The 57,671-nt window shown below is 72.0% G+C and carries 45 protein-coding genes, 1 other RNA gene, 3 pseudogenes and 2 riboswitches (1 of these 51 running past the window's edge); of the genes and pseudogenes, 27 read left to right on the top strand and 22 right to left on the bottom strand.

From position 1 onward, the window contains the following. Positions 1-609, bottom strand: partial view of a helix-turn-helix transcriptional regulator gene (locus tag ACFY2B_RS39020; protein ID WP_390767792.1) — the 5' portion only. 243 nt of this gene lie to the left of the window's left edge; the window shows 609 of its 852 coding nt (coding positions 1-609); its start codon is at positions 607-609; its stop codon lies off the left edge, out of view. A gap of 87 nt (positions 610-696) precedes the next feature. Between ACFY2B_RS39020 and ACFY2B_RS39015 the strand changes: the two genes are divergently transcribed. After that, positions 697-1,500 (top strand): SDR family NAD(P)-dependent oxidoreductase, encoded by an 804-nt coding sequence (locus ACFY2B_RS39015; RefSeq protein ID WP_390767791.1) that lies wholly within the window; start codon positions 697-699, stop codon positions 1,498-1,500. A gap of 389 nt (positions 1,501-1,889) precedes the next feature. Here the strand turns inward: ACFY2B_RS39015 and ACFY2B_RS39010 are convergent, their stop codons facing one another. The 3 genes from ACFY2B_RS39010 to ACFY2B_RS39000 form a co-directional block, all read right to left on the bottom strand. After that, complete coding sequence (locus ACFY2B_RS39010) at positions 1,890-2,252, bottom strand: Imm1 family immunity protein (RefSeq protein ID WP_390767790.1); 363 nt, start codon at positions 2,250-2,252, stop codon at positions 1,890-1,892. A 276-nt stretch (positions 2,253-2,528) separates the two neighbouring features. Then, positions 2,529-3,029: an Imm1 family immunity protein gene (locus tag ACFY2B_RS39005; protein ID WP_390767789.1), complete on the bottom strand. Its 501-nt coding sequence runs from the start codon at positions 3,027-3,029 to the stop codon at positions 2,529-2,531. A gap of 7 nt (positions 3,030-3,036) precedes the next feature. Next, positions 3,037-7,098: a DddA-like double-stranded DNA deaminase toxin gene (locus tag ACFY2B_RS39000; protein WP_390767809.1), complete on the bottom strand. Its 4,062-nt coding sequence runs from the start codon at positions 7,096-7,098 to the stop codon at positions 3,037-3,039. 603 nt (positions 7,099-7,701) lie between these two features. On the opposite strand from ACFY2B_RS39000, the gene ACFY2B_RS38995 reads away from it, so the two are divergent. Together ACFY2B_RS38995 and ACFY2B_RS38990 are read left to right on the top strand one after the other, a co-directional pair. Next, positions 7,702-8,184 carry a hypothetical protein gene (locus ACFY2B_RS38995; RefSeq protein WP_390767788.1) on the top strand — a complete coding sequence of 161 codons (483 nt, stop codon included), beginning with the start codon at positions 7,702-7,704 and terminating at the stop codon, positions 8,182-8,184. A 97-nt stretch (positions 8,185-8,281) separates the two neighbouring features. Next, on the top strand, positions 8,282-10,150 hold the full coding sequence (locus ACFY2B_RS38990; RefSeq protein ID WP_390767787.1) for an FG-GAP-like repeat-containing protein: 1,869 nt from the start codon (positions 8,282-8,284) through the stop codon (positions 10,148-10,150). Between the two features lie 631 nt (positions 10,151-10,781). Here ACFY2B_RS38990 and rnpB read toward each other — a convergent pair. Beyond that, positions 10,782-11,193: RNase P RNA component class A (gene rnpB, locus ACFY2B_RS38985), an RNA gene on the bottom strand. Positions 11,194-11,364: 171 nt separating this feature from the next. Between rnpB and yaaA the strand changes: the two genes are divergently transcribed. Both yaaA and eda read left to right on the top strand, forming a co-directional pair. Continuing rightward, entirely contained in the window at positions 11,365-12,147 is a 783-nt protein-coding gene (yaaA, locus tag ACFY2B_RS38980) for a peroxide stress protein YaaA (protein WP_390767786.1), read from the top strand. Positions 12,148-12,278: 131 nt separating this feature from the next. Beyond that, positions 12,279-12,905, top strand: coding sequence for a bifunctional 4-hydroxy-2-oxoglutarate aldolase/2-dehydro-3-deoxy-phosphogluconate aldolase (gene eda, locus ACFY2B_RS38975; RefSeq protein ID WP_390767785.1), 627 nt, complete (start codon positions 12,279-12,281; stop codon positions 12,903-12,905). 76 nt (positions 12,906-12,981) lie between these two features. Here the strand turns inward: eda and ACFY2B_RS38970 are convergent, their stop codons facing one another. From ACFY2B_RS38970 to ACFY2B_RS38960, 3 genes are read right to left on the bottom strand one after another with little or no spacing between them, the layout of a single operon-like run. After that, positions 12,982-14,196 carry a bifunctional RNase H/acid phosphatase gene (locus ACFY2B_RS38970; protein WP_390767784.1) on the bottom strand — a complete coding sequence of 405 codons (1,215 nt, stop codon included), beginning with the start codon at positions 14,194-14,196 and terminating at the stop codon, positions 12,982-12,984. Between the two features lie 12 nt (positions 14,197-14,208). Beyond that, positions 14,209-14,952 carry a zinc ribbon domain-containing protein gene (locus ACFY2B_RS38965; RefSeq protein ID WP_390767808.1) on the bottom strand — a complete coding sequence of 248 codons (744 nt, stop codon included), beginning with the start codon at positions 14,950-14,952 and terminating at the stop codon, positions 14,209-14,211. Next, positions 14,949-15,848, bottom strand: coding sequence for a Nif3-like dinuclear metal center hexameric protein (locus ACFY2B_RS38960; RefSeq protein ID WP_390767783.1), 900 nt, complete (start codon positions 15,846-15,848; stop codon positions 14,949-14,951). Before ACFY2B_RS38960 ends, ACFY2B_RS38965 begins: the two co-directional genes overlap by 4 nt. A 186-nt stretch (positions 15,849-16,034) precedes the next feature. On the opposite strand from ACFY2B_RS38960, the gene ACFY2B_RS38955 reads away from it, so the two are divergent. Both ACFY2B_RS38955 and ACFY2B_RS38950 read left to right on the top strand, forming a co-directional pair. Next, positions 16,035-17,339 carry a hypothetical protein gene (locus tag ACFY2B_RS38955; protein WP_390767782.1) on the top strand — a complete coding sequence of 435 codons (1,305 nt, stop codon included), beginning with the start codon at positions 16,035-16,037 and terminating at the stop codon, positions 17,337-17,339. A gap of 95 nt (positions 17,340-17,434) precedes the next feature. Continuing rightward, positions 17,435-17,587, top strand: a complete 153-nt coding sequence (locus ACFY2B_RS38950; RefSeq protein ID WP_376526118.1) for a hypothetical protein — start codon at positions 17,435-17,437, stop codon at positions 17,585-17,587. A gap of 87 nt (positions 17,588-17,674) precedes the next feature. Here the strand turns inward: ACFY2B_RS38950 and ACFY2B_RS38945 are convergent, their stop codons facing one another. The 3 genes from ACFY2B_RS38945 to ACFY2B_RS38935 are packed head-to-tail and all read right to left on the bottom strand — an operon-like array spanning position 17,675 to position 20,599. Further along, a complete protein-coding gene (locus ACFY2B_RS38945) occupies positions 17,675-18,613 on the bottom strand; it encodes a 3-oxoacyl-ACP reductase (protein WP_390767781.1) in 939 nt (312 codons plus the stop codon). 19 nt (positions 18,614-18,632) lie between these two features. Beyond that, positions 18,633-19,709: a Zn-dependent alcohol dehydrogenase gene (locus tag ACFY2B_RS38940; protein ID WP_390767780.1), complete on the bottom strand. Its 1,077-nt coding sequence runs from the start codon at positions 19,707-19,709 to the stop codon at positions 18,633-18,635. A gap of 29 nt (positions 19,710-19,738) precedes the next feature. Continuing rightward, the gene (locus ACFY2B_RS38935; RefSeq protein ID WP_390767779.1) at positions 19,739-20,599 is read right to left on the bottom strand and encodes a MaoC/PaaZ C-terminal domain-containing protein; all 861 of its coding nucleotides are present in this window, start codon (positions 20,597-20,599) and stop codon (positions 19,739-19,741) included. Between the two features lie 426 nt (positions 20,600-21,025). Between ACFY2B_RS38935 and ACFY2B_RS38930 the strand changes: the two are divergent. The 4 genes and pseudogenes from ACFY2B_RS38930 to ACFY2B_RS38915 form a co-directional block, all read left to right on the top strand. Then, a pseudogene (locus ACFY2B_RS38930) lies at positions 21,026-21,916 on the top strand (ABC transporter ATP-binding protein); the annotation flags it as partial. 191 nt (positions 21,917-22,107) lie between these two features. Then, on the top strand, positions 22,108-22,827 hold the full coding sequence (locus ACFY2B_RS38925; protein ID WP_390767778.1) for an ABC transporter permease: 720 nt from the start codon (positions 22,108-22,110) through the stop codon (positions 22,825-22,827). A 149-nt stretch (positions 22,828-22,976) separates the two neighbouring features. Then, on the top strand, positions 22,977-24,422 hold the full coding sequence (locus ACFY2B_RS38920; protein WP_390767777.1) for a sensor histidine kinase: 1,446 nt from the start codon (positions 22,977-22,979) through the stop codon (positions 24,420-24,422). 124 nt (positions 24,423-24,546) lie between these two features. After that, a complete protein-coding gene (locus ACFY2B_RS38915; protein WP_390767776.1) occupies positions 24,547-25,188 on the top strand; it encodes a response regulator in 642 nt (213 codons plus the stop codon). 9 nt (positions 25,189-25,197) lie between these two features. Here the strand turns inward: ACFY2B_RS38915 and ACFY2B_RS38910 are convergent, their stop codons facing one another. The 3 genes from ACFY2B_RS38910 to ACFY2B_RS38900 form a co-directional block, all read right to left on the bottom strand. Continuing rightward, the gene (locus ACFY2B_RS38910; RefSeq protein WP_390767775.1) at positions 25,198-25,665 is read right to left on the bottom strand and encodes a DUF1348 family protein; all 468 of its coding nucleotides are present in this window, start codon (positions 25,663-25,665) and stop codon (positions 25,198-25,200) included. Between the two features lie 127 nt (positions 25,666-25,792). After that, a complete protein-coding gene (locus ACFY2B_RS38905) occupies positions 25,793-27,235 on the bottom strand; it encodes an MFS transporter (protein ID WP_390767774.1) in 1,443 nt (480 codons plus the stop codon). A gap of 104 nt (positions 27,236-27,339) precedes the next feature. Further along, on the bottom strand, positions 27,340-28,527 hold the full coding sequence (locus ACFY2B_RS38900; RefSeq protein WP_390767773.1) for a lipid-transfer protein: 1,188 nt from the start codon (positions 28,525-28,527) through the stop codon (positions 27,340-27,342). Between the two features lie 193 nt (positions 28,528-28,720). Here ACFY2B_RS38900 and ACFY2B_RS38895 point away from each other — a divergent pair, with 193 nt between their 5' ends. The 5 genes from ACFY2B_RS38895 (at position 28,721) to ACFY2B_RS38875 (ending at position 34,394) form a co-directional block, all read left to right on the top strand. Then, entirely contained in the window at positions 28,721-30,451 is a 1,731-nt protein-coding gene (locus tag ACFY2B_RS38895) for an MFS transporter (protein ID WP_390767772.1), read from the top strand. A 156-nt stretch (positions 30,452-30,607) separates the two neighbouring features. Continuing rightward, a complete protein-coding gene (locus ACFY2B_RS38890) occupies positions 30,608-31,258 on the top strand; it encodes a class I SAM-dependent methyltransferase (protein WP_390767771.1) in 651 nt (216 codons plus the stop codon). A 22-nt stretch (positions 31,259-31,280) separates the two neighbouring features. After that, positions 31,281-32,264 (top strand): N-acetylmuramoyl-L-alanine amidase, encoded by a 984-nt coding sequence (locus ACFY2B_RS38885; protein ID WP_390767770.1) that lies wholly within the window; start codon positions 31,281-31,283, stop codon positions 32,262-32,264. Between the two features lie 157 nt (positions 32,265-32,421). Beyond that, complete coding sequence (locus ACFY2B_RS38880; protein ID WP_390767807.1) at positions 32,422-33,270, top strand: hypothetical protein; 849 nt, start codon at positions 32,422-32,424, stop codon at positions 33,268-33,270. A 113-nt stretch (positions 33,271-33,383) separates the two neighbouring features. Beyond that, on the top strand, positions 33,384-34,394 hold the full coding sequence (locus ACFY2B_RS38875) for an LLM class F420-dependent oxidoreductase (RefSeq protein ID WP_390767769.1): 1,011 nt from the start codon (positions 33,384-33,386) through the stop codon (positions 34,392-34,394). Here the strand turns inward: ACFY2B_RS38875 and ACFY2B_RS38870 are convergent. The 4 genes from ACFY2B_RS38870 to ACFY2B_RS38855 all read right to left on the bottom strand — a co-directional run bounded on the left by ACFY2B_RS38870 (position 34,384) and on the right by ACFY2B_RS38855 (position 38,874). Then, positions 34,384-34,965, bottom strand: a complete 582-nt coding sequence (locus tag ACFY2B_RS38870) for a hypothetical protein (RefSeq protein WP_390767768.1) — start codon at positions 34,963-34,965, stop codon at positions 34,384-34,386. The genes ACFY2B_RS38875 and ACFY2B_RS38870 overlap by 11 nt on opposite strands. A 329-nt stretch (positions 34,966-35,294) precedes the next feature. After that, positions 35,295-36,365, bottom strand: a complete 1,071-nt coding sequence (locus ACFY2B_RS38865) for a prenyltransferase (protein ID WP_390767767.1) — start codon at positions 36,363-36,365, stop codon at positions 35,295-35,297. Further along, positions 36,362-37,132 carry a class I SAM-dependent methyltransferase gene (locus ACFY2B_RS38860; RefSeq protein ID WP_390767766.1) on the bottom strand — a complete coding sequence of 257 codons (771 nt, stop codon included), beginning with the start codon at positions 37,130-37,132 and terminating at the stop codon, positions 36,362-36,364. Before ACFY2B_RS38860 ends, ACFY2B_RS38865 begins: the two co-directional genes overlap by 4 nt. Continuing rightward, a complete protein-coding gene (locus ACFY2B_RS38855) occupies positions 37,126-38,874 on the bottom strand; it encodes a glycosyltransferase (protein WP_390767765.1) in 1,749 nt (582 codons plus the stop codon). Before ACFY2B_RS38855 ends, ACFY2B_RS38860 begins: the two co-directional genes overlap by 7 nt. 207 nt (positions 38,875-39,081) lie before the next feature. Here ACFY2B_RS38855 and ACFY2B_RS38850 point away from each other — a divergent pair, with 207 nt between their 5' ends. Continuing rightward, entirely contained in the window at positions 39,082-39,741 is a 660-nt protein-coding gene (locus tag ACFY2B_RS38850) for a TetR family transcriptional regulator (protein WP_390767764.1), read from the top strand. 30 nt (positions 39,742-39,771) lie between these two features. Then, a riboswitch (TPP riboswitch) is annotated at positions 39,772-39,947 on the bottom strand. Positions 39,948-40,006: 59 nt separating this feature from the next. Here ACFY2B_RS38850 and ACFY2B_RS38845 read toward each other — a convergent pair. Then, on the bottom strand, positions 40,007-40,240 hold the full coding sequence (locus ACFY2B_RS38845; RefSeq protein ID WP_390767763.1) for a ferredoxin: 234 nt from the start codon (positions 40,238-40,240) through the stop codon (positions 40,007-40,009). A 3-nt stretch (positions 40,241-40,243) separates the two neighbouring features. Then, entirely contained in the window at positions 40,244-41,701 is a 1,458-nt protein-coding gene (locus ACFY2B_RS38840) for an aldehyde dehydrogenase (RefSeq protein ID WP_390767762.1), read from the bottom strand. 237 nt (positions 41,702-41,938) lie between these two features. Between ACFY2B_RS38840 and ACFY2B_RS38835 the strand changes: the two genes are divergently transcribed. From ACFY2B_RS38835 to ACFY2B_RS38795, 9 genes are all read left to right on the top strand, one after another. Continuing rightward, positions 41,939-43,000: an MBL fold metallo-hydrolase gene (locus tag ACFY2B_RS38835; protein ID WP_390767806.1), complete on the top strand. Its 1,062-nt coding sequence runs from the start codon at positions 41,939-41,941 to the stop codon at positions 42,998-43,000. 238 nt (positions 43,001-43,238) lie between these two features. After that, positions 43,239-43,370: riboswitch (cobalamin riboswitch) on the top strand. A gap of 126 nt (positions 43,371-43,496) precedes the next feature. Then, a complete protein-coding gene (locus ACFY2B_RS38830; RefSeq protein ID WP_390767761.1) occupies positions 43,497-44,747 on the top strand; it encodes a prenyltransferase/squalene oxidase repeat-containing protein in 1,251 nt (416 codons plus the stop codon). Beyond that, positions 44,744-45,400 (top strand): SCO2322 family protein, encoded by a 657-nt coding sequence (locus ACFY2B_RS38825; protein ID WP_390767760.1) that lies wholly within the window; start codon positions 44,744-44,746, stop codon positions 45,398-45,400. The genes ACFY2B_RS38830 and ACFY2B_RS38825 overlap by 4 nt, the downstream gene beginning before the upstream one ends. Positions 45,401-45,699: 299 nt before the next feature. After that, on the top strand, positions 45,700-46,770 hold the full coding sequence (locus ACFY2B_RS38820) for a CbiQ family ECF transporter T component (RefSeq protein ID WP_390767805.1): 1,071 nt from the start codon (positions 45,700-45,702) through the stop codon (positions 46,768-46,770). 37 nt (positions 46,771-46,807) lie between these two features. After that, positions 46,808-48,700, top strand: coding sequence for an ABC transporter ATP-binding protein (locus ACFY2B_RS38815; protein ID WP_390767759.1), 1,893 nt, complete (start codon positions 46,808-46,810; stop codon positions 48,698-48,700). Next, on the top strand, positions 48,697-49,608 hold the full coding sequence (locus tag ACFY2B_RS38810; protein ID WP_390767758.1) for an ECF transporter S component: 912 nt from the start codon (positions 48,697-48,699) through the stop codon (positions 49,606-49,608). The genes ACFY2B_RS38815 and ACFY2B_RS38810 overlap by 4 nt, the downstream gene beginning before the upstream one ends. 372 nt (positions 49,609-49,980) lie before the next feature. Then, positions 49,981-50,394 carry a transglycosylase SLT domain-containing protein gene (locus ACFY2B_RS38805; protein WP_390767757.1) on the top strand — a complete coding sequence of 138 codons (414 nt, stop codon included), beginning with the start codon at positions 49,981-49,983 and terminating at the stop codon, positions 50,392-50,394. A 512-nt stretch (positions 50,395-50,906) separates the two neighbouring features. After that, the gene (locus tag ACFY2B_RS38800) at positions 50,907-54,257 is read left to right on the top strand and encodes a GH92 family glycosyl hydrolase (RefSeq protein ID WP_390767756.1); all 3,351 of its coding nucleotides are present in this window, start codon (positions 50,907-50,909) and stop codon (positions 54,255-54,257) included. A 284-nt stretch (positions 54,258-54,541) separates the two neighbouring features. After that, positions 54,542-54,757 (top strand): hypothetical protein, encoded by a 216-nt coding sequence (locus ACFY2B_RS38795; protein ID WP_390767755.1) that lies wholly within the window; start codon positions 54,542-54,544, stop codon positions 54,755-54,757. Between the two features lie 525 nt (positions 54,758-55,282). Here ACFY2B_RS38795 and ACFY2B_RS38790 read toward each other — a convergent pair. Then, positions 55,283-55,509: pseudogene (locus ACFY2B_RS38790) on the bottom strand (ISAzo13 family transposase); the annotation flags it as partial. Between the two features lie 275 nt (positions 55,510-55,784). Here ACFY2B_RS38790 and ACFY2B_RS38785 point away from each other — a divergent pair. Continuing rightward, positions 55,785-57,008: an IS110 family transposase gene (locus ACFY2B_RS38785; protein ID WP_390767754.1), complete on the top strand. Its 1,224-nt coding sequence runs from the start codon at positions 55,785-55,787 to the stop codon at positions 57,006-57,008. A gap of 221 nt (positions 57,009-57,229) precedes the next feature. Here the strand turns inward: ACFY2B_RS38785 and ACFY2B_RS38780 are convergent. Then, a pseudogene (locus ACFY2B_RS38780) lies at positions 57,230-57,560 on the bottom strand (ISAzo13 family transposase); the annotation flags it as partial. Between the last annotated feature and the right edge of the window lie 111 nt (positions 57,561-57,671).

Genomic DNA, 57,671 nt, shown 5'->3' with positions numbered 1-57,671 from the left:
GAGTTCACCCACCAGCTCGGCCACCTCCGGATCGTCCGGGTACCGGCCGGCCACCGCGCGCAGGTGCCGTGCCGACATACGGGCGAACCCGTCCGCGTCCGACACCCCGTACAGCCGGTGCCCCGGCGGGTGCGGGCCGAGGAAGACCCGGCGCACGAGGTTGCGGTCACGTCGCGGCAGCGCGGAGAAGTCCTCCATGAGGGCTGCCGCCAGATCGTTCCAGGCCAGCACCTCCAAGGAGGCCGACATCACGGTCGCCGCGGCCTGCGGCAGCCGGTGCAGCAGGTCGAGGATGCTCTGCCGCACCTCGCGCGAGGGACCGGTCGGCGGGAGCGGCGGCACACCGGCGAGGTGGTGGAGGTGGGCGCGCTCGACGTCCGACAGCCGCAGGGCTCGCGCCAGCCCGGCCAGCACCTCGCGCGACGGGCGCGGGGCGCGGGCCTGCTCCAGCCGCGTGTAGTACTCGGTCGAGATGTACGTCAGCTGCGCCACCTCCTCGCGCCGCAGCCCCGGGGTGCGGCGCCGCGCCCCCGCGGGCAGCCCCACGTCGGCAGGGCTGATCCGCTCGCGCCTGCTGCGCAGGAAGATCGCCAGTTCTCGTCGGTCCACGCCCCCAGTGTGGGCACACGGCGTCCGGCGGATCCAGGTACCGCCTGTGCCTGGACCGGCTCCGCGGCCGGGCACAGGCTCGCTGCCATGGACAACACAGCTCTCACCAGCACTTCCACCGCCCTCACCACGGAGGGCCTGCTTGCCGGCAAGGTCGCCTTCATCACCGGCGCGGGCCGCGGCATCGGCGCCGCCGCGGCCCGGCTGTTCGCCCGCGAGGGAGCCCGCGTGCTCCTGGCGGCCCGGACGGAGTCCCAGCTCAAGGCGGTGACGGAGGAGATCCGTGCGGCCGGTGGCACCGCGGACCACGTGGTGTGCGACCTGGCCGACCCGGCCTCCGTACGGGCCGCCGTGGACCGCGCCGTGGACCTGTACGGCAGGCTCGACATCGCCTTCAACAACGGCGCGACGATCCAGCAGCCCGGCCCGCTCGACCAGCTCCCGGAGGCCGACTTCGACCACGTCTACCGCGTGAACCTCAAGGGCGTCTGGCTGGCCATGGCCGCCGAGGTGGCCGCCATCCGGGCCACCGCCAGGACCGGCGCCATCGTGAACAACTCCTCCGTCGGCAGCCTGCGCGGCAACCCCGAACTGCCCGTCTACGGCGCGATGAAGCGGGCGGTCAACAGCCTCACCGAGTCGGCCGCCGTCACGTACGGCCCGGAAGGCATCCGGGTGAACGCCATCGCCCCCGGCGGCACGCTCACCGAGATGATCCGTGCCTGGGAGGCGGAATCGCCCGGTCTGGTCGAGCGGCTCACGGCACGGACCCCGCTGCGCCGCGCGGCCGACCCCGCCGAGATCGCCGAGGCCGCCGCCTGGCTGCTCAGCGACCGGGCCTCCTACGTGACCGGCACGATCCTGTCGGTCGACGGCGGCAGCGGGGCCTGAGCGACACCGACGGGGTGGAAACAGCAGCAGGCAGACGAGTCGGGCTGAAGCTGTGTGCTGCTCCGGTCAGGCAGGCGACGGTCCTGCGGGTTGCTCGTCCGCCCTTGATGGCGTCAAGGATTTTGTCGGCCTTGGCGGCGCTTTTGAGCTTGCCCCAGGGAGTGACGCCGATGGCGGCCATCACGCAGTCTGCGGCGGTGGGGTTGTCGATGCATGCCTCGATGTCGGCGAGACCCGACATCTCCCAGATGATCGTCCCGTATGTGCTGGGGTCCTTCGCTACGTCCAGGGCCCGGTCGATCGCCCCGCCGTCGCAGATGACCGTGCTTCTCTGGCACGCGGCTGCTGAAGCCGAGCCGAGGCTCGGCTTCAGCAGGCGTAAATCCTACTTAAGAGTCCAGTGGTTGACCGTTCGCTGTGCTGGGTTCCCAGCCTACGGCCGTAGGCCGCCTTCCTCGGTTAAAACAAAACTCATTGAGGGCAGTCTCGATATCTTCCACTGGCACCACGTTCTTCCGGTCATACCACAGTGGGTAGCCGGGGTCGGCGGTAACCCGCGGGTCGAAGGAGGGTGGATTCTCGTTGCACGATACCCAGTAAAATTGGTCGGGATCTTCTGGAATCTCCTCGCCCCACCAAATCATTCCTCCATAACCAGTTTTTCGGTTGACCCCAACGAGAAGTTTTCCTCTACCGCTGGAACTTCTGCCCCTTCTGGCAGGTCGTACATGTGGAACGCTCCGGTGCTTCACGCATTGAACCCCAAAGGAACTTCACACTCCGATTCCAACTCGTTCAAGGCTCGATGGATGGCTATACCTCCACACCCTGAGGTTTAGATACTCGCTCCGACGCGCCATTTATCTAAAACTCAACGATCATACCTTCCCGATTCATCGCCGCCATCGTTACGCCCGACTAATAAACCGAAAGCGAGTCGACGGGTTCGCGACATTCGACCGCATACGCCGCCCAGATAAAGAGTCACGGCTCACCGTGTTACAGGCGAGCCGTGACCGCTTCTTTCGCTACAGTTGTCGGTTTTCGGTACCTTCGTCGAGGAGCTCTCCGGTAAAGTTTCCCTTTACCCACTGAACTGCAGATGGGCGGAATCCGGACCCTTCTCGGTAGTACTCTTCCACTGCAGAGCGAACGTCACTCAATGGAATGGCGCTAACACGATTGAAGTAGCTCGGGGACCACGGATCGCTCACAATTTCAGGGTCGACCTCCGGAGGTACCGGGTTCCATGAAACCCAGACATAATTCGCCATGTCGGCGCCTGCAACGCTATTGACCCGCTCCTCGATCTTACCAGTGCAGTGCCAGGAAAGTGCACCGTATCCTGAATCGTAGTCAAGGCCGATTGCAAGCAAATTGTCAACATCTTCGGTTTCACCTGTGACTACCTGGACATGCGCATTGAAGTAACTACCCGCTCTATCTTCGGCGAAGATTTCATCAAGGTAATCCTTTAGTTCGCGGTCGGTCCTCAGGTAAAGAGGTTCATGTCCGAGCACCTTGAGCATCACTGCTTCACCTTCCACCCCAGAGCGTCTTCTTGCCACCAGGGTAGTAGACGGTGAGTTTCGATCCGGCAGGCAGGATGTACTTGACCGCGTCCTCACAGTTCTGGTATAGGCTGCATACGCCGTTGTTGTTGTTGATAACAACGGTGGCATCCTTCACGCCATTTTCATCCATCCAGACCGCGTACTTGGTTTCCACGTGAGAGCTTGCCAGATATTTCGCGCCAGGTTTTGCGGGAAAACCAAGCTTTCCACGAAGCAGCGCCTGGGCCTTTGCCCACCACGGGTCGTCATATTTGTTTCCATTTTTGTCGTAGAGGGTTTCGCCACTGATCAACCGCTTCATGTCGGCTGGCAGACCGGGAAATGGATTTCCTTGGGAATCCACTAGTTCTCCCACCGTTTTTTGCCCCTTTAGCCCGTCAATCCACTTCGGCAGGCTGCCAAGAAGTGGCCCGACCCATTGGCAGGCTTCGTCGGTGTTGTGGACGAGGAGGTAGGTGGTGTTGGTGGAGGCGTAGTAGGTGTGGAGGTCGTCGACGGTGAGGTCGTAGGCGTCCTGGAGGCCGTGCCAGTCGCGGGTGTGGGCGATGGCGGCCGTGTTGTTCTGCGGGGTGCGGAGGGTGTCGCCGGTCTGAAGGTTGCCCGCGTTTTTCCACGTCTGGTCGTTCTGGGACCAGTAGGGGTGGTGGCTGGTCGAGGTGAGTGTGGAGCCGTCGGTGAGGGTGACGTCGGTGAAGTTGCGGTCGTCGGGGGTGTGGATGGTGCGGGTGACGCGCCGGGGACCGGTTTCGCCGGTGGTGGGGTCGGTGGCGGTGACAAGGTCGCCGGTTTCGATCTGTTCGATCGGGCGGCCGGTGCCGTCGGCCATCAGGACCTTGGTGCCGGCCGTGAAGCTGTGTGCTGCTCCGGTCAGGCAGGCGACGGTCCTGCGGGTTGCTCGTCCGCCCTTGATGGCGTCAAGGATTTTGTCGGCCTTGGCGGCGCTTTTGAGCTTGCCCCAGGGAGTGACGCCGATGGCGGCCATCACGCAGTCTGCGGCGGTGGGGTTGTCGATGCATGCCTCGATGTCGGCGAGACCCGACATCTCCCAGATGATCGTCCCGTATGTGCTGGGGTCCTTCGCTACGTCCAGGGCCCGGTCGATCGCCCCGCCGTCGCAGATGACCGTGTTGATCGGGAAGTACGAGTGGTCGAACGGGAGGAGGTCCATGCAGAACGTCTTGGACGCGCTGTCCTGCTGGGCCTTGCGTTCTTCTTCCGCCTGGCGGCGGGCTTCCTCGATCTCCTGGTCGGCGAGGTCGCGGGTTGTCTGCCATGCCTGTTTGGCCTCGGCTTCCGCCTCGGCGGCGCTTTTGCCGGCGGCGATGGCCGATGCGCGGGCCCGGTCGGCTGAGTCGTTGGCCTGCTGGGCCGAGTAGCGGGCGTAGGAGGCGGAGAACTCGGCGTCGGCGGCGGAGTTCTCGGCGGCGGTGGCATCCTGCGCGGCCCGTTCAGCGGCGCTGCGGGCGGTCGCAGCTGATGCTGCCGCGTCGGCGGCGCTCCGGTCGGCGGCGTCCGCTGACGTCCTGGCGTCGGCGGCGTACTGCGCGGCTTGTTCCGCTGATTTCTGTGCTTGATTGGAGGCGGCTGCTGCTTCGTCGGCGGCGTTCTGGGCCGTTGCGGCGGCTTCCGCGGCGCGCCAGGCGTTCTCTTGTGCCTTTGCGGCGATCAGGGAGCCTTCGGCGAGGAGCCGTTGGACCTGGTGAATGTGGGTGGTGGCGAGGGCGTCTTTACGCTGGGCCATGTACTGGCCGGTGCTGACGAACTCGTGGATCAGTTCCGGGGGTCCGGCGAGAGCGATTTTCGCGGCGGCCTGGGTTTCGGGGCTGCCGGTCTCGGCGAGGCGTGCGGTGATGACCCGTTCGTCGGTAAGGCGTGCGCCGTACTGGCCGATGTGCAGGAAGGTGGCGAGGGTTTTGCCGGTTCCGTCGGCAAGTGCGGTCTTGGCGGCCTCGCTGACGCCGGGGCCGCCGGTCTCGGCGAGACGGGCGACGTCGACCCGCATGTCGGTCCGGCCGGCCTCGTACTGGCCGGAGGTGTGGAATGCCGCGATTTGGTCCGGGGTTCCGCCTGCCAGGACGTCGGCGGCGGCGGTGCGGACGGAGGTGTAGGGGCTCTGGGTGCTCAGGACGACGACGCGCTGGCGTACGTCGTAGTAGTCGGCCTCTTTCCAGCGGGTGCGCAGGTAGCCCAGGACGTCTTGGTCTGTGCCTGAGAGCGCGCGGGCGGCGGCTTCCTGGTGCCAGGGGCCGAGGAGTTTCATCGCCTGCATGGCGAGCTGGCGGCCCTTGGCGGCAGTGGCCTGGATGTCGACGTCGGGACGTCCCGCTTCCTGGGCCAGCCCGGTCGCGGTGCCGCTCAGGGACAATGCCTCGGCCTGGGTGGCCGCGGAGGCCGAGACCGCTGCTTCGGAGGCGGCTTTCATCGAGCGGGCGCGCTCGATGGCCGCGTCCGTGCGGGTCTGCAGGTCGGCTGTTTCGGTCTCCCGGGCCAGGTCGAAGGTCTCTCTGGCTTTGTTGACCGCGGCACTCGCGGTGTCGGCTGCTGCCTTGGCGCCGTCGGCGTTCTTCTTGGCGACGGCGGCGTAGGTTGCGGCGTTGCCGGCTTGTTCGGCTGCTTCGTCGGCGTAGTCGGCGGCCTTGTCCGCGTGTGCTGCGGCCGAGTTGGCGGCGTCGCGGGCACCATAGGCGGCGGTGGCCGCACGGCGGGCGAGGTCGGCGGAGCGGTCGGCGGCGGCGTCGGCGGCATTGGCGTGCCGTCGTGCTTCGGCAGCGGCAAGGCGGGCCTCGTCGGAATGCAGTCCGGCGGCATCCGCATAGGCGTTGGCCTCGTCGGCCGCGTCGGCTGCCGCCCGCGCGTTGCCGGAGGCACTCTTCGCCGACTCGGAAGCGACAGCTGCTGCGGCGGAGGCAAGGCCCGCGTTCTCGGCTGCGACCGCCGACGTCTTCGCGGCATCCGCCGCGGCGCGTGCCTGGCTGGCGGCCTGCTTTGCGGCACCGGCGTCGGCCTCGTCGCGGGCGGCCGCGATCGCTGCCTTGTAGGCGCTGTTCGCTGCTTCAGCAGCTGAGGCAGCTGCCGAGGCGGTCTGCGCGGCAGCCAGTGCGGCACGGCGGGCGGCACTGTTGGCGGCATTGGCCGCCCCGATGGCTTCCTGCGCGGCCTCTGACGCGCCCCGCGCGGCATCGGCGGCCTGCTTCGCCTTGACCGCGGCCGTCTTGGAGTCGTCCTTGGCGGCCGCGGTCTCCTCGGCGGCCTTCTGTGCGGCCTCCTTGGCCAGCCTGGACGCCTCGACCGCCTTCTCCGACGACTCTTCCGCCGTCTTGCGTGCGTCCTCGGCCTGCTTGCCCGCCTGCTTCGCCTGCGCGATCAACTGGGCGATCGTGGAATGTTCCTGGTCACGGTCACGGGCGGTGAACTGCCCGACCTCCAGAAACTCGACCATGTCCTCAGGCGTGCCGCGCAGCGCGACCTTGGCGGCCGCCTGCACGTTGGGGCCGCCGACCGTGGCAAGGCGGGCGACCTCGACACGGTTGTCCTGCTCGCGCGCGGTGTACTGGCCCGACTCCAGGAAGAGTTCACGGTCTTCGAAGGTCCCCCGCAGAGCATCTTTGCCCGCAGCCTGCACGCCCAAGCCGCCCAGGGTGATCAGGCGGCCGATCTCGACCTTGCGGTCCACGTCCAGCGGAGCCTCGTAGCCGTAGAGGAGAAAGGTCTCCAACTCGGCCGGCGACTTCAGCATCGCCTCCTTGGCGGCCTGCCGCACGCTGGGCCCGCTGGTCATCGCCAGCCGCGCCGTCTCAACGCGGTTGTCCGCGAACTGGATGGACTCCGCTTCGTCGAGGAACTTGCGTATGGCGTCGTCGCCGCCCAGCAGCGCCTGCTCGGCGGCCACCTTCAGACCGGCTCCGCCGGTCTCCCAGTAGCCGACGATGTCGGCCCGCACATCCGCCGGCAGCGGTACCGGCTCCGCCGCCGCCGCGGCGGGCGTCCCCAGCAGACCCGACAGCAAGCCCGCGGACAACAGCATCCGCACGCCCCGCCAGGAAGATGAAAACCGTCTCAGTACTCCCGAACTAACAGTCCGGGAGGGTATACGCCGTCTCACTCAGCGACTCCCTCGTGGTTGAAGAAAAGCCCAACAAGATAAACATGCAGGCACCACAGCAACGACAGGGCGCAAATTCAAGAAATGCCCCTTTCTCGTCGCCACAAGAGCGATCGCCTGCGGTTTTCCACCCGTTAGAGCCGCCTGATCGTACACCGCATGTCATGCCCAGCAACCGGCAGATAACAGAAACAGGATCCGGATTGATGTGCACACATCATTTTACCTTTGCAAGCCGACCAGGATCGAAAGGAATGGGACTCCGCTTCACCGATGATCAATGATGCCCGCCCTCTTCGCATGTGTCCGATATTGCGGGCATCTATGCCAGCCCCTTGGTCAACAGAGGCTGAAGACTGGACGAATAATCTGTGGGTCTGGTCTGGATTCACTGTGCAGGATGAATTACGCTATGTACACACTTAATGCATCCTTTACTTGATTATCGCTCCCTACAAAACCGTCCCTTTATCTTTTTTGCCCTTTTGAAAGGCTCACTGTGGTGATATCTCATATCGCAGGGCGTTGCTGGGCATTGCGATTTCAGCTCTTACCGCGTTCGCGACGACGCTGGGCGTGGCCTACGCCGACAACGACAGCACAGCAACGTCTGCGATTTCAGCCGATGGCGATATGCCCTATGCCATCGAGGACTTCAACTACCCGGGCGCGGCCCAGATCCGGGAAGAAACGGGTGCCCTCCTCAAACGCGGCGATGGTCACATGGTCATGACGTCCTGCGACGGCAGCGAGGACATCCAGATCATGAGCCGGACGGGTCAGCAGGACTTCTGCTTCGACATCACGGCCAAGCCTGCCTTCCTGACTCTTGAGATCCCCCAGGCCTACGGCATCTGGACTTCGGCGGACCCGGTGAAGACCACCATCCGTGAGGACGACGGGACCACCACCGTCATCAACGCGCGTGCCAACGACTTCACCGGCTACGGCGAGTCCGGCGCCTCGGGCAAACCGACCATGCTGATCGAACTGCGTGTCACCGCCTGACCTGTCCTGCCTTCTCCACCTCACCGTTCGGCATCAGCCGTGCGGTGCCGCCGCATGGCTGCACCGCACGCGACTTCCGCATCTTCGGAGTTCTTCCATGCCCAGACCCCGCATTCGCGCTGCCCTGACGAGCAGTCTGCTCATAGCCGGCGCGGTCGCCTGCGCCTTCACGGCCGCTCCGGCACAGGCCACTACTGGCAGCGCGGCCGCCGGCGGCAGCTACGCCTTCACCGCTCGCCTGGACATCGGCAGCGGCGACCGCGTCTGTTCAGGCACGCTCGTCGATCCCCAGTGGGTCGTCTCCGCCGGCTCGTGCTTCGTGGACAACCCCGCATCCGGGGCCACACCTCCCGCCGGCAAACCGGCCAAGCCCGTCACGGTCACCGTCGGCCGCAGCGATCTCGCCTCCACCGGCGGCCTCGTCACCACGGTCACCGAGCTCGTCCCCTCCCCGGGACGCGACCTGGTCATGGCCCGGCTCGCGACACCTGCTCAGGGCATCACCCCCGTCACTCTGGCCACCGCACCGCCGGTTGCCGGAGACACGGTCAAGGCCCTGGGTTTCGGACGGACCAAGACAGAGTGGTCGCCGACGAAGCTGCACACCGGCATCTTCACCGTCGACGCGGTCGACCCCAGCCAACTGGCCGTGACCGGGCAGGGCGACGATGCCCTCTGTGCCGGCGACACCGGTGGTCCGCTGCTTCGTGAAAAAGACGGCAAGAGCGAACTCATCGCCGTCAACAGCAAGTCCTGGCAGAGCGGATGCTGGGGTATCGACGAAGCCGAAGTACGCAACGGGGCCGTCAGTACCCGCGTCGACGATCTGAACGCATGGCTGCAGCAGGTCCGGTCCCTGCCGCAGCAGGCCCAGACAGTCGACGGTGACTTCGACGGCGACGGCAAGTCCGATGTCGCAGCCCTGTACGACTACGGCAGGGACGCCCAGGGGCGTGCCCAGAGCAGCCTGTGGGTGTTCAACAGTGACGGCACGACCTTCCGTGCACCCCGCGTGGTGTGGGACAGCGGTGCCACCAGCTGGACCTGGTCGTCCAGCAAGCTCACTTCCGGGGACTACAACGGCGACGGCAAAACCGACATCGCCGTCCTCTACAACAATGGACAGACCGACGGCCAGTTCCGCACCAGGCTGTGGGTCTTCACCAGCACCGGCACCGCTTTCAACGCACCGACGGTCGCCTGGGACAGCGGCACCATGAGCTGGAACTGGGACCGCAGCAAGCTCACCTCCGGCGACTACAACGGCGACGGCAAAACCGACATCGGCGTCCTCTACGACTACGACCAGACCGCCGACGGCAAGTTCCAGTCCAAGCTGTGGGTCTTCACCAGCACCGGCACTGCTTTCAACGCACCGACGGTCGCCTGGGACAGCGGCACCACCGGCTGGAACTGGGACCGCAGCAAGCTCACCTCCGGCGACTACAACGGTGACGGCAAAACCGACATCGCCGTCCTCTACGACTACGACCAGACCGCCGACGGCAAGAACCACTCCAAGCTGTGGTGGGCCTTCACCAGCACCGGCACCGCTTTCAACCCACCGACGGTCGCCTGGGACAGCGGCACCATGAGCTGGAACTGGGACTCCAGCAAGGTCACCTCCGGCGACTACAACGGCGACGGCAAAACCGACATCGGCGTCCTCTACGACTACGGAGCGACGGACAACAAATTCCGCACCAAGCTGTGGGTCTTCACCAGCACCGGTACCACGCTCCAGGCACCGAAGATCGTGTGGGACAGCGATCCCACCAGCTGGAACTGGAACCTGAGCCAGCCCCTCTCCGGAGACGCCAGCGGTGACGGCAAGTCCGACATGGCCATCTTCTACGACTACGGCGCCACCTCCGACGGCCGGACCCGCCAAGGCCTGTGGAACTTCACCAGCACAGGCGACTCCATGACGAGCCCGCACCGGGACTGGGACAGCACAATCCAGTAACAGCCCCCACAGAACACCTCCGAGTACGTCGATGCCCGGGAGTCGCACAGGATCACGGCGAGTTCCTGGGCATCGACGTCGTCAGCGGTCAGACGCAATGCCGGCCGGCGAGCAGTTGTCCGTGGCCGGCCTTGAGGACGACGGCGGCCGTGCTGGCCACTGCCGGGACGCCGGCCACAGGAAGCATGGCGGTTCAGGTGTACACCGGGTCAGGTACGGGACCGGGTACGACTGAACCCAGAAACGGCGTTACTGGCCGGTAACCTCCGCCCCCTCCGCAAGGTCTGAACTGCTGAGTGCGCGGTGTACGCCAGCGCGGCACCGCTACCCCCCGTCGACGTGCTGCCCGACTGAACGGCCGAACTGCCAGAGGACGCACCATCGGCGCTCAAGTTCAGCCGGAGCAGGCCAGCAAGAGGACACCTCGTACGTATATTTCCGAGTGCACCAGAGTCCGAGATGTCTGCTACAGAGCGGCACCGGACCACATTTGACACCCGGAATGCCCGGATATGACGGGTGGGCAGCAGATAGAAACGACGATACCCACAGCCCGAATTCGCCCCGGATTCGACCCCGAGCGTTTGTTTAGCCAGTGAACATGGCCTCTGACCTGCGGAAAAAGGAGCGGCAGACGAGTCGGGCTGTACGCCGGATTTTGTCACCGGTCGGCCTCGCGGCCGGCCGGGAGACGGCCATCCATCTAGGGCCGACGTTGCCGCCGGCCTCGTGCGGTCCACCCGCGGACTCGGGCGGGCAGCCCTCGAACGTCCGCGCAGAGCGCTTTTCACGGCGCTCCTTTTGACCTTGCTCCAGGTGGGGTTTACCTAGCTGCCCAGGTCACCCTGGGCACTGGTGGTCTCTTACACCGCCGTTTCACCCTTACCGAGGCCCGTACGGATACGGTCCCCGGCGGTCTGTTCTCTGTGGCACTGTCCCGCGGGTCGCCCCGGGTGGCCGTTAGCCACCACCCTGCCCTGTGGAGTCCGGACGTTCCTCGGGAAGCCCTGTCAAGGGCTCCACGCGGCCGTCCGCCCGGCTCGTCTGCCGTGTCGACCATGGTACCGGGCGTGCGGGGCGGCACGGACCGGCCCGCGTCCAGCGCCTCGACCGGCGCGGCGCGCGGCGCCGGTCGAGGCGCGGCGCGCGGTGGGCGTGGGTCTGCCTGCGCCGTGCCCGTACGCTGGCGCGGAGAGCGAGAGAAGGAGTACGCGTTGCTTGTCCTGCTGCCGCCGTCCGAAGGCAAGGCCGCGTCCGGCCGTGGCGCCGCGCTGAAGCCGGAGTCGCTGTCCCTGCCGGGGCTGTCCGCCGCCCGGGCCGCCGTCCTCGACGAGTTGGTCGAGCTGTGCGCGGGTGACGAGGCCAAGGCGTGCGAGGTGCTCGGGCTGAGCGAGGGGCTGCGCGGCGAGGTCGCGAAGAACGCCGGGCTGCGCACCGCGGGCGCGCGGCCCGCCGGGGAGATCTACACGGGTGTGCTGTACGACGCCCTCGGCCTCGCCTCCCTGGACGCCGCCGCGAAACGGCGCGCGGCGCGTTCGCTGCTGGTCTTCTCCGGACTGTGGGGTGCGCTGCGGGTGACGGACCGGATCCCGTCCTACCGCTGCTCGATGGGTGTGCGGCTGCCGGGCCTCGGTGCGCTGGGCGCGCACTGGCGCGGTCCGCTGGCCGACGTGCTGCCCGCGGTGGCCGGCGCCGGGCTGGTGCTGGATCTGCGTTCCACCGCGTACGCCGCCGCGTGGAAGCCGCAGGGCGAGGTCGCGGGCCGGACCGCGAGCGTGCGGGTGCTGCACGCGCCGACCCGGAAGGTCGTCAGCCACTTCAACAAGGCGACGAAGGGGCGGATCGTCCGCAGTCTCCTGTCGTCCGGGGCCGCACCCAAGGGTCCGGGTGAGCTGGTGGCGGCGCTGCGGGATCTCGGGTACGTGGTGGAGGCGCAGCCACCCGCGCGGGCGGACCGGGCCTGGGCGCTGGACGTGCTGGTCACCGAGGTGCACTGAGGCCGCGCGGGGCGTGCTGTCGGCGCCCGGGGCCGGGCTCGGGGTGCGCTGTGGGCGTTCGGCGCGCGGCTGCGTTGCACCATACGCAACGGCCATTGTGCATGGTGCGCGCCGCGGGCAGGATGAGCGGCATGCCCTCATCACCGCTGGATCTCGCGCCCGTCCTGCCCGTGGTCGTGCTGCCGGACGCCGCCGACGCCGTACCGCTCGCGCGGGCGCTGGTCGCGGGCGGGCTGCCCGCGATCGAGGTGACGCTGCGGACGCCTGCCGCGCTCGACGCGATCCGGGCCGTCACCGCCGAGGTTCCCGAGGCGGTGGTCGGCGCCGGAACGGTCCTCTCCCGCACCCAGGCGGCACAGGCGTGCGCGGCCGGGGCGGGGTTCCTCGTCAGCCCCGGCTGGACGGAAGCGCTCCTGGACGCGATGGCCGGGTCCGGGGTGCCGTTCCTGCCGGGGGTGTCGACCACGTCGGAGGTGGTGGCGCTGCTGGAGCGCGGGGTGCGGGAGATGAAGTTCTTCCCGGCGCAGGCGGCGGGCGGCACGGCGTATCTGAAGGCGCTGGCCGGTCCGCTGCCGCAGGCCCGCTTCTGCCCCACCGGCGGGATCGGCCCGGCCAACGCCCCGGAGTACCTGGCCCTGCCCAACGTCGGCTGTGTGGGCGGTACGTGGATGGTGCCGGAGGACGCGGTGGCGGCCCGGGACTGGCGGCGGATCGAGGCACTGGCCCGGGAGGCGGCGGGGCTGCGGTCGGCCGCGTGAGGCGGAAGGCCGGCCCTCGCGTGCCCCTCGGCCGGACTCGGGCCCACCGCGTGCCGCCCGGCCGGGCGCGGGGTGCTCAGCGCAGGTGGGATGTGTCGTTGAACAGCCGTACGCTCGCGTTCCCGTCCGCGTAGTACGCCACCGCCGACAGCGACGCCGCCGACAGCTCCATCCGGAACAGGGACTCGGGCGGGGCGCCCAGGGCCAGGCGTACGAAGGTCTTGATCGGGGTCACGTGGGTGACCAGCAGGACGGTGCGGCGGGGGTACGCGGCGACCAGTTCGTCGCGGGTGGCGGCGATGCGCGCGGCGGTCGCCGTGAAGCTCTCGCCGCCGCCGGTCGGCCGCGCCGCGGGGTCGGTCAGCCAGGCGTTCAGGTCGTCCGGGTGGCGCTCGCGCACCTCGCCGAAGGTCAGCCCCTCCCAGGCGCCGAAGTCCGTCTCGCGCAGCCCGTCCTCGACCGCCACCGCGAGGCCCAGCCGGGCGGCGACGATCCCGGCGGTCTGCCGGGTCCGGGCCAGCGGTGACGACACGACCGCCTCGACGGTGCCGCGCCGGGCCAGGGCCGCGGCGGCCCGCTGTGCCTGCTCCCGGCCGGTCTCGGACAGCGACGGATCGCTGCCGCCGCTCCCGGAGAACCGCTTCTGCGGGGTCAACGGGGTCTCGCCGTGCCGCAGCAGCACGAAGGTGGACGGCGCGCCGAGGTCGGCGGGCGCCCACCCGGCGCTCGGCGTGGCCACCGCCCGCGCGGCCCGCAGATCGGCTCCCGCAGCCGCGACGCCGGGTCCGCGTACGGCGGTTCCGGCGTCCGGAGTCGGTACCGCGTCCGGGGCCGGTCCCGCGTCCAGCGCGGCCGTCGACTGCGACGGCGACCACTGTTCGCCGCGACGGCCCGCGTCCATCGCCTCGTTGGCCAGCCGGTCGGCGTGCTTGTTGCGCTCCCGGGGGATCCACTCGTAGTCGACCCGGTCGCCCGGCAGGACTCCGGCCGCCTGCACGGCGAGCGGCTTCAGGTCGGGGTGCTTGATCTTCCAGCGGCCCGACATCTGCTCCACGACGAGCTTGGAGTCCATCCGGACGTGGACGGCGGCGCCGGGGTCGAGGTCGCGCGCGGCCCGCAGACCGGCCAGCAGCCCCCGGTACTCGGCGACGTTGTTGGTGGCGACGCCGATGTACTCGGCGGCCTCCACCAGCGCCTCGCCGGTCGCCGCGTCGAGCACCACGGCGCCGTAGCCCGCGGGTCCCGGATTGCCGCGCGACCCGCCGTCCGCCTCGACGATGAACTCCCGCACGCCCGGGGCCCCCTAGAGACCCGACTCGGCCGTACGCACCAGGATGCGGCGGCAGTTCTCGCAGCGCACCACCGTGTCCGGCGCAGCGGAACGGATCTCGCTCAGCTCGGTGATGGCCAGCTCCTGGCGGCAGCCCTGGCAGGTGCGCTGGTACAGCTTGGCCGCGCCGATGCCGCCCTGCTGCTCGCGCAGCTTGTCGTACAGCTTCAGCAGGTCGGCGGGGACGGAACCGGCGATGACCTCGCGCTCCTTGGTCACCGTCGCCACCTCGCCGTCGATCTCCTCGAACGCGGCGCCCCGGCGGCCGTTCGCGTCGTCGATCTTCGCCTGTACGGAGGCGACCCGTCCGGTCAGCTCCGCCACCCGCTCCTGCGCGCCCTCGCGCCGCTCCATGACCTCCAGGACGACGTCCTCCAGGTCGCCCTGGCGCTTGGCGAGGGAGACGATCTCCTTCTGGAGGTTCTCCAGGTCCTTCGGGGAGGTGACCGCGCCGGAGTCGAGGCGCTGCTGGTCGCGGGCGGCGCGCTGGCGCACCTGGTCGACGTCCTGCTCGGCCTTGGTCTGCTCGCGGGCGCAGTCGCTCTCCTCGGTCTGCGCGGCCACGAGCAGGTCGCGCAGCTGGGTGAGGTCCTTGGTCAGCGACTCGATCTCGGCGTGCTCGGGCAGCGACTTCCGCCGGTGCGCCAGCTGCTGGAGGCGGACGTCGAGGCCCTGGACGTCGAGGAGTCGGATCTGATCGGCGGGCGCTGCGTTCAGTTGGGGGCTCCCGGTGAGTGAGAGGAGGAGGCGCTCGGGGCGCTCTGTGGACGGGCGGTGGTGGGCGACGGGTGGGACGCCGCGTGGGCGGTCCAGGGGTCGGTGACCGTCTTCGAGACGTGCACGCGCAGGTCCCATCCGTGCTGGTCGGAGATCTCGTCGAGCTGGGCCGCGGCCAGCTCGCACCAGGGCCACTCGGTGGCCCAGTGCGCCGCGTCGAGCAGCGCGAGCGGGGTCTCGGCGACGGCCTCGGAGGCCGGGTGGTGGCGCAGGTCGGCGGTGAGGAAGGCGTCGACACCGGCCGCCCGCACCTGGTCGAAGAGGCTGTCGCCGGAGCCGCCGCTGACCGCGACCGTGCGGACGAGTGCCTCGGGGTCGCCGGCCACCCGGATGCCCTGCGCGGTGGCGGGCAGCCGCTCGGCGGCGCGGGCGGCCAGTTCGCGCACGGTGACGGGGTGGTCGAGTTCGCAGACCCGGCCGAGGCCCCGGCGGCCCGCCGGGTCGGCGGGGTCCGGCACGAGGGGGCGTACGACCCGGAGGTCCAGCGCCCCGGCCAGCGCGTCGGAGACGCCCGGGTCGGCGGTGTCGGCGTTGGTGTGGGCGACGTGCAGCGCGATGTCGTTCTTGATCAGCGTGTGCACGACCCGGCCCTTGACGGTGCCGGCCGCGACCGTCGTCGTACCGCGCAGATAGAGCGGGTGGTGGGTGACGAGCAGGTCGGCGCCGAGCCGCACCGCCTCGGCCACGACGTCCCGCACCGGGTCCACGGCGAACAGGACCCGGCCGACCTCCTGGTCGGGATCGCCCACGACGGTGCCGACCGCGTCCCAGGACTCGGCACGCCCGGCGGGCCACAGGTTCTCCAGCGCGGCGATGACTTCAGACAGACGGGGCACGGGGGAAAGGCTACCTGCCTGTTCTGCGGGGACCTATCGGCTCCGGCGGCGCGGGCCCGGCAGCACAGCCGTCCGCGTTTCCTCAGGCGAACCGCTGCGCGGCCATCCTTATGTGTGAAGAGGCCGCTCGTCGGTGCCACGCCTGTGCGTGCGAAAACTACGTTCGTCGCCGGAGGTGACCGAACGATGACGGCGTGTGCGATCGAACCCTCGGCAGCCGACGCGTACGACGGCGACCCGGCGGCGGGCTGCACCATCACGGCGGACGGCGCCTACGCCGCCCGGCTCGCGCTGGACGACGGCTCCTGGTTCCCGGAGCGCTGGACGCTGGACGGCCCCGAGCCGTACGCCGTGCCGCTGCCCGGCCATCAGCCGGAGGAGCCCGGCACCGAGGTGCAGCCGATGGGCGACGGGCGGGTCCTCATCCACCGGACGGCGGCCGAGCGGCATCTGTTCTCGCTGCTGTACCCGACCGGGCCGGACACCGGCGAACTGCCGCTCGGCGCCGTGGAGTGCCCGGCGGCGGGCACCCGGCTGCGGCTGCTGCCGCCGGCCCCGGGCGGCACGCGCGCCTACGCCCTGGCGGTCGGCCCGCGGTCCACGACGGTGTGGCTGGTGGCGGGCGGCGCCTTCGGGCCCGAACGCCTGGCCGAGGTGCCGGGGCGCTGTTCGGGCGGCGCCTGGCTGGACGGCACGGGGCGGCTGCTGGCGCTGGACCGGGAGGCGGGCGGGCTCACCAAGGCGGTCGTGGTGGACCTGGAGCGCGCCGGCGAGGTGTCGCCGCTGCTGCAGATCGCGGCCGACAGCGACGACCGGCTGCTGCTCGCCGATCCGGACAGCGGGCTGCTGCTCATCGCGTCGGACGCGCCCTCGCCGGGCCGGGAACGGCTGGGCTGGGGCGTGTTGGGCAGCACGCTGCCGGTGCGCTTCCCGGAGAGCCTGCGGATGCCGGACTGCGTGGTGACGCCGTTCGCGATCCAGCCGGGGCAGGTGCTGACGCCGGAGCGCTGCGCGGTGGCGCTGCGCGTCGACGGCCCGCTGGGCAGCTGGGTCGGGGTGTGGCGGCCCGCGCTGCGGCAGGTGTGCCATCTCCCGGCGCCCGCCGGCTGGTTGGCGGGCGCCGGGCGGTGGACCGAGGACGGGGTGCTGCTGCTGCCGTACGCGACGGCGGAGGTGCCGTGCGGGCTGGCGCGGCTGACGGTGCCCGCGGGAGCGAGGAAGACCCCGCTCACCTCTTCGGGTTCCCTTGGCTCCCCGGGTTCCGCGGGCTCCCCGACGACGGCGGACTCCACGGGCGCCAGGGACGCGACGGGCTCGATGGACTCCAGGGACTCGGCAGGCTTCACGGACCCGGCGCGCTCCGTGGACTCGACGGCGTCCCATGGCCCGGCCTCGGCCCCGCCTACGGCGGAACCGGAGCCTCAACAACCGGTTGTGCCCCGCCCCGTCCCCCTTCAGCAGGCTCCGTTGGCGCGTCTTGTAACGAAGTAGTGCCGGTTGGTGTGCCCGCCTGGATCCGCCCCGAGGTGTGCCGGTTAAACTCGCCCGGTTGTACGAAAATGATGTTGACGGGGTGAATTCTTCCGATGAGCGACACCAGCACCACGCAGCCGCTGTCGGCTGACTCTCAGGAGACCGACGGACACGGCAAGCACCGGGGTCCGGGCGCGTCGAAGGACGGCGAGTCGGCCCCGAGCGGCCGTCACCGCAAGCCGGAGCCGGCCGAATCGGCGGCCTGACGGGGTACGCGAGGAGGGGGCCTGCCGTCGGCCGACGGCAGGCCCCCTTTCCTGTGTGTCGCCCACGCTGCCGGGTCACACGTGTCGTCACCCGCGTTTGAGCCCCAGCACCTCCGCCGCCGCGAACGTCTCCCCCGCCGGCCGGTCCGCGTAGTGCGGTGTGAGCAGCGCGTCCAGTTCGTCGTAGCTGAACGTGTCCTGCTTGCTGTCGAACTTCGCCTGGACCCGCGGCCGTTCGACGACCGCGACCATGCCGCCGTGCACCACGAGCAGTTGTCCGTTGACCCGGCCGGCCGCGGGCGAGGCCAGATAGCCGACGAGCGGGGCGACGTGCTCGGGCGCCAGCGGGTCCAGGCCCGCGTCGGGCACGGCGAAGCCGGCGAAGACGTCCTCGGTCATCCGGGTCCGGGCCCGCGGGCAGATCACGTTGGCCGTCACGCCGTACTTGGCGAGGGCCAGCGCCGTGGAGGTGGTCAGGCCGACGATCCCGCCCTTGGCCGCGGCGTAGTTGGGCTGGCCCGCCGAACCGGCCAGGAACGCCTCCGAGGAGGTGTTCACGATCCGCCCGTAGACCGGCCCGCCGGCCGCCTTGGACCGTTCCCGCCAGTGCGCGGCCGCGAAATGGGTGGTGTTGAAGTGGCCTTTGAGGTGGACCCGGATCACCGAGTCCCACTCGTCCTCGGACATGGAGAAGACCATGCGGTCCCGTAGGATCCCGGCGTTGTTGACCAGGATGTCCAGGGTCCCGAACGTGTCGATCGCCAGCCCGGTCAGCTCCTGGGCCTGCGCGAAGTCGGCGACGTCGCCGGTGTGGGCGACCGCCCGGCCGCCCGCCGCGCGGATCTCGGCGGCGACCTGCTCGGCGGGCGCGGCGGAGGCGGCGCCGAGTCCTTCGCGGCCCGGCTGCCCGTAGTCGTTGACGACGACGGCGGCGCCGAGCCGGGCGAGTTCCAGCGCCTCGGCCCGGCCCAGTCCGCGTCCGGCACCGGTGACGACGGCGGACCGGCCTTCGAGTGGCAGTGACATACGGCTACGGCTCCCCAGGTCAGATTTCGATGCAGGTGCGCAGGGCCGTTCCCGTGCGCATCTGGTCCAGGGCCTCGTTGATCTCGGCCAGCGGCACCCGGTGGGTGATCAGGCCCTCCAGGTCGATCCGGCCCGCCCGCCACAGCGCTATCGCGCGGGTGTAGGAGCGCAGCACGTCGCCGCCGCCGTACATGGAGGGCAGGATGCGCTTCTCGTCGAAGAACAGCTCGAACATGTTGAGCTGGAGGAAGTCGTCCATGGCGCCCGCGCCGACCACGACGAGCGTGCCGCCGCGCCGGGTGTTCTCGTACGCGGTGCGGGCGGTGGCCGAGCGGCCGACGACCTCGAAGACGTAGTCGAACCCCTCGCCGCCGGTGACGTCCTGCTTGGCGTCGGCCAGCCCCTCGGGCGGTACGGCCCGGGTGGCGCCGAAGCGCAGCGCGGACTCGCGGCGCGCGGCGACCGGGTCGACGGCGACGATCTCCGCCGCGCCCTTCAGCCGGGCCCCCTGGATCGCCGAGATGCCGACACCGCCGCAGCCGATCACGGCGACCGACGAACCGGCCGCCACGTCCGCGGTGTTGAGCGCGGCACCGAGGCCGGTGGTCACCCCGCAGCCGATGAGCGCGGCGATGTCGAAGGGCACGTCGTCCGGGATCGGTACCGCGCAGCCCGCGTCGACCACGACCTCCTCGGCGAAGGTGCCGGTGCCCGCGAAGCCGAAGACATCGGCGCCGGAACGCTTGAAGTTGGGGGTGCCCGCGTTCATGAACCCGGCCAGGCACAGCTGGGTCTGGCCGCGCCGGCAGGCGGGGCAGGCGCCGCAGGCGGGCAGCCAGCAGATCACCACTCGGTCGCCGGGCTTCAGGGTGGTGACGTTCTCGCCGACTTCGAGGATCTCGCCCGAGCCCTCGTGTCCGGGCACGAACGGTCCCGGCTGCGGCAGCACCCCGCTCATGGCGGACAGGTCGGAGTGGCACAGCCCCGTGGCGCGCACCCGCACCCTCACCTTGCCGGGGCCGAAGCCCACCGCCTCGACGTCGTCGAGGACCTCCAGCTTCTCCTGGCCGATCTCGTGCAGTACGGCTGCGCGCATGGTGCGGCTCCCCTCGACTACGGTCTGGCTCAGCTGTGTTCGACGACGGTGTCGGCGAGGACGGGGGCGTCGTCCGTCCCCCTGGCGGCGCTCACGGCGACCCGGATCGCACCCGGCCGGCGCCACATGCGGATGCGCAGTGTCTCGCCGGGGTAGACCACTCCGGCGAAGCGCGTGACATAGCTGCGGACCCGGGTCACGTCGCCGTCGAGCAGGGTGTCGACGACCGCCTTGAGCGTCATGCCGTAGGTGCACAGCCCGTGCAGGATGGGCCGGTCGAACCCGGCGAGCTTGGCGAACTCGGGGTCGGCGTGCAGCGGGTTCCAGTCGCCGGAGAGCCGGTAGAGCAGGGCCTGGTCCTCGCGGACGGCGCGCTCGACGGTGCGGTCGGGCTCGCCGGCGGGTGGTTCGAGCCGGGTGGAGGGGCCGCGGTCGCCGCCCCAGCCGCCCTCGCCGCGCAGGAAGATCTGCGCGTCGTTGGTCCACAGCGGTCCGTCGGCGTCGGCGACCTCGGTCCGCAGGACGAGGATGGCGGCCTTGACCTTGTCGTAGACGGCGGCGATCCGGTTGGTGGCGGTGGCGGTGCCCTCGACCGGGATGGGCCGGTGCACGGTGAGCGACTGGCCGCCGTGCAGCACGCGGGCGAGGTCGACCTCGATGCCGGGCATGGACAGGCCGCTGATCACGCCGGGTGCGCCGCTGCCCGCGACGGTGGCGAAGCTGGGCAGGACGTGCAGCCGGGACTCCAGGGTGTACCGCAGCTCGTCCGGGTCGGTGGCGGGGCGTCCTGCCCCGATGCCGAGGTGGTAGAGCTGGACGTCCTTGTGGTCCCAGGTGATCTGCCCGGAGCGTGGTTCGGCGGCGAGGGCCTTGGCTGCGTCGATGGGCATACGGCTCCTGACACTGGCGGCCGGCACGGGTGGCCGGGCCGGGTGGCCGGCACGAATGGCCGGGACGGTGGTGGACCGCGGTCGGCCGCGGTTGCAAGACCCCGGCGCGGCCGTCCGCACCGTCGACCGCACCGAGGTCGTCACGGGCCGGTCCAGAACGCGTTCCAGCTCGGCGCCCCCTGTATAGCCCAGCACACGACACTTGTGAAGGCTGACGCATCGTCAGATCTGTCGGATCCGCGGGCCGCGGTATTCACACCGGTGCGCCGGGGCCATGCACGTCGGGCGGACCGCACGTCCTCCTCGGGCGGGTCTCGCCGTCTCCTCGGGCACCGCCCCGCCCCGGTCCGGCCGTGACATTTGTCCTGCCCGGGTCCGTACAAGCGCCTCTGCCGGGCCCGCGCGCGGATCCGTACCGTCGTAGGCATGACACAGACGGAACACACCGCCGTGTCCTTCACGGGGGCGGTCAAGAAGTACGGCGAGGTCCGCGCCGTCGACGGTATCGATCTGGAGATCCGGCGCGGTGAGAGCGTGGCGCTGCTGGGCCGCAACGGCGCCGGGAAGTCCACCGCGATCGGGCTGCTGCTCGGCCTGCACGAGCCGGACGCGGGTACCGTCCGGCTGTTCGGGGCGGCACCGGAGCGCTCCGTACGCGCGGGCCGGGTGGGCGCCATGCTCCAGGAGGGCCGGGCGGTCCCCCGGGTCACCGTCGGGGAACTGGTCTCCTTCGTCGCCTCCCGCTATCCGGCCCCGATGCCGGTGGCGCGGGCGCTGGAGCTGGCCGGGATCGCTGGGCTGGCCGGGCGGCGGGTGGACCGGCTGTCCGGCGGGCAGGCGCAGCGGGTGCGGTTCGCGGTCGCGGTGTGCGGCGATCCCGCGCTGCTGGTCCTGGACGAGCCGACCGCCGCCCTGGACGTGGCGGCGCGGCAGTCCTTCTGGGAGTCGATGCGGGCGTACGCGCGCCAGGGCCGCACCGTGCTGTTCTCCACCCACTACCTCCAGGAGGCGGACGCGCACGCCGACCGGATCGTGGTCGTGGACCGCGGCCGGATCGTCGCGGACGGCACCGGCGACGAACTGCGCCGGGCGGCGGGCGGCAGCCTGGTCGGCATCGAGTCGGCCGGGCTCTCGCCGGACGAGCTGGCCCTGCTGCCCGGGGTGCGGTCGGTGGAGGTGCGCGGGAGCCGGACGCGGCTGCGTACGGACGACTCCGACGCGACCGTGATCGCCCTGGCCGGGCTCGGCGCGATCCGCGGCCTTGAGGTGGCCCCGGCCTCACTGGACGACGCGTTCCTGGCCCTCACCGCGCGGTCGGCGCCGGACGACTCGGCGGCCGTGCGGACGGGGACGGGGACGGGGACGGCGGAAACCGTGCCACCGGCGGAAACCGGGTCGATGGCGGAGCCCGTGCCGACAGGGGAAACCGGCTGGACGGCGGAAACCGTGCCGACAGGGGAATCCGTGCCGTCGTCGGCGGCGGCCCGCTCCGCGACGGAGGCCATGTGATGGGTCACTACCTGCGTCTTGAGGTGCGCCGGACGCTGCGCGACACCGGGTTCGTGATCGGCGGGATCGTCATGCCGGTGATGATGTACCTGCTGTTCACCAACCTCGGCGGGGGCGACGACACCGGCTGGCGGACCACCGGCATGGTCGGCATGGCCGCGTACGGCGCGGTCGGCTCGGCGCTGAACACGGGCGGCGCGGTCGCCGAGGACCGGGCGGTCGGCTGGCTGCGCCAGTTGCGGGTGACCCCGATGACCCCGCGCGAGGTGGTGACCGGTCGGGCACTGACCGGCGCGGTGACCGTGCTGCCCGCGATCGTCGCGGTGCTCGCGGCGGGCGGCCTGGTCAACGGGGTACGGCTGCGGCTGTGGCAGTGGGCGGCGATCGCACTGCTGCTGTGGCTCGGCTCGATCCCCTTCACGCTGCTCGGCCTCGGCAACGGCTACCGGCTGACCGGACCGGCCACGGGCGTGGCGAACATGGTGTGCAACCTGGGTCTGGCGGTGCTGGGCGGCCTGTGGTTCCCCGTCGCCCTCTTCCCCGGCTGGCTGCGGTCCGTGTCCGCCTGGACACCCTCGAACCGCTTCGCCGGGCTCGGCGTCTCGGTCGCGGACGGACACGCCCCGGCCCTCGGTGCCGTTCTCGTACTGGTGGCCTGGGTCATGGCGTTCGGCGCGTACGCCGTGTTGTCGTACCGCCGTGGGGCGCGGACCGTCTGAACGGACCTTCTGAACGCACCTTCTGAACGCACCTTCTGAGCGGACTTTCCGAGCGGACTTTCCGAGCGGACTTTCCGAGCGGACTTTCCGAGCGGACTTTCCGAGCGGACTTTCCGATCCGGGGCAGGACCATGAACGGGGGCAGGACCATGAACGGGGGCAAGGGGATGAAGTGGTGGCGCGGCGCGGCCTGCCAGGTCGGCGACTGGCAGGTGGAGCGGGCCCAGTGGAAGGCGGAGATGGCGCGCTTCAAGGCCGAGCGGAGGGCGGCCCGCGGGACCGGGCGGGTGCCCGAGCATCCGGGCCCGCCGCCCACCGGGTTCGCCCTGCTGCCCTGGCTGCTGATGGGGATGGGCGCCCTGTCCAACCTCCTCCAGGGGCAGACCTCCGACCCGTGGGTCGGCGCGCTGGGCCTGCTCGCCTTCAATTCCCTCTACATCTACGTGACCTTCCGCTCCTTCGACAAAGCGCGGCGCGCGGAGCCGGCCACCCGGGTCGCCCTGGGGCTGATGGCCCTGGTGACCAGCGTCCTGGCCATCGGGTACGGCGGCAGCTGGCTGATGTTCTTCCCGCTGCTCGGCCTGGCGACGGGGGCGACCCTGCGCGGTCCGTGGCTGGGCCGGGCGGGGCTGCTGCTGGCCGGGTACGCGGGCGTGGTGTCCTGGCTGCGGGACGGCTCGGACGGGGTGACCATCGCCTACGGCACGTTCCTGTCGACGATGGTGACGGCGGCGATACTCTCCCTCGCCGAGGCCGTGCGGGAGCTGCGCGCCGCCCGTGAGGAGCTGGCCCGCCGCGCCGTGGAGAAGGAGCGGCTGCGTTTCTCCCGTGACCTGCACGATCTCCTCGGGCACACGCTGTCGGTGATCGTGGTGAAGTCGGAGGCGGCCCGCAGGCTGGCGCCGCGCGACATGGACGCCGCGCTGACCCAGATCGGCGATATCGAGTCGGTCGGCAGGCAGGCGCTGACCGAGATCCGCGAGGCGGTGACCGGCTACCGGGAGGGCAGCCTCGCCACCGAGCTGGACCGGGCCCGCTCGGCGCTGTCCGCGGCGGGCGTGGAGCCGGTGGTCCGGCAGTCCGGCACCCCGCTCGCCCCGCAGGCGGAGGCGCTGCTGGGCTGGGTGGTCCGCGAGGCGGTCACCAACGTCGTACGGCACAGCGACGCGAGCCGTTGCGAGATCGCGGTCGACTCCGCCGCGGAGCGGGTCCGGCTCACGGTCACGGACAACGGCACGGGGGCGGGCGACGGGACGGGCGCGGGCGACGGCACGGGGGTGGACGCGGGCGACGATGCGGGCGGAGGCACGGGCACGGACCACGGCAGGAGCGCGGGCGACGGCACGGACGCGGGCGCGTCGGCCGGTGTGGCGCGGAAGGGAGCCGGTGGCGGTGACCGGGTCCGGCAGGGCATCGGCCGGCCGGGCATCGGCGGTACCGGGCTGACGGGGCTGACCGAGCGGCTTGCCACGGCGGGCGGTTCGTTGCGGGCCGGCCCCGCGCCGCGCGGCGGCTTCGCGGTCACCGCCGAACTCCCGGTGGAACCGGCCGAGTTGTCGAGCGTCGGGGCGGTCGCGGTGCCCGGCGCGCGCTGACCGCCGGGCCGGGCGCCGGACGGCGTGCCGCGCACACCGGACGAGTACCGCGTCCCGCGCGCCGAGCTGCGCGCCCCGCCCCGCCGGGCGCGTTCCGGCAGGCGCCCCGCCTAGCCTGTCCTTCATGAACGAGATGCCGCAGGAGCGCCGCCTGGCCAGGCGCACCAGAGTTCTCCTCGCCGAGGACCAGGGCATGATGCGCGGCGCGCTGGCCCTGCTGCTCGGCATGGAGGGCGACCTGGAGGTGGTGGCCCAGGTCTCCGCGGGCGACGCGATCGTGGATGCCGCGCTCGGCCACCGGCCCGACGTCGCCCTCCTCGACATCGAACTGCCGGGCATGAGCGGGCTGGACGCGGCGGCCGAGCTGCGCGAGCAGGTGCCCGACTGCCGGGTGCTGATCCTGACGACGTTCGGCCGGCCCGGCTATCTGCGCCGGGCCATGGAGGCCGGGGCGGCCGGGTTCCTGGTCAAGGACGGGCCGGTGGAGGACCTGGCGGTGGCGATCCGGCGGGTGCTCGCCGGGGAGACGGTGGTCGACCCGGCGCTGGCCGCCGCCGCGCTGAGCGCCGGGCCGAGTCCGCTGACCGGCCGGGAGTGCGAGGTGCTGAAGGCGTCGGTGGACGGCGCGACCGTCGCGGACATCGCGGCGAAGCTCCACCTGTCGGAGTCGACGGTCCGCAACTACCTTTCCGCGGCCATCGGCAAGACGGGCACCCGCAACCGCATGGAGGCGGTACGGGAGGCCCGTCAGCAGGGCTGGCTGTGACCAGCGGCGTCACAGGCCCAGGTCGCTCAGGCCCGGGTGGTCGTCGGGCCGGCGGCCGAGGGGCCAGTGGTACTTGCGTTCCGTTTCCCTGATGGGGAGGTCGTTGATGCTCGCCAGGCGGACCCGCATCAGGCCCTCCTCGTCGAACTCCCAGTTCTCGTTCCCGTACGAGCGGAACCAGTTGCCCGTGTCGTCGTGGCACTCGTAGGCGAAGCGCACGGCGATGCGGTTCCCCTCGAACGCCCACAGCTCCTTGATGAGCCGGTAGTCCTGCTCCCTGGTCCACTTCCGGGTGAGGAAGGCGACGATCTCCTCGCGGCCGTCGAGGAACTCGCCGCGGTTGCGCCAGCGGCTGTCGACCGTGTACGCGAGGGACACTCGCTCGGGGTCCCGGGTGTTCCAGGCGTCCTCGGCCAGGCGGACCTTCTCGACCGCGGTCTCCCGGGTGAACGGGGGCACAGGGGGCCTCGCGGCCATGGTCGTCTCCTTGGGCGGCACGGATGCGGCACCCGGCACCGGCCGGGTGTGTTCGGCGGTTCATTCCATACCGGCCGGCCGGTCGTGGCAACGGCCCGCGCCAGAACCCGCGGCCGGGTCCGCCCCTTCAGCCCAGGGACGGCGCCGGCGCGGGCGTCCTCCGCGGCAGCCACAGCAGGATCAGCACCGCCGCGCCCAGCAGCATGACCGCGCTCGTGCGGAAGGCGAGAGCGTAGCCGTCGGTCAGCGCCTGCGGGGTCGAGCCGCCCGCGGAGCGGCCGGCGGCGACGGTCGACAGGACGGCGAGTCCCAGCGAACCGCCCATCGTGCGCGAGGTGTTGATCAGGCCGGAGACCAGACCGGCGTCGCCGGGCGCCGCCCCCGAGGTGGCCAGCGAGGCGAGCGGGGTGGCGGCGAGGCCCGCCCCGAGCATCATGAGCACGCCGGGCAGCATGATCTCCGTCGCGTACGCCCCGTGCGGGCTCATCGCCGACTGCCAGCCGAACCCGGCCATGGCCACCACGGTCCCGAGCACCGCCACGTTCCGCGGTCCGAGCACGGGCATGAGGCGCGGCGCCAGCTTCGAGCCGATCACCACCGCCAGCGAGCTGGGCACCAGCGCGAACCCGGCCTCCAGCGGCGAGTAGCCGAGCACGTTCTGCGCGTACAGGGTCATGAAGTACCACATGGAGAACATGGCCGAACCGGACACGAGCATCGCCGCGTTCGCGGAGGCCACCGGCCGCTGCCGCAGCAGCCGCAGCGGCATCAGCGGCACGCTCGCCCGCGCCTCGGCCAGCAGGAACAGCCCGAGCAGCAGCAGCCCGGCGAGCAGCGGCACCAGGGTGGCCGCGGCCGTCCAGCCCTCGGACTCGGTCTGCACGATGCCGTACGCCAGGGTCGCGAGGCCCGCCGTGACCAGCAGTGCGCCCGGCAGGTCCAGCCGGTGCCGGTCCCCCGCGCGGCTCTCCACCAGCCAGAGCAGGGAGCCGGCCAGCACCAGCGCGCCGACGGGCACGTTGATGAGCAGCACCCACCGCCAGGACAGCACGTCCACCAGCACCCCGCCGACCAGTCCGCCGGCGGCCCCGCCGCCCGCGCCCACCGCGGTCCAGGTGGCCACGGCCCGCGCCCGGGCCGGGCCCTCCGGCACCGCCGCGGTCAGCAGGGTCAGCGTCGCGGGCGCGAGCACGGCGGCGCCCAGTCCTTGCGCGGCGCGCGCGAGCAGCAACTGCCAGCCGTCCTGGGCGATCCCGCCGCCCAGCGAGGCCAGGGTGAACAGGCCGAGCCCCACGAGGAACATCCGCTTGCGTCCGTACAGGTCACCGGCGCGTCCACCGAGCAGCATGAACCCGGCGAAGGCGATGGCGTACGCGTTCACGACCCACTGGAGTCCCGGACCGCTCAGCCCCAGGTCGGTGCGCATCGACGGCAGCGCCACGTTGACCACGGACACGTCCAGCACGACGAGGAACTGTCCGGCGCAGGCGAGTGCCACGACCAGCCAGGTGGCGGGTGCGGTCCGGGTGCGTATTCGGGTGGGGTCAGCGGCTTCGAGCATGGGCGTCATGTTCTCAAGCCGGTTACGGTCCTTTCCATCGGAATTTCGGACCACGTGTGTCCGGGGGTGTGCCTAGGTCGTCCGGCCTGCGTCCGCGGGCCCGCTCGCACCGCTCACACCGCCCGCACCAGGGTCACCACCGCGGCGCCGCCCAGTCCGATGTTGTGCGCCAGGCCGACCCGCGCCCCGGGCACCTGCCGTTCCCCCGCCTCGCCGCGCACCTGCCAGGCCAGTTCGGCGACCTGGGCGAGGCCGGTGGCGCCGAGCGGGTGCCCCTTGGAGATCAGGCCGCCCGACGGGTTCACCACCCATCGGCCGCCGTAGGTGGTGGCGCCGGACTCGACGAGTTCGCCGGACTCCCCGGGCGCGCACATGCCCAGTGCCTCGTACGTCAGCAGTTCGTTGACGGAGAAGCAGTCGTGCAGTTCCACCACGTCCACGTCGTCGATGCCGAGTCCGGCCTTCTCGTACGCCTGCCGGGCCGCCGTGCGGGACATCGGCTGGCCGACCACGTCGATGCAGGAGCCGGACGCGAAGGACTCCTCGGTGTCCGTGGTCATGGCCTGCCCGGCGATCTCGACGAGTCCGGCCGGCCCGTGCCGTTCGGCGAACCGTTCGGACACCACCACGGCCGCCGCCGCGCCGTCCGAGGTCGGCGAGCACTGGAGCTTGGTCAGCGGCCGGTGCACGGTGCGGGCGGCTAGCACGTCGGCGACCTCGTACACGTCCTGGAACTGGGCGTTCGGGTTGTGCGCGGAGTGCCGGTGGTTCTTGGCGGCCACGGCGGCGAGCTGTGCCTCGGTGGTGCCGTACCGCTCCATGTGTTCGCGGGCCGCGTCGCCGAAGATCTGGGCGGTCGGCGGGGTCTGTTCGAAGCCGTGCCGGGCGGCCATCACGCCGTAGTGGCGGGCGACCGGGGAGGTGGCGAAGTCCCCGCCGTCGGCCCCTGAGCCGAGCGCGCCGCGTTTCATCTTCTCGAAGCCGAGCGCGAGGACGCAGTCGCAGACACCACCCTCGACGAGTTGGCGTGCCAGCATCAGCGCGGTGGAGCCGGTGGCGCAGTTGTTGTTCAGGTTGTAGACGGGTACGCCGGTCAGTCCGAGTTCGTAGGCGGCGCGCTGACCGGCCGTCGAGGGCTGGAAGCAGTAGCCGACAGCAACCTGTTCTACTTCGGAGTAGGTGATTCCGGCGTCGGCGAGCGCGACGCCGCCCGCTTCCCGCGCCATGTCCCAGTACTGCCAGTCACGGGTCTCGGGTTTCTCGAACCTGGTCATCCCGACCCCGGCCACATAGACCTTCATGACGCGTCAGATTAGAACGTGTTCCACTCAGAGGCCATCCCCCTGACGGAGAATCAGTTCCCCATGGGAAGGTCAAGGATCCGTCAGGGCTCGAAGCGACGGAATAGTTGCCCGCGCATACGAGGTTCACCAAGCACCCATCCCGCGCGGTTCATCGACCGACTTCTCCCTTCCGGCCCGGAGGCCATACTTCATGACGCACACGAACGACCAGCACCCCCGGAGAGCGAGCGGGGCCGTGGTCCCCGTCCTCGCCTTCGCAGGCATCGTGGTCGCGGTGATGCAGACCCTGCTCGTCCCGGTCGTCAAGGACCTGCCGCAGCTGCTGAGCACCTCGCCGAGCAACGCCACCTGGGTTCTGACCTCGACCCTGCTGTCCGGCGCCGTGGCCACGCCGATCATGGGCCGCCTCGGCGACCTGTACGGCAAGCGGCGGATGCTGATATCCAGCCTCGCGGTGATGGTGATCGGCGCGCTGATCAGCGCGGTCACCAGCCAGCTGATCACGGTGATCGTGGGCCGTACGCTCCAGGGCTTCGCGATGGGTGCGATCCCGCTCGGCATCGGCCTGATGCGCGACATGCTGCCGCGCGAACGGCTCGGCTCGGCGATGGCCCTGATGAGTTCGTCCATCGGCGTCGGCGGCGGCCTCGCGCTGCCCGCCGCGGCCCTGGTCGCCCAGCACACCGACTGGCACGCCCTGTTCTACGGTGCCGCCGGCCTCGGCGTCCTCGCCATCCTGCTCATCCTCCTCACCGTGCCCGAGTCCCCGATGCGGGCCTCCGGCACCTTCGACCTGCCGGGCGCGCTCGGCCTGTCCGCGGGCATGGTCCTGCTGCTCCTGCCGGTCACCAAGGGCAGCGACTGGGGCTGGTCGTCCGGCAGGACGCTCGGCCTGTTCGGCGCGGCCGTCGTGGTGCTGCTGCTGTGGGGCCTGATGGAACTGCGCGTCAAGGCACCCCTCGTCGACCTGCGCACCACCGCCCGCCGCGAGGTCCTGCTCACCAACCTCGCCTCGATCATGGTCGGGGTCTCCTTCTTCGTCATCTCACTGGTCCTGCCCCAGCTGCTCCAGCTGCCGAAGTCCACCGGGTACGGCCTCGGCCAGTCGATGGTCGTCGCGGGTCTGCTGGTGGCGCCGCTCGGCCTGACGATGATGTTCACGGCACCCGTCTACGCCCGGCTGTCCGCGAAGTACGGCCCCAAGACCACCCTGATTCTCGGCATGCTGATCATCGGGGTCGGCTACGGCGCCGGCCTCGGCCTGATGAGCGCCGCCTGGCAGAGCGCCGTCATCTCGGTGATCATCGGCGCGGGCATCGGCCTCGCCTACTCCTCGCTGCCCGCGCTGATCGTCGGCGCGGTCCCGGCCTCGGAGACCGGCGCGGCCAACGGGCTCAACACCCTGATGCGGTCCGTCGGTACGTCCGTGTCGAGCGCCGTCATCGGCATGGTGCTGGCCAACACGGCGAACAACGTGGGCGGCGTCGCGATCCCGACCATGCACGGCTTCCGTGTCTCCTTCCTGATCGCGACGGCCGCGGTGGCGGTGGGGCTCGTCCTGGCAGTGTTCCTGCCGAAGCCCCACCGCACGTCGCAACTGCGCGCGAGCAGCCAGGAGGAGGCCAACCTCAAGCACGCCGAGCAGGTGCTGCGCGGCTTCCGCGGCCGGGTCGTGGGCGCCGACGGCGCCCCGGTGGCCCGCGCCAAGGTCACCCTGATAGACCGCCGGGGCCGGCAGGCGGGCGCCACCGTCTCCGCGGAGGACGGCAGCTACGCGCTCGCCGTGCCCGCCGAGGGCCCCTACGTCCTGGCGGCGCGGGCCGCGGGCCACGGCCCGCACGCCTCCTCCGCGACCCACACGGGCGACGACCGCCCGGTCGACCTGGACCTCGCCCTCCCCGGCGAGACCGTCCCCGCCTGAGTCCGCCGCCGGGCGGCACCGCCCAGAACCGGCACCGCCGCACCCCCCGTCGCCCCGCGCCGGGGGGTGCGGCAGCATGAGCGCCCGTACGGAACCGCACACCGGCCCGCACCTCCGCACCCGGACCCGGGTGGCCGACCGACCGAGAGGACCGCCATGCCCGCCGCGCCGAAGCCCGAGATCCTGGCCGCGTTCGAGGCGGCGAAGGGGTTCATGCCCCGGGACGAGGGGCTCGCGCTGTACGCGGCGGCCATGGAGGCGGGACGGCTGGGGCTGCCACTGCTGGAGGTCGGCACCTACTGCGGGCGTTCGACGGTCCTGCTCGCGGACGCCGCACGGCAGCACGGTGTGCAGGCGCTCACCGTGGACCACCACCGCGGCAGCGAGGAGCAGCAGCCGGGCTGGGAGTACCACGACCCGGAGACGGTCGACCCCGAGGTCGGTCTGATGGACACGCTGCCCGCGTTCCGCCGGACCCTGCACCGGGCGGGTCTCGAGGAGCACGTGATCGCCCTGGTCGGCCGCTCGCCGCGGATCGCCGCCCTGTGGACCTCCCCGCTCGGTCTCGTCTTCATCGACGGCGGGCACACCGACGAGCACGCCGGCGCCGACTACGAGGGCTGGGCCCCCCGGCTGACCCAGGGCGGACTGCTCGTCATCCACGATGTCTTCCCCGACCCGGCGGACGAGTTCACCGGCCAGGCCCCGTACCGGGTCTACCTCCGGGCGCTGGAATCCGGCGCGTTCAGCGAGAGCGCGGGCCACGGCTCGCTGCGTGTGCTGCGGCGAACGGGGGCGGGGATCTGAGCCCCACGTTAGAGTCGCACCCGTGTCCTACCTAGGCCCCGACTTCGAACCCCAGCAACCGCGCCGCTCACGGCGCGCACCGCTCACGGTCGCGCTGGCCGCCCTGGTACCGGGCGCGCTGGCCGGCTGGCTCGTGTACGAGGCGGTGGGCGGCTCGGACGGCTCCGCCGCCGCGGGCGGCGCGGCCACGCCACCGGCGTCCTCGGCCTCCTCCGCGGCGTCCGCCGCCTCCGGGCGCTCGTCGGCGTCGTCCGGCGCGCCGGACTCCTCCGGCTCCCCGCGCGACGACGCCAAACCGACGCCCGCGGCACCGGCCGCCACCGGCTCCGAGCCGCTCGCGGGGAAGGTGGTCGTCATCGACCCGGGGCACAATCCGGGCAACTTCCAGCACACGGCCGAAATCAACCGCAAGGTGAACATCGGCACGAACGCCAAGGAATGCGACACCACGGGCACGTCCACCAACGACGGCTACCCGGAGGCGCAGTTCACCCTGGACGTCTCGCACCGGCTGCGCACCCTGCTGGAGCAGCAGGGCGCCACGGTGAAGCTGACCCATGACCACGACGACCCGCCATGGGGGCCGTGCGTGGACGAGCGCGCCCGGATCGGCAACACCGCGCACGCGGACGCGGCGATCTCGATCCACGCGGACGGCTCGGCCACGGGCAACCGCGGATTCCACGTCATCCTGCCCGGCGCCGTGCACGCGGGCGGTGCCGACACCCGCCCGATCGTCGGCCCCTCCCGCGACCTCGGCGAGCGGATCGCGGGCAACTTCGTCCGCGCGACGGGCAGCGCCCCCGCCAACTACGTCGGCGGCGGCACGGGCCTCGTCACCCGCGAGGATCTGGGCGGTCTCAATCTGTCAACGGTTCCGAAGGTCTTCATCGAGTGCGGCAACATGCGCGACAGCAAGGACGCGGCGGAGTTGACGAGCGGCGCCTGGCGGCAGAAGGCGGCGGAGGGCATCTCTGAGGGAATCATGAGTTTCCTGCGCAGGTAGGGTTCCGCGCGCCACACCGGGCGGACAGCGTGATCGCATGGACGATATGGTCCCTACGACGAGGGGCCGCCCCCCGCTGCTGCACACCGGGCCCCGAGGGCGACACGGCGACAGCGACGCCTCCACCGACGACGAGAAGACCTACGAAGGACCTGAAGTGAATATCCGCTCCCTCACTAGGGGCGACGGCGTGGTGATCGGAGCAGCGGTGTTGCTGTTGATCGCGTCGTTCCTCGACAACTACTCGTACAACGGGGTTCCGAGCAACATCGACCTGCCGAGCCTGTGGTCCAGCGCTCCGGTCCTGCTCAGCGTCATCCTCGCCGGGATCATCGGCGCCGCGCTCGTCGTCGTCTCCCGGCTCCAGCCGCAGCCCCGCAAGGTGGCCGGTCTCGACCTCGGCCCGTTCGGCGTGGCCCTCACCGTCTTCGCCGCGTGGAGCGCGCTCGGCAACGTCATCGACCCGGCCGGCTCCGCGAACAACCTGGGCGGCTCCGCCGAGGGCCCCGGCGCCGGCACCGGTCTGGTCCTCGCCCTCGTCGCCACCCTGGTCATGGCGGCGGCGGCCATCGCCACCCCGCTGGTGCCCGCCCTCCAGGCCAAGCTGGTCCCGGCGCCCAGGCCCGCCGCCCCGCAGCCGTACGGCGCCCAGCCCCAGGGCGGCTACGGCTACCCCGGTGCCGCGCAGCAGCCGTACGGCGGCCAGCCCCAGCCGGGTCAGCCGCAGCCGGGCCAGCAGCAGGCCCAGCCGTTCGGCCAGCCGCAGCCGGCTCCGCAGCAGCCCCAGCCGCCGGCCCCGGCCGCGGCGGAGTTCTCGCCGTTCTGGTTCGCCGTGCCGGTGCCGCGCCCGCTGTTCGCCGAGGACGGCTCGCCCGCCCCGATCGCCGAGCTGGCACCGGGCACCTGGTACCTGGCGGTCGAGCAGCGCGGGGCACAGCTCGTCGCGCAGACCCAGGACGGCCGCCGCGGCGTGCTCCAGGACACCTCCGGCATCCAGCGCGGCTGAGCCGCCACCGGTCCGCGACCGACGCCCGACGGCCACCGGCCCCCCGCCCTTCCGGGCGGGGGGCCGGTGCCGTACAGTCGCCGCATTGTCTGACGGACCGTCAGGAGGCAGTGATGCGGCTCGGTCTCGCACTCGGCTACTGGGGGCGCGGCCCGGCCGCGGACCACGTGCCGCTGGCCCAGGAGGCCGAGCGGCTCGGCTACCACTCGGTGTGGACGGCGGAGTCCTGGGGTTCGGACGCGTTCACCCCGCTGACCTGGATCGCGGCGCACACCTCAAGGATCCTGCTGGGGACCGCGGTCGCCCAGATGGCGGCCCGCTCCCCCACCACCACCGCGATGCACGCCCTCACCCTGGACCACCTCTCCGGCGGGCGGATGCTGCTGGGCCTCGGGCTGTCCGGGCCGCAGGTGGTGGAGGGCTGGTACGGCCGCCCGTTCCCGAAGTCGCCGCTGACCGCGACCCGGGAGTACGTCGACGTCGTACGGCAGGTGCTGCGCCGGGCCGCGCCGGTGACCGTGGACGGTGCCTTCCACCCGCTGCCGTACCGCGGCCCGGACGCCACCGGCCTGGGCAAGCCGCTCAAGCCGATCACCCACCCGCTCCGGCCCGGCCTCCCGGTCCTGCTCGGCGCGGAGGGCCCGAGGAACGTCGCCCAGACCACCCGGATCGCGGACGGCTGGCTGCCGCTGTACTGGGCCCCGAACCGGCCCGAGGTGTACGGCCCCGCCCTCCGCGACCTGCCCGAGGGCTTCCTCGTCGCCCCCATGGCCCAGGTCAGGGTCTGCGCCGACGTCGCCGAGGGGCTGCTGCCGGTCAAGGCCATGCTCGGCTTCTACATCGGCGGCATGGGGCACGCGGCCCGCAACTTCCACGCCGATCTGATGGCCCGCATGGGATACGCCGACGAGGCGCAGAAGATCCAGGAGTTGTTCCTGTCCGGGCGGCGGGAGGAGGCCGTACGGGCCGTGCCGGACGCGTTCGCCGACGAGATCTCGCTGGTCGGCCCGCGGGAGCGGATCGCCGAACGGCTCACGGCGTGGCGCGCGGGCCCGGTGACGGACCTGCTGGCCCTCGCGCCGGACCCGCACACGCTCCGGGTGCTGGCGGAACTCAACTCCTAGCGCCGCTGGTCAGTTGCGCGGTCGTCGGCACCTGGTTGTGCACGACGGCGCCCTGACTCCGTCCGGCGTCCTTCACCTGGTTGATGACGCTGTTGAAGGAGTCGGCCGCCTGGTTGCCGGAGTTGCCGCCCCTGCGCAGACTGGCCGGCAGGTTCTTGAGCCCCTCGATGCCCCGCTCCAACGGGGCGAGTGCCCTGGCCAGCGCCGGATCGCCCTGGGCGTTGCGCACCGCCGCCTTCAGCCGGTTGTACGAGAAGGCGCCCGCGAGCGCGGCCTTGACCAGAGCGGTCCTGCGGTGCTTCGCGCCCTTCTTGAACTTGCCCTCCCTGGCGGGCTTGACGATCCACTTGTACGTCGCCCCGGCCGCGAGGCCGGCGTTCAGCACGAACCGGGTCTTGGCGAACTTCTGCCGCTGTGCGGACGTGCTGGGACTGGGCGTGGCAGCGAGGTGCACCGCTGCCGCCGGCGTCTCCCGGCTGGTGGTACTGCTGCTCCCGCAGGCGGTGGCGCCGGCCAGCAGGGCGCAGCACACGACGAGCGCGACGACGAGGCGCCGCATCGGTACAGTCACGGGATTCCCTCCGGGATCTTCTCCCCGAGCAGACAGAGTCCTCCCCGTCCCCCTTCTCCCTCCCCGGCCTTCCCCCCGGCTCCCGCCCCGGCCGGAAAAGACCTCTTCCGGCAGCGTCTCGCCACGGCGCCGACTACGCCACTCGGGGGATGACCGTTCAATTTTCACCTTCCACGGGCCGCAACCCGAGCCCCGCCGGGCCCGGGGAACCGGGCGACGAGCCACGCCATATCCGCGGCCGGACACCGCCGCAACCGGCGGACCGGTGCCGCGCGGCCGGAAGCGGCGGCGCCGGCCGAGGGCGCCGCGCGGCCCCGGGCCGCGCGGCGCTACGCGCAGCAGTCGGGGTCGAGGCCGTGCGGCAGGCGGGCGCCGCCGAACACCGCGCAGGTGGCCTCGTGGCCGCCGAGCGCGGCCACGGCGAGCAGCAGGGAGCCCGCCGTCCAGGTGGTGAGTTCGCGGGGCCAGACGGTGTCGTCGTCGAAGACGTAGCCGGTCCAGTACAGGCCGGAGGCCGTGTCGCGCAGGTGCTGGATGGACCGGAGGATCTCCAGGGCGCGGTCGGACTCGCCCATCGCCCACAGGGTCAGCGCGAGTTCGGCGGACTCGCCGCCGGTGACCCAGGGGTTGGGCACCACACAGCGGACACCGAGGCCGGGCACGACGAAACGGTCCCAGCCCTCCGCCATGCGGGACTGGGCCTCCGCCGTCGGCAGCGCGCCGCCGAGGACCGGGTAGTACCAGTCCATCGAGTAGCGGCTCTTGTCGAGGAACCGCTCCGGGTGGCGGCGTATCGCGTGGCGCAGCGCGCCGAGGGCCAACTCCCAGTCGGGTTGGGACTCCTCGCGCTGCTCGGCGATGGCGAGCGCGCAGCGCAGCGCGTGGTGGACGGAGGAACTGCCGGTGAGCAGCGCGTCGGTGGTGGCGGTGCCGTCGTCCGCGCGCCGCCAGCCGATCTGCCCGCCGGGCCGTTGCAGCCGCAGCACCCACTCCACCGCCGCGTACACGGACGGCCACATGCGGTCGAGGAAGGTGTCGTCGCCGGTGGCGAGGTAGTGGTGCCAGACGCCGACGGCTATGTACGCCACGAAGTTGGACTCGCGCCCGCGGTCCGTGACGTCGTCGTGCGCTCCGTCCGCGTAGGCCGCGTACCAGGAGCCGTCGTCGTTCTGGTGGCGTGCCAGCCAGGCGTACGCGCGCTCCGCCGCCGCGTGCTCGCCCGCCGCGTCGAGCGCCATGGCGGTCTCGGTGTGGTCCCACGGGTCGAGGTGGTGGCCGCGGAACCAGGGGATCGCGCCGTCCTCCCGTTGCACGGCGAGCAGCCCGCGCACGGTCGCGGCGGCCTGCTCGGCGGTGAGGACCCCGGGCAGGACGAGGTGTTCTGTCCGGGGCGTGGTCACCGGGTGGCCGCCTCGGTGACCTCGGTGTCCTCGGGCACCCCGGGCACGCCGGGGAGGTGGGGCTTGGTCGCGTAGGCCACGAAGCTCTTGCCGAGCACCGGGTTCAGCGCCCGTTCCGCGACCCGGGTGGCGAGCGGTTTCTTCATGATGTCCCAGACCAGCAGCTTGTGGTACGCCTGCACCGGCAGCGCCTTGTCGTTGTCGACGCCGAAGGCGCACTTCAGCCACCAGTACGGGGAGTGCAGGGCGTGGGCGTGGTGGGTGCCGTACGGGGTGAGGCCCGCGCCGCGGATCTTCGCGAGCAGTTCGTCGGCGCGGTAGATGCGGATGTGGCCGCCCTCGACCTCGTGGTAGGCGTCGGACAGCGCCCAGCAGACCTTCTCGGGCCCGTAGCGCGGCACGGTGACCGCGATGCGGCCGCCGGGCTTGAGCACCCGCGTCATCTCGGCGAGTACGCCCTTGTCGTCAGGGATGTGCTCCATCACCTCGGAGATGATGACGACGTCGAAGGACTCGTCGGGGAAGGGCAGCGCGAGGGCGTCGCCCTCCATCGCCGTGGCGGTGGCGCCCGCGGGCGCCTCGCCCGCCTCCCGCATGGCCGCGAACCACTGGGCGACCTCGCGGATCTCCTCGCCGTTGCGGTCCAGCGCCACGACCCGCGCGCCCCGCCGGTAGCACTCGAAGGCGTGCCGGCCGGCTCCGCAGCCGAGGTCCAGGACGCGGTCGCCCGGGGCGAGCGGGAACCGGGTGAAGTCGACGGTCAGCACGTGGCCCTGCTTTCACGGTTGGGGTCGGCGTCGGTGCCTGCGGTGGTAGCGGATACGACGGCGGCGCCGGACACGACGGCACGGCCGGCCGCCCCCGGCTCGGCCCCGGCCCGACCGGCCGACGGGCCGGCGCCCCCGTCCGTGACACCCGCGGCGGCCCCGTCCGCCGGCTCGGCGCGGGGCGGGGCCTCGGCGGCCGGGTGGGCCGCGGCCACGGCAGCCGGGAGGGATCCGGCCGCGCTCCCGGGTGGGGTCGCGGCGCGGGCGGGCGACGGGTCCGTCCCCCGGCCGGACGACGGGCTCCCGGCGCGCTCGGCGGGCCGGGCCGGGCCGCCGTCGGACGGTGCAAGCTCCGGGCGACCGCGCCGCGAACCCGCCCGGGTGGCCGGTGTGCCGCCGGCGCGGGCGATGGACTCGCGGTAGTGGGCAACCGTTCCTTCAGCGGCCCGGGCCCAGGTGAAGTGGCGCAGGACCCGTTCGCGGCCCGCGCGGCCGAGCCGGGTGCGCAGCTCCGGGTCGCCGAGGAGCCGGTTCAGCCCGGCGGCCAGCGCCCCCGCGTCGCCGGGCGGTACGGCCAGGCAGGTCTCCCCGTCCCGGCCGGCCACCTCGGGGATCGCACCGCCGGTGGTGGCGAGCAGCGGGGTGCCGGTGGCCATGGCCTCGGCGGCGGGCAGCGAGAAGCCCTCGTACAGCGAGGGCACGCAGGCCACCTCGGCGGAGCGGATCAGGTCGACGAGTTCGGCGTCCGTGACACCCTTCACGAACTCGACGGCGCCCTCAAGGCCGTACCGCTCGACGGCCTGGGCGACCGGTCCGGCCTCGGCCCGTCTGCCGACGACGACGAGGTGCACGCCGGGGTGCTCGGTCCGCACCTTCGCCAGCGCCTCGACGAGGAAGACGAGGCCCTTGAGCGGCACGTCGGCGCTGGACGTGGTCACGATCCGGCCCGGTACCACGGGCACGGCCGGATCCGGCGCGAACAGGTCGGTGTCGGCGCCGATGTGGACGACGTGGATGCGGTCGTCGCGCACCCCGAGGTGGTCGACGATCTCCTGACGGGAGGTGCCGGAGACGGTGAGGATCGACGGCAGGCGGCGGGCGACCCGCTTCTGCATGCGGGTGAAGCCGTACCAGCGGCGCACCGAGGCGCGGCGGCGCCATCCGTCGGCGGCGTCCAGCTCCACCTGCCGGTCCACGGTGATGGGGTGGTGGACGGTGGTGACCAGGGGGGCGCCGAGGTCGCCCAGCAGCCCGTAGCCGAGCGTCTGGTTGTCGTGCACGACGTCGAACTCGCCCCGGCGGGCGCGCAGTCGGCGGCGGGCGCGGAGCGAGAAGGTGAGCGGTTCGGGGAAGCCGCCGGTCCACATCGTGCCGACTTCGAGGGCGTCGATCCAGTCCCGGTACTCGTCCCGCCGGGGGGTGCGGAAGGGGTCCGGCTGGCGGTAGAGGTCGAGGCTGGGCAGCTCGGTCAGGGTGAGTCCGGGGTGGCCCTCGTCGAGGACGGGGTAGGGCTGGGAGCCGATGACCTCGACCCGGTGGCCGAGGCGGGCCAGTTCGCGGGAGAGGTGGCGGACGTAGACGCCCTGTCCGCCGCAGAACGGGTTCCCTTTGTAGGTGAGCAGCGCGATGCGCAACGGCCCCTCCGCCCCGCCCCCGGCTCCTCGGCCCCGCTCGGTCGGGGCGGGCTCCGCACCGGCTGCGGGACCGTCTTCCGCCCCCGCGCCCCTGGCCTCAGCGGTCACTCCCGGCCCCCCTCTCCCTGCGCTGTCCCGCGAGATTACGCCGGGACGCTAATCTAGAACAAGTTCCAGACTTGATCGTTCAAGAGGCTCTGAATCTACCGGCAAGTAGGGGTGCCGTGAGCACTGGATCGGGTGATTCACGCCACGGCCCGCCCCTACCATGCTGTGCGATCACCAGCCTTCACCGACCGTCACGGAGCGGGACCCATGCCAGCGCAAGCCAAGGCGGCCGCCAGCGCCGCCCCATCGAGGCAGCCGGCCTCGTCGCCCCTCACGGAGCGGCAGGAGGCCCGCCGCCGCCGGATCCTGCACGCGAGCGCGCAGCTGGCCAGCCGGGGCGGCTTCGACGCGGTGCAGATGCGGGAGGTGGCCGAGTCCTCCCAGGTGGCGCTCGGCACGCTGTACCGGTACTTCCCGTCCAAGGTGCATCTGCTGGTCGCCACCATGCAGGACCAGCTGGAGCACCTGCACGGCACGCTGGGCCGCAAGCCCCCGCTGGGCGAGACGGCGGCCGAGCGGGTCGCCGAGACGCTGATGCGGGCCTTCCGCGCCCTCCAGCGCGAGCCGCACCTGGCCGACGCCATGGTGCGCGCCCTGACCTTCGCGGACCGCAGCGTGAGCCCCGAGGTCGACCAGGTGTCCCGGCAGACCACGGCGCTCGTGCTGGACGCGATGGGCCTGGAGAACCCGACCCTGGAGCAGTTGTCCGCGGTCCGCGTCATCGAGCACACCTGGCACTCGGCCCTGATCACCTGGCTGTCGGGCCGCGCCTCCATCGCCCAGGTCAAGATCGACATCGAGACGGTGTGCCGGCTGATCGACCTGACGGCCCCGGAGGCGCAGCAGGCTCCCCAGGGGCGGAAGTGACACCGGGCCGGAGACGGCCGGAGCAGACGGAAACCTACGAGACGGGTTCCCTTCGCCGGTATTGCCCGGATCAGGTATTGGAGGTCGCCTTCCGGCCCAACCACTGCCTTCCGGCCTCTCAGCCCTACCGTCGACGTCGGCCCCGGCGGATGCTTGCGCGTCTCGCCCGAGTCGGCTACTCCGGTCGAACTCCCTCACTCGCCTCGTAGGCCATCACCAGGATAAGACTCCCGAAGCGTGACATAAAACCCCTAAACGGGAGATTTTACTCTTCGGGTGGGAATACCGGCTCCCCGCCCGCCGCCAGCGTGATCACGATGGCCTCCACGGGGCAGCTCTCCGCCGCCGCCAGCACCTGCTCATTCGCGTCGGTGTCCGCCTCGACGGGCCGGGACTGGCGCCCTGGGTCGAGGCGGAAGCCGTCGGGGGCGTGGTGGACGCACTGGGCCGAGCCGATGCAGACGGAGCGGTCGACCTCGATGTGCCAGCGGTCGCCCATCGCCTACGCCTCCCAGCTCGCCGGCAGGTGGATCATCTTGTGCTCCAGGTACGCGTCGTACCCCTCGGGCCCGAACTCCCGGCCCAGACCGGAGTTCTTGTAGCCGCCGAACGGGCCGAGCATGTCCAGGCTGAAGGTGTTCACCGAATAGGTGCCGGTGCGTACCTGCCGGGCGATCTCGACCCCGTGCCCGGCGTCGGCCGTCCACACGCTGCCGGACAGCCCGTAGTCGGAGTCGTTGGCGATCTTCAGCGCCTCGGACTCGTCGCCGTACGGCAGCAGGCAGATGACCGGTCCGAAGATCTCCTCCCGGGCGATCCGCATCGAGTTGTCGACGTCGCCGAAGAGGGTGGGCTCGACGTACCAACCGCGCTCCAGGCCCGCAGGACGGCCGCCACCGGTGAGGATCTTGGCGCCCTCCTCCTGGCCGATGCGGATGTAGTCGAGGTTGCGCTGCTGCTGGCGCCGGGCGACCAGCGGGCCGACCTGGGTGGCCGCGTCCAGCGGGTCGCCGACCGTGAGCGCGCTCGCGGCCTGCGCGAAGGCGTCCGCGAACTCGTCGTAGCGGGACCGGGGCAGCAGGATGCGGGTCTGGGCCACGCACGCCTGGCCGTTGTTCATCCAGGCCGCCGGGACAATGCCCGCGACCGCGGTCTCGACGTCCGCGTCCGGCAGCACGACCGCCGCCGACTTGCCGCCGAGTTCCAGGGTGACCCGGGTGAGGTGGCGCGCGGCCACCTCCATGACCCGCTTGCCCGCCGCCACCGAGCCGGTGAAGGAGACCTTGTCGACGCCGGGGTGGCCGACCAGGTACTCGCTGACCTCGCGGTCGGCGGGCAGGATCGACAGCACGCCGTCGGGCAGCCCGGCCTCACGGGCGATCTGGCCGAGGAGGTAGGCGTCCAGCGGTGACTCGGGGGACGGCTTGAGGATCACCGTGCAGCCGGCCAGCAGGGCGGGCGCGAGCTTGGCGGCGGCGACGAACTGCGGGACGTTCCAGGGGACCACGGCGGCGACCACCCCGACCGGCTCGCGCCGCACCATGATCTTCCCGAGCGCCCCGTCGCGGGTCTCCTCGTACGTGTGGCCGCGGGCGACGGTGATCGCCGAGTCCCACACCATCATCGCGCCGAGCGCCTGCGCGAGGACGCTCCACGAGTACGGCGACCCGTTCTCGGAGGAGATCACCCGGGCGATCTCCTCGTGCCGGACGGCGATGCCGTCCTTGATACGGGTGACGACCGCGATCCGCTCGTCGAGGCTCATCCGCGGCCAGGGGCCCTGGTCGAACGCGGTCCGGGCGACGGCGACGGCCCGGTCCACATCGGCCGGCGAGGCGTGCGGGACGCGGCCGATGACCTCTTCGGTGTGCGGGGAGATCACCTCGATGACGTCCCCGCCCAGGGGATCGGTCAACTCCCCGCCGATGAACAGCTGTCCGTGTTCCACGAGCTCGGTCATGGCCGACTGCCTCCTGCGGCACGATTTCTGACGCTGTATCAGAAACGGATACCAGGTCTCCTCGAACTAGTCCACGGCAGGACACCACCGGCCCGGCCGGAACCCCGCCCGCACCACCGGCTCGACCGGCCCCCGTCCGCACCGCGCCCGGCGCGCGGCCACCGGCTTCCGGAATCGGCGGGCGCCCGGGGCAACCGATGAAACCGGTTCTAGTTATAGTGGGCCGGGGAGGCCATGATGGTGGAGACGTTCGATCACGGCGGCGGTGTGCGGTCCGTGGCGGTGCCGATACCGGACAACCCGCTCGGCCACACGCTGGTGTACGTCGTGGACACCGACCGGGGCCCGGTACTGGTCGACACCGGCTGGGACGACCCGGCGTCGTGGGACACACTGACGTCCGGCCTGTCGGCCTGCGGCACCTCGGTGGCGGAGCTCCACGGGGTCGTCATCACCCACCACCACCCCGACCACCACGGACTGTCCGGCCAGGTGCGCGAGGCGTCCGGCGCGTGGGTGGCGATGCACGCGGCCGACACCGCGGTGGTACGGCGCAACCGCGAGGCCCGCCCCGAGCGCTGGCTCGACTACATGCGCGCCAAACTCACCGCGACCGGCGCCCCGGAGGAACACCTGGCCGTCCTGCGCACACCGGGCGCCCTGCAACGGCGTCCGCCCGCCCTCCCGGACCGCGAGATCGTCCCCGGCGACCTCCTGGACCTGCCCGGCCGCCGGCTGCGCGCCGTCTGGACGCCGGGGCACACGCCCGGTCACGTCTGTCTGCACCTGGAGGAGGAGCACCCCGCCGGGCTGCCGGGACACGGCCGGCTGTTCTCCGGCGACCACCTGCTCCCGAAGATCACCCCGCACATCGGCCTGTACGAGGACCCCTCCACCCAGGGGAACACCACCGGCCGGAACGGAGCCGAGAACCTGGCGGAGGCCATCGACCCGCTCGGCGACTACCTCGACTCCCTGGAGCGCATCGGCCGCCTGGCCCCCGCCGAGGTGCTGCCGGCCCACCAGTACGCGTTCACCGGCGGATCCGCCCGCGTGGCGGAGTTGCTCGCGCATCACGAGGAGCGGCTGGCCGGCCTGCTGACCCAGCTCGTCGAACCGCTCACGCCCTGGCAGTTGGCCGAGCGGATGGAGTGGAACCGGCCCTGGCCCCAGATCCCGCACCCCTCCCGGAACATCGCCGTCGCGGAGGCCGAGGCGCATCTGCGCCGCCTGGTGAAGCAGGGCCGGGCCGAACCGGTGCCGGGCACCGACCCGCTGAGGTACGTCCGGACGGCGTGACCGGACGGCCTGACCGGGCCATGTGACGGGGGCACTTCCCCGGATCGCGTGCCGGGATCGCTTCCCCGGACCGCGCGACCGGACCGCATTCCGGGACCGCATTCCGGGACCGCATTCCCGGGCCGCTTCCGGACGACGTGACCGGGCCGTTTTCCCGGACCGCATTCCCGCACCCCGTACCCCTCTTCGCCCCACCGCACGGCCCTCTGTCACGGCCACCCCTCGGGGGCCTGGAGGTGGGCCGGTAGAGTGACTGGGTCGTCATCACACCCGTACGGGGGGAAGCCGGTGCAATTCCGGCGCTGACCCGCAACCGTGAACCGGCCGTCGAGGCCCGGTGAGCCGGACTGCCCCGGACGGAACGTGACCGGCTCAGGTGCGTCGGCAGCCGCCCGCGCACGGCACCGTCGAGGTTTACGGGGCCGAGCCGCCCGGGGTGTCCCGTGCTGCCCGGCTTCCTCGCGAACCGACCCGCGAAGAGAGGCACCCGCCGAGCATGAACGTCCGCCGCAGCGCAGCGGTCCTGGCCGCCGTCGGCGTGCTCGCCGCCGCGTCACCCGCCCTGGCCGCGAGCCCTTCGCCGTCCCCGTCGACGGTGCTCCCGTCCGGCCTGTACGGCGACGCTGATCCGAAGTTCGACGGCGTCTGGCGCCAGTCGCTGGCGCTGCTCGCCCAGCGCACCGTGTCCGTGACGCCCGCTGCCAAGGCCGTGGACTGGCTGGCCGGACAGCAGTGCGCGGACGGGGCGTTCGCCGCGTTCCGCGCCGATCCGGGGCGGGCCTGTGACGCCAAGGTGCCGGTCGACACCAACAGCACGGCCGCCGCCGTCCAGGCCCTGACCGCGACCGGCGGCCACGACAGCGCCGTCGGCAAGGCCGTGACCTGGCTGAAGTCGGTGCAGAACAAGGACGGCGGCTGGGGGTACGCGCCGGGCGGCGCGAGCGACGCGAACTCCACGGGCGTCGTCGTCGGCGCGCTCGCGGCGGCCGGTGAACGGCCCGCGGCAGTGGTCAAGGACGGCCGGTCGCCGTACGACGCGCTGCTGGCACTGGCCCTGCCCTGCTCCGGCGACGACGCAGGCGCCTTCGCCTACCAGCCGGACAAGAAGGGCGCGTTGACGGCCAACGCGGACGCCACCGCGGCGGCCGTGCTGGGCGTGCTGGGCGCGGGCCTCGCCGCGAAGGCGGCCGGAGCGGGCGACGCTTCGAGCGGGGCGCCCGGCACGAGCTGCGCCGCCACCGGGAAGCCCACCCCCGAGCAGGCCGCGGCCGATGGCGCCGCCTACCTCACCCGTGCGGTCACCGAGGACGGCCACCTCACCTCCGCCCTCGCGGGCGCCCCCGAACAGCCCGACTACGGCAACACCGCCGACGCGGTGGTCGCGCTCGCCGCGCAGGGCGGGCCGGACCGGGCCGCGAAGCCGCTGGCCTGGCTGGAGAAGAACGCGGCGGCCTGGGCGAAGCAGAGCGGACCGGCCGCGTACGCGCAGTTGATCTTCGCGGCGCACGCGACCGGCACGGACCCGCGCGACTTCGGCGGTACGGACCTGGTGCGGGCGCTGGGCGCGACCGGCCCGGCACCGCAGGCGGCCGGGCAGGCGACATCGGGCGACGGCTCGGACCCGTCGGACCGGAAGGACGACGGCGGCTCGGGCACCAGCGTCTGGTGGATCATCGGCACCGGTCTGGTCGCGGGCGTCGGCATCGGCTTCCTGCTCAGCGGCCGCAGGAAGCAGCAGCACCTGTGACCGGGCCGCGCCGCGGTGTGCTCCTGCTGCTGGCCGCGCTCCTGTGCTGGGGCGGCGCGGGCCAGGCGCAGGCCGTCGGCTACCGCTACTGGTCCTTCTGGGACCGCGCGGGCGACCGGTGGACGTACGCCACCGAGGGTCCGTCGCTGGCCCGACCCGCCGACGGCGCCGTCCAGGGCTTCCGGTTCGCGGTGAGCGAGGACTCCGCCGACGCGACGTATCCGCGCGGCACGGCCCGCTTCGCCGAGATCTGCGCGCACACGCCCGCGCGGGCGGGCCACAAGCGGGTGGCACTGGTCATCGACTTCGGTACGGCGGCGGACGCGCCCGGCGCCGAGACACCGCCGAAGGCGCGGACCGCCTGCGCGGTACTGGCACCCGACGCGACGACGGCCGAGGCCCTGGCGGCGGTCGCCGGACCGCTGCGCTACGACTCCAACGCCCTGCTGTGCGCCATCGCCGGCTACCCGGAGAAGGGCTGCGGCGAGCAGGTGGCGGCCACGGACGACAAGCCGACGAGCGCCGCGAAGCGGCCGACGGCGGGCGAGGACGGCGGCAACGGGCCGTCGCTCGGCCTGTGGGCGGGTGGGGCGGCGGTCGTCCTGCTGGGCGCGGCGGCACTCTGGCAGGCCCGACGGCGCCGGGATGCGTAGGCACCGCCATGCGTGAGGGCCACGACCACGAGCCGTCGCCGCCCGCTGCCCACGCCGGTCCGGACGGGACGAACGAGACGAACGAGACGAACGAGACGAACACCGACGACGGGACGGGCTCCGGGAACGGGACGGACGGCACCGGCAGCACGGCCGCGCCCGACGGCACCGGTCACGGGCCCGCACCCCGCGCGGGCGGCGTCAGCGGCGCCGGCCACGCTCACGGCACAGGCACCCCGCACGGCGGCGGCAACGGGCGCGCCACAGCCGCCAAGGGGCCGGCCCGCGCGGGCGGCACGGTGCGGCGGCCCCGGACGGTCGTGCACCCCGGGGCCTGGTGGGGCTGGGCGATCGGGCTCGGGGTCGCAGCCAGCCGGACCAGCAATCCACTGCTGCTCGGGCTGCTCGTCGCGGCGGCGGGCTATGTGGTGGCCACCCATCGCAGCACCGCCCCCTGGGCCCGCTCCTACACGGCGTTCGCCAAGCTCGCGCTCGCCGTGCTGGTCGTCCGCCTGGTCTTCGCGGTGGTCCTCGGCTCCCCCATCCCCGGCACGCACGTCCTCCTCACCCTCCCCGAAGTCCCGCTCCCGCACTGGGCGCAGGGCATCCGGCTGGGCGGCCGGGTCACCGCCGAGTCGCTGGTCTACGCGTTCTACGACGGCCTGAAACTGGCCACGCTGCTGATCTGCGTGGGCGCGGCCAACGCCCTCGCCAACCCGGCCCGGCTGCTCAAGTCCCTGCCGGGCGCCCTGTACGAGATCGGCGTGGCCGTGGTCGTCGCGCTGACCTTCGCGCCGAACCTGATCAGCGACGTACAGCGGCTGCGGGCCGCCCGCCGGCTGCGGGGCCGCCCGGACCGCGGTGTGCGGGGGCTGCTCCAGGTGGGCCTGCCGGTCCTGGAGGGCGCCCTGGAACATTCCGTCGCGCTCGCCGCCTCGATGGACGCGCGCGGTTACGGCCGTACCGCCGACGTGCCCGTCGCCGTCCGCCGTACCACCGCCGGGCTGACCCTGGGCGGTCTGCTCGGCGTCTGCGCGGGAACGTACGGGCTGCTCACCGCCGCGGGCGGCGGCTACGGGCTGCCGGTGCTGCTCGCCGGGGCCGTCGCCGCCCTCGCGGGGCTGCGGCTGGGCGGCCGGCGCTCGCCGCGCACCCGGTACCGCCCCGACCCGTGGAACGCCCGCGCCTGGCTGGTCGCCGGGTCCGGTGCCGCCGTCGCCGCGCTGCTCGCCCTCGCCGCGGCCCGCGACCCGGCCGCCCTCGATCCGGGGGTCGTCCCGCTCACCGCGCCCGCGCTGCCCCTGTGGCCGGCGGCGGCCGTACTCCTCGCGCTGCTGCCCGCCCTGGTGGTCCCCAAGGAGCCGTCGTGATCCCCGCAGGAGCCGTCGTGATCCCCGAGGAGCCCTCGTGATCCGCTTCGAGGACGTCAGCGTGACGTACGCCGGTGCCGTCGAACCGGCCGTCCGAGGCGTGGACTTCGAGGTGCCGGAGGGTGAGCTGGTGCTGCTCGTCGGCCGGTCCGGCGTCGGCAAGTCGACGGTGCTGGGCGCGGTGGGCGGCCTCGTCCCGCACTTCACCGGCGGCACCCTGCGCGGCCGGGTCACGGTCGCGGGCCGGGACACCCGTACCCACAAGCCGCGCGAACTCGCCGACGTCGTCGGCACGGTGGGCCAGGACCCGCTCGCGCACTTCGTGACGGACACGGTGGAGGACGAACTCGCCTACGGGATGGAGTCGTTGGGGCTCGCCCCGGCCGTGATGCGACGGCGGGTGGAGGAGACCCTGGACCTGCTCGGGCTGGCCGATCTGCGGGAGAGGCCCATCGCCACCCTCTCCGGCGGCCAGCAGCAGCGGGTCGCGATCGGCTCGGTGCTCACCCCGCACCCCCGGGTGCTGGTCCTCGACGAGCCGACGTCGGCGCTGGACCCGGCCGCCGCGGAGGAGGTCCTCGCGGTGCTCCAGCGGCTGGTCCACGATCTGGGCACGACGGTCCTGCTGGCCGAGCACCGGCTGGAGCGGGTGATCCAGTACGCCGACCAGGTGCTGCTGCTGCCCGCGCCGGGCGCCGCGCCCGTGCTCGGCGCCCCGGCCGAGGTGATGGCCGTCTCGCCGGTGTACCCGCCGGTGGTGGACCTGGGCCGGCTGGCCGACTGGAGCCCGCTCCCCCTGACCGTACGGGACGCCCGCCGCAGGGCGGCCCCCCTGCGCACCCGCCTCGCCGGTCACACCCCTTCCCCTTCCCACCCGTCCCCGGACCCGGGCCCCGGCCCGGACGCGGGCCCGGACTCACCCCCGGGCCCGACACCGACACCGGCCCCTGCCGCCCCCGTCCCTGCCCCTGATGCCGACGACGCCTCGGTGAGCCCGCCCGCTCCCGGGTCCGGCCGGGGTACTGGCGGGCGTACGCGGACGCCGGGTCGGGTGCGGCGCTCGGTCGGCCGGGCCCTGATGCGCCGTCGCCCGGCCGCGGCGCCGTCGTGGCCGGCCGGACGGTCCCCCGCACCCCTTCGGGACGCCGACGGCACCGGTCCGGTACGCGTCGCCGAGGTACCCGTCGCCGAGGTACGGGCGCTGGCGGTGCGGCGCGGGCGGATCGACGCCTTGCGGCAGGTCGACCTCGACGTCCGGCCCGGGGAGATCGTCGCCCTGATGGGCCGCAACGGCGCCGGGAAGTCCACGCTGCTCGGCTCCCTGGTCGGGCTGGTCGCGCCGACCGCGGGCAGCGTCCGGGCCGGCGGTGCCGTCCCGCACCGCACCCCGCCCCGTGAACTGGTCCGCCGGGTCGGCCTGGTCCCGCAGGAGCCGCGCGACCTGCTGTACGCGGACACGGTCGGCGCCGAGTGCGCCGCCGCCGACCAGGACGCGGGCGCCGCACCGGGAACCTGCCGTGCGCTGGTGTCCGCACTGCTGCCGGGCATCACCGACGACACCCATCCACGCGACCTCTCCGAGGGACAGCGGCTGGCGCTCGCGCTGGCCGTGGTCCTGGCCGCCCGCCCGCCGCTGCTCCTGCTGGACGAGCCGACCCGCGGCCTCGACTACGCGGCCAAGGCCCGCCTGGTCGCGCTGGTGCGCGGACTCGCCGAAGAGGGGCACGCCGTCGTCCTGGCCACACACGACGTGGAGCTGGCCGCCGAGCTGGCGCACCGGGTGGTACTGCTCGCCGACGGGGAGGTGATCGCCGACGGCCCGACCGCCGGCATCGTGGTCTCCTCACCGTCCTTCGCCCCGCAGGTCACCAAGATCCTCGCCCCGCAGGAATGGCTCACGGTCGCCCAGATACGGGAGGCCCTGACATGACCGACCACCCCACGGACCGGCCACCACGGCCGAACGCCGCCACGCCCCGGTCGCCGTCACCGTCGCCATCACCATCGCCGTCGGCTCCGGCGACCCCCCAGGCCCGTGCCGTCCGGCTCGGACCCCGGTCCGCCGCCGCGCTCGTCCTGGTCGGCGCGGTCGGCGTGGTCGCCTTCGGCTGGCCCTTCCTCGCACCGCCCGCCTCCCGGATCAGCGCCCACGCACAGGACGCGCCATGGCTGTTCGCGGGGCTGCTGGTGCTGCTGCTCGCGGTGGTCGCCGCGGCGATCTCCGAGTCGGGTCTCGGGCCGAAGGCGGTGGCCATGCTGGGCGTGCTGGCCGCGACCGGGGCGGCGCTGCGGCCGATCGGCGCGGGCACGGCCGGGATCGAGCCCATGTTCTTCCTGATGGTGCTCAGCGGGCGCGTCCTCGGTCCCGGCTTCGGCTTCGTGCTGGGCTCGCTCACGATGTTCGCGTCCGCGCTGCTCACCGGCGGGGTGGGGCCGTGGATGCCGTTCCAGATGCTGGCGATGGGCTGGTTCGCCATGGGCGCGGGCCTGCTGCCGGGCCCGGACCGGCTGCGCGGGCGCGGTGAACTCGTCCTGCTCGCCGGTTACGGCTTCCTCGCCGCGTTCGCCTACGGAACGGTCATGAACCTCGCGGGCTGGCCCTTCATGGGCGCCCTGGCCTCGAACATCGCCTTCGACCCGCGGGCCGCGGTCCCCGCCAACCTGGCCCGGTTCGTCGCCTACTGCCTGGCGACCTCGCTGGGCTGGGACCTGGGCCGGGCCGTCTGCACGGTGGTACTGACCCTCGCCCTCGGCCCGGCGCTGCTGCGCGCGCTGCGCCGGGCCACCCGGCGGGCCGCCTTCGAGACCCCGGTCACCTTCGACGCCCCGGATCGATGACCTCCGGGTGACCGCCCGTACGCGGTCCGTACACGACGGGTGCGCTCCGCACGGGCGGCGCGTGAGGCACCCCACATGACGTGGATCACTTACGAAGCCGGATAGTAGCCTCATCCGTCCGATTTGTTCACCAACGCACCCCCACTGACCTGCACGGTGCGAGCCGGATCACACATCCCGCCATTCCCGCTAATTCGGCCACAACTAGTAAAAGAGGTCATTGCCTACCCAATCCGGGCCTGCTTCTCTGGGTCCGTCGCCAGGCGCCGACGCACCTTCCCGGGTCACGGCACCGACGTACGCCCCACCGCCGGAAACGGCCGGGCCCGCGCCGTACGGAGCGACCCCTGTCCCCGACGCAAGAGGTTCTACGTGTCCGTCTCCCTCATCCGCCGCATCGCCACCCCCAAGAAGGCCATCGTGGTCGCCGCCGTGGCCGCCGCCACCACCAGCATGGCGCTGGCCTCGACGCCCGCACAGGCCGCCACCACGTCGGGCCTTCCCGCTCAGGCGATCGCGAAGAAGATGATCCCGGACTCCGCGCAGTGGGACGCGTTCAACAAGATCGTCTCGCGTGAGAGCGGCTGGAACATCTCCGCCACCAACCGGTCCTCCGGCGCCTACGGCCTGGTCCAGGCGCTGCCGGGCTCCAAGATGTCGTCCGCGGGCTCCGACTGGAAGACCAACCCGGCCACCCAGATCAAGTGGGGCCTGAACTACATGAACTCCCGCTACGGCAGCCCGGTCGGGGCCTGGAAGTTCTGGCAGTCCCACGGCTGGTACTGAGCAGCACCGCCCCCTCCGCGACCGCACCCCCGCCCACCCCGGGCGGGGGTGCCGTGCTGCCCGCCCACCCACACAACCGCACCCGTCCCGGCCGAGGACGGGCGGCCACCCGCACAACCACACCCACCCCGGCCGAGAACCGCCGAGGACGGGCGGCCACCGCACGACCACACCCCCGCCCGTTCCGGCCGCGAACGGGCGGCCACCCACCGGCGTGACCACAACCCGTCACACCACCCACGCAACCGACACCCCTTCACACCACCGGCGCGGGACCCCACTTGGCGACCCTCCCACCACCCCACCACCGGCGGCCCCGACTTCCCCGACTCTTGACACCGCCCGCATACAGGGGGAGCATCCTCGCGTTCCTTGACAACGTTGTCTGTAGCAGAACCGAGAACTGACAACGATGTCAGCACACTTCCGCGTGGGAGAACGAGCACGCCCGTCATCGGCGTGCCCTGAGCTTCCCTCAGACACGAAGGGCAGGAGCGGTGTCAGGCTCACTGGTGCGTCAGACTCAAGTGGAGGGCCGGGCTCGTCCCAGACGGCGAGCCCTCGCCTCCGTCGCTGCGGCCGCCGTCGCGGCCCTGGCGATGGCCGCGACCGCCACACCCGCCTCGGCCGCGGCGGGCCGGGACGCGGTCGAGGATCCGGTCTCCTACGTCAACCCGTTGATCGGCTCGGCCAACGCGGGCAACACCTACCCCGGCGCCGTCCAGCCGTTCGGCATGCTGGCCTGGAGCCCGCAGAACTCCCGCGGCAACCAGGTCTCGACGCCTGCTCCGGGCGGTTACCAGTACAACGCGACGAAGATCCGCGGCTTCAGCCTGACGCACCTCAACGGCGTCGGCTGCTCCGGGGCCAACGGCGACATCCCGATCATGCCGTACGTGGGCGACGTCGACTCCTCCCCCACGGCCGACACCACCGACGCCAAGTACGCCGGCACCTTCTCGCACGCGAACGAGACGGCGTCGGCGGGCTCCTACAAGGTGCGGCTGGACAGCGGCGCCTCCGCCGACCTGACGGCCACCCCGCGTACCGGCACGGGTCAGTTCGGCTTCCCCGCGGACAAGCCCGCCAGCATGCTGTTCCGCACGTCCAACTCGGAGAGCGGCAGCACCGCGGCCGACGTCCAGGTGAACGCCGCCGAGCGGACCGTGACCGGTTCGGTCAGCGCGGGCAACTTCTGCGGTCCGCAGAGCGCGAACAACCGCAAGGACCTCTACACGCTGTACTTCACGGCGCACTTCGACAAGCCGTTCGCCAAGGTGGGCACCTGGACGGACGGGACCCTCCAGCCGGACTCCACCTCCGCGAAGGGCGGTACGGGCTTCAGCTCGTCCGGCAACCCGGTGGCCGGCAAGGGCTCGGGCGCGTACGTCACCTTCCCGGCGGGCACCACCGGCGTGCAGGCGAAGGTGGCCATCTCCTACGTCAGCGCGCAGAACGCGGAGGCCAACCTCCGCGCGGAGAACCCGCCGGCCAAGTCCTTCGACTCCGTCAAGTCCCAGGCGGCGGCGGCCTGGCAGCGGGAGCTGGGCAAGATCGAGGTGAGCGGCGGCAGCGACGACCAGCGCTCCACCTTCTACACCGCGCTCTACCACTCGATGCTGGAGCCGACCCTCACCAGCGACGTCGACGGCCGCTACCTGGGCGCCGACCGCAAGCCGCACAAGCTGGCCAAGGGGCAGCAGGCGCAGTACGGCACCTTCTCCGGCTGGGACCAGTACCGCGCCCAGGTGCAGTTGATGACGCTGCTGAACCCGAGGGCGGGCAGCGACTACGCGCAGTCCCTGTTCAACTACGCGAACCAGCGGGACGGCGAGTGGGACCGCTGGCTGCTGGAGAACGGCAAGACGAGCGTGATGTCCGGCGACCCGTCGGCCCCGGCGGTCGCCTCCGTCTATGCCTTCGGCGGCCATGACTTCGACGTCAAGGGCGCCCTGAAGTCGCTGGTCACCGCGGCGACCGTGCCGACGGCGAACGACTCCGACAGCGCGGGCTGCAACGTCGAGTGCGTGGGCCAGCGCCCGGCCCTGGACAAGTACCTGAAGCTCGGCTACGTACCGGCCGACGGCTGCCACTGCTGGGGCGGTGCCGCCGAGACGCTGGAGGACGCGGCGGCCGACTACGCACTGTCCGCGCTCTCCGGCCAGGTCGGCGACCGCGCGAACGAGAAGACGTTCCTCGACCGGTCCGGCAACTGGACCAACGTCTTCGACCCCAATGCCACCCCGCAGGGCGGCTACATCCGCGACCGGAAGTCCGACGGCACCTGGGCGGGTACGTTCACGCCGGGCACCGGCGCCGGGTTCGTCGAGGGCACCAGCGCCCGCTACACCTGGATGGTCTACTCCGACGTGGCGGGCCTCGCGAGCGCGATGGGCGGCAACGACGCGGCCGTGTCCCGGCTCGACTCGTTCTTCCGCACCCCGGACGGCGCCTTCGACTTCTCGGCCAAGGACGACACGCGCTACGACCCGACCAACGAGCCCGACATCAACGCGCCGTACCTGTACAACTACCTGGGCACGCCGTACAAGACCCAGGAGACGGTCCGCGCGGAGATGGACCAGCTGTGGACCAACACCCCGGGCGGTATCCCCGGCAACGACGACGCCGGGACCATGTCGTCCTGGTACGTCTTCTCGGCGCTCGGCATGTACCCGCAGGTTCCGGGCCGCGCCGACATGGTGCTCTCGGCGCCGCTGTTCCCGCACGCCGTGATCCACACCGGGAACCACAAGACGATCACGGTCAACGCCCCCGCGGCGTCTGCGGACAACATCTACGTCCAGGGTCTGAGGACCGACGGAAAGAAGTCCGACAAGCCGTGGGTCCCCGCCTCGTTCGTCACCCGTGGCGGCACCCTGGACTACACCCTCGGCGCCAAGCCCGACACCTCGTGGGGCAGCGCCAAGGCCGACGCCCCGCCGTCGTTCCCGGGCGGCGGAGTGAAGTTCTTCACCGGGGTGACCCCGGCGCAGCTCAAGGCGGAGCCCGGTGGTGACGCCGTCGGCACCAGTGTCAAGGTGCAGACGCTCCAGGACCAGGACACCAAGGTCCACTGGACGGCGAACCCGCCGGCCGGTCTCACGGTGACGCCGTCCGAGGGTGACTTCACGGTGCCCGCGGGTGGTTCGGTCAGCGCGAAGGTTTCCGTCTCGGCGTCCGCCGGGACCAAGGAGGGCTTCTACACCATCCCGGTGACGCTCGCGTCGTCGTCCGGTGCGGTGCTGCCGAAGACGTCCGCGTCGGTGACCGTCGCCGCGAAGAACAGCATGCTGTGGAACGTCAACAGCAACGGCATCTCCGAGGACGACACCAACCCGCAGGCCAACTTCGACGGTGAGGGCTGGAGCTACTCGGCCGCCGCGCTCGCCGCGGCCGGTGCGACCCCCGGCGGCACCGTCTCCTCCGGCGGGTTCGACTTCACCTGGCCGGGCGCCGCCGCCGGTGACCCCGACAACATCGAGGTCGTCGGGGGTGACCAGGTGCTCGCGGTGCCGTCGGCCGCCGGTGCCACGAAGCTGAGCTTCCTGGGCAGCGCGGCGGAGGGCGCGGCGAGCGGCACGGTGACGCTCACGTACACCGACGGCACGACGCAGCAGGCCCAACTCGGCTTCAGTGACTGGACGCTCGGCGGCGGTTCGCAGTCGCCGTCGTACGGCAACACGATCGCGGTGCACACCGCTTACCGTGATGTGCAGGGCGGCGGCAAGGACCCGGTGGGTACGGAGGTCTTCGCCACCGCGCCGATCGCGCTCCAGGCGGGCAAGACGCTCGCGAGCGTGACCCTGCCGGCCACGACGAACGGCGGCATCCTGCACGTGTTCGCGGTGGCCACCGCCTGACGGACCGGCGCGACCGGTCAACGCCCGTCCCGGTCACGCCGAGGCCCGCTCAGCCCCGTACGGGGTTGGGCGGGCCTTCGTCGTAGGGGCCCGAAGCCGACGTTCGAGCCGTCCCCCGGCGAGGCATCCTTCAAGTAGAACCGGAAGTTCGCTCGGCAGGGCATCCGTCCCCGGTCTTCACCGCACTGGTCAAGCGGCTCGTCGCCGTATGCGGCCCCCGGTCCCACCACCCAGGGCAAAGCTCCCGGCCCCCGCGCACACACCTGCCTCCCCGGAGGAAAACCATGAAGCTCCTCACGGATCTCGCCGAACGCACCATCGCCACCTACCTGGAGGCGTTCCTCGGTCTGCTCCTGGCGTCCGGCGTCATCGATCTGTCCGCCGCCAAGGCCGCCGCGGTCGCCGCGATCCCGGCCGGCCTCGCCGTCGTGAAGGGCGCCCTGTCCTCGCGCATCGGATCGTCGTCCAGCGCCGCGGCGCTGCCGAAGGGCGGCGCGTGACCGTGACCGGCGTCTGCGGCGGTCGGGCCAAAGCGAGCCACCCGACCGCGCGTTCGAGCAAGCACCATCGCTCAAGACCGAACAGACAGCGGCTTCTTACCGTCCCTGGCTGCGCCCTGGGGGGTCGCCGACACCCGTCGGGCCACCGGCTCGTCGTTCCCTTGTGTCCCAGCGCTCCAGTCGGCGGGCGGCGCAGACCGCAGGTGCTCCGTGGCCTGCGGAACCAACGTGTGGCCCGCGGCGGTGTTCCCCTCCAGGTACGCCGCACTCCGGTCGGCGCCCTCGCCGTAGGCGTCGCCCCAGGGCGAGTACGCCACCTCGTATAGCTGAGCAGACACTGGAGCCGCGATCGTCATCTCCTGCATCCCCCGCGACAGTCCCTCCACCCCGGAAGGCTGGGCCAGCCACGACCCCCCGGCATGCGCGTACCGGCCGTACCCGCCGTTCCCACCAACATTGTGCGCGAACGCATTCACCGCAGGGCGCGGTGCATGGCGGAATGGCCGAGGTCGGGCTGCGTCCACAGTCGTGGACGTTCACCGGCATGGGATCAGGCGCAGGCCGCCATTGGCAACCGTTGTTCTTGAAGTCGCCAACGAGCCCATCTTCTTGGCGTCGACGCTGATCACCGGCTGGCCGGCGTCCCGGTGATCGCCGGCCTGTTCGTCGAGGTAGCGGAAAAGCTGGGCATCCCGGTCCGGATGTTGGCTTCCCTCGGTGGTCTTGGCGTTGGCCTGCAGACTGAAGCCTTCCCCCCCGTTACCTTTCTCGTGGCCCCGCAATGGGGCGCCTGGCCTCCGGGCCCGGTATGGCTGTCTGCCCCCTGTCGAAGGGATGACCTGGGGGGTGTTGCCGCCGGGTCTCGGGGCACCGCTTGACCGCTGATGAGGGGCCTGACGACCGCCCGGTCCGGCGCAACGCCGGACCTCTTCAGGGACGGAATGTCTGCGTAACGTGGTTGCCGGCGTGTGGTGCCGCAGGGACGGCCAGGATCGGGCACGAGTGCACGTCGAAGGGGCACGCGAGCATGGTCGACACCGTCGACATAGATCTGTTCCTCGGCCTTGACCTGGGCAAGGAGTTTCACCACGCTCACGGTCTGACCGGGCAGGGCAAGACCGTCCACGACAGGCGGCTGCCCAACACCGAGCCGAAGCTGCGGGAGCTGTTCGAGAAGCTGGCCGCGAAATTCGGCACAGTACTGGTCGTCGTCGACCAGGTCGCCAACATCGGCGCCCTGCCGATCGCCGCCGCCCTGGCATCCGGCTGCCGGATCGCCTACCTGCCCGGACTGTCGATGCGCCGCGCCGCCGACCTCTACCCCGGCGAGGCCAAGACCGACGCCCGCGACGCGTTCGTGATCGCCGACACCGCCCGCACCGTGCCGCACACCCTGCGCGCGATCGACCGCGACGACGAGGCTCTCGCCGAGCTGACCATGCTCACCGGCTACGACAACGACCTGGCCGGCGAGATCAACCGCACCACCAACCGGCTGCGCGGCCTCCTCTCCCAGATCCACCCCTCCCTCGAACGCGTCCTCGGCCCGCGGCTGGCCTACCCCTACATCCAGGCCCTCCTCCAGCGCCACGGTTCCCCGGCCAGGCTGAAGAAACTCGGCCGTGCCCGCTGCGAGGCCCTGCTCAGGGCCCACGGCTCGCGCAAGGCCCACCACCTCACCGCCGAGATCTTCGACGCCCTCGCCGAACAGACTCTTGTGGTTCCAGGCACCGAAGCCAGCGCGCTGATCGTGCCCGGGCTCGCCGCCCAGCTCGCCGCCGCCCACACCCAACGACGCCAGGCCGAGCAGGAGATCGCCGCCCTGCTGGAGGCCCTCCCTCTTTTCCACCTCCTGACGTCCCTGCCCGGCCTGGGTGTCAGGACCACAGCAGCCGTGATCGTCGCGATCGGCGACGGCACCACCTTCCCCACCGCCGGACACCTCGCCTCCTACGCCGGACTCGCCCCGGCTACAAAGTCCTCGGGAACCTCCATCCGAGGCGAGCACGCACCCCACCGCGGCAACCGGCTCCTCAAACGCGCCCTGTTCCAGGCCGCATTCGCCGCGATCGGCTGCAAGTCCGACCCCTCCTCCCGGACCTACTACGACCGTCAGCGCGCACGTGGCAAGACCCACACCCAGGCCATCCTCCGCCTGGCCCGCCAGCGTGTGAACGTCATCCACGCGATGATCCGCACCGGAGCCCTCTACGAACCACGCACCCCCGACGACGTCGACCTCGCCGCCTGACGACTGCTCCACCGCTCCTACCCCCCAGGCCCCATCACGCCCGCACACCGGCACGGCCAGACAGCCCCGCCGGCCACCGGCATGCCCATCAGGCACCCGATCCACCGGGAACAACCCGCTTCGCGGGACGCTCCCGAAAAACATGACCAACCCCCATGAACCAACCCTGCCGGGATTGACGAAACAGATAGGGGCACCCCCCCCAGCAGGCCGGCCCGGCCGGCGACGGTGTCCGCACCGACTTTGTGACCGGTCCGGACAAGCTCCCGCGCCGGCGCGCGGGGCGACTTCACGGTCCACCGCAGCGGCGACATCGGATCACCGCGCTCGTCCGGCTCGACCAGCGCCGCAGCAGTGCCGGCCACAGCCCCGGATCGAGATCTGCGACCCTCCTGCGTCCCCCGCCCGGCCGCCGCACCCGCCCCAGAGGTTCCTCACCGGCCTCCAACTCGACACGCCCTTGCGGACCGTGGTCTCACTCGTCGAGGCTGCCCACGCCACGGCCCGAACACCACCGTGTCCCAGGACACGGGCCTCTGCGGCCTTTAGCAGCCGTCACGGCAGCTCATGACAGAGCTTGCCCAGAGTCTTGGTGTCCGGGGCGCGCTTGCGGGAGATCACCGGCAGGATGCCGGTGCCGGCGCAGCGGGGGTCGGGGTTGGG

This window comes from Streptomyces sp. NPDC001270 (genome assembly GCF_042896695.1).
In the GTDB taxonomy this organism is placed as follows: Bacteria; Actinomycetota; Actinomycetes; order Streptomycetales; family Streptomycetaceae; genus Streptomyces.
This window is presented reverse-complemented; position numbering and strand designations above follow the sequence as displayed.

Coding starts and splice junctions, on each gene's coding strand:
- ACFY2B_RS39015 (WP_390767791.1), top strand. CDS start 697: ATGGACAACACAGCTCTCACCAGCACTTCCACCGCCCTCACCACGGAG.
- ACFY2B_RS39005 (WP_390767789.1), bottom strand. CDS start 3,029: ATGCTCAAGGTGCTCGGACATGAACCTCTTTACCTGAGGACCGACCGC.
- ACFY2B_RS39000 (WP_390767809.1), bottom strand. CDS start 7,098: ATGCTGTTGTCCGCGGGCTTGCTGTCGGGTCTGCTGGGGACGCCCGCC.
- ACFY2B_RS38990 (WP_390767787.1), top strand. CDS start 8,282: ATGCCCAGACCCCGCATTCGCGCTGCCCTGACGAGCAGTCTGCTCATA.
- eda (WP_390767785.1), top strand. CDS start 12,279: ATGCCCTCATCACCGCTGGATCTCGCGCCCGTCCTGCCCGTGGTCGTG.
- ACFY2B_RS38955 (WP_390767782.1), top strand. CDS start 16,035: ATGACGGCGTGTGCGATCGAACCCTCGGCAGCCGACGCGTACGACGGC.
- ACFY2B_RS38950 (WP_376526118.1), top strand. CDS start 17,435: ATGAGCGACACCAGCACCACGCAGCCGCTGTCGGCTGACTCTCAGGAG.
- ACFY2B_RS38945 (WP_390767781.1), bottom strand. CDS start 18,613: ATGTCACTGCCACTCGAAGGCCGGTCCGCCGTCGTCACCGGTGCCGGA.
- ACFY2B_RS38940 (WP_390767780.1), bottom strand. CDS start 19,709: ATGCGCGCAGCCGTACTGCACGAGATCGGCCAGGAGAAGCTGGAGGTC.
- ACFY2B_RS38935 (WP_390767779.1), bottom strand. CDS start 20,599: ATGCCCATCGACGCAGCCAAGGCCCTCGCCGCCGAACCACGCTCCGGG.
- ACFY2B_RS38925 (WP_390767778.1), top strand. CDS start 22,108: ATGGGTCACTACCTGCGTCTTGAGGTGCGCCGGACGCTGCGCGACACC.
- ACFY2B_RS38920 (WP_390767777.1), top strand. CDS start 22,977: ATGAACGGGGGCAAGGGGATGAAGTGGTGGCGCGGCGCGGCCTGCCAG.
- ACFY2B_RS38915 (WP_390767776.1), top strand. CDS start 24,547: ATGAACGAGATGCCGCAGGAGCGCCGCCTGGCCAGGCGCACCAGAGTT.
- ACFY2B_RS38910 (WP_390767775.1), bottom strand. CDS start 25,665: ATGGCCGCGAGGCCCCCTGTGCCCCCGTTCACCCGGGAGACCGCGGTC.
- ACFY2B_RS38905 (WP_390767774.1), bottom strand. CDS start 27,235: ATGACGCCCATGCTCGAAGCCGCTGACCCCACCCGAATACGCACCCGG.
- ACFY2B_RS38900 (WP_390767773.1), bottom strand. CDS start 28,527: ATGAAGGTCTATGTGGCCGGGGTCGGGATGACCAGGTTCGAGAAACCC.
- ACFY2B_RS38895 (WP_390767772.1), top strand. CDS start 28,721: ATGACGCACACGAACGACCAGCACCCCCGGAGAGCGAGCGGGGCCGTG.
- ACFY2B_RS38890 (WP_390767771.1), top strand. CDS start 30,608: ATGCCCGCCGCGCCGAAGCCCGAGATCCTGGCCGCGTTCGAGGCGGCG.
- ACFY2B_RS38875 (WP_390767769.1), top strand. CDS start 33,384: ATGCGGCTCGGTCTCGCACTCGGCTACTGGGGGCGCGGCCCGGCCGCG.
- ACFY2B_RS38850 (WP_390767764.1), top strand. CDS start 39,082: ATGCCAGCGCAAGCCAAGGCGGCCGCCAGCGCCGCCCCATCGAGGCAG.
- ACFY2B_RS38845 (WP_390767763.1), bottom strand. CDS start 40,240: ATGGGCGACCGCTGGCACATCGAGGTCGACCGCTCCGTCTGCATCGGC.
- ACFY2B_RS38840 (WP_390767762.1), bottom strand. CDS start 41,701: ATGACCGAGCTCGTGGAACACGGACAGCTGTTCATCGGCGGGGAGTTG.
- ACFY2B_RS38835 (WP_390767806.1), top strand. CDS start 41,939: ATGGTGGAGACGTTCGATCACGGCGGCGGTGTGCGGTCCGTGGCGGTG.
- ACFY2B_RS38830 (WP_390767761.1), top strand. CDS start 43,497: ATGAACGTCCGCCGCAGCGCAGCGGTCCTGGCCGCCGTCGGCGTGCTC.
- ACFY2B_RS38810 (WP_390767758.1), top strand. CDS start 48,697: ATGACCGACCACCCCACGGACCGGCCACCACGGCCGAACGCCGCCACG.
- ACFY2B_RS38795 (WP_390767755.1), top strand. CDS start 54,542: ATGAAGCTCCTCACGGATCTCGCCGAACGCACCATCGCCACCTACCTG.
- ACFY2B_RS38785 (WP_390767754.1), top strand. CDS start 55,785: ATGGTCGACACCGTCGACATAGATCTGTTCCTCGGCCTTGACCTGGGC.